Origin of the sequence: Cryobacterium sinapicolor, from assembly GCF_004403465.1 — a bacterium.
Taxonomy (GTDB): Bacteria; Actinomycetota; Actinomycetes; order Actinomycetales; family Microbacteriaceae; genus Cryobacterium; species Cryobacterium sinapicolor.
The window spans coordinates 1-56830 of the sequence record NZ_SOGQ01000050.1 but is presented as its reverse complement, the minus strand read 5'-3'; the positions used below and the strand labels follow the sequence as shown (position 1 = coordinate 56830).

The 56830-nt window shown below is 66.7% G+C and carries 51 protein-coding genes, 1 tRNA gene and 4 pseudogenes (1 of these 56 cut by a window edge); 32 read left to right on the top strand and 24 right to left on the bottom strand.

Annotated features, from left to right (window positions below):
* From proB to E3T28_RS10165, 7 genes are all read left to right on the top strand, one after another.
* Positions 1-512, top strand: the 3' portion of a protein-coding gene (gene proB / locus E3T28_RS10195) for a glutamate 5-kinase (RefSeq protein ID WP_134430545.1). The gene continues 271 nt to the left of window position 1, outside the view; 512 of the gene's 783 nt are visible here — the last part of the coding sequence; its start codon lies off the left edge, out of view; the stop codon is at positions 510-512.
* A 9-nt stretch (positions 513-521) separates the two neighbouring features.
* Positions 522-1784, top strand: a complete 1263-nt coding sequence (locus E3T28_RS10190) for a glutamate-5-semialdehyde dehydrogenase (protein WP_134430542.1) — start codon at positions 522-524, stop codon at positions 1782-1784.
* A gap of 65 nt (positions 1785-1849) precedes the next feature.
* Positions 1850-2050, top strand: a complete 201-nt coding sequence (locus tag E3T28_RS10185) for a hypothetical protein (protein ID WP_134430539.1) — start codon at positions 1850-1852, stop codon at positions 2048-2050.
* Between the two features lie 55 nt (positions 2051-2105).
* Positions 2106-2669: a nicotinate-nucleotide adenylyltransferase gene (gene nadD, locus E3T28_RS10180; protein ID WP_134430536.1), complete on the top strand. Its 564-nt coding sequence runs from the start codon at positions 2106-2108 to the stop codon at positions 2667-2669.
* On the top strand, positions 2666-3718 hold the full coding sequence (locus tag E3T28_RS10175) for a hypothetical protein (protein WP_166786988.1): 1053 nt from the start codon (positions 2666-2668) through the stop codon (positions 3716-3718). Before nadD ends, E3T28_RS10175 begins: the two co-directional genes overlap by 4 nt.
* Positions 3719-3758: 40 nt before the next feature.
* Positions 3759-4136, top strand: a complete 378-nt coding sequence (gene rsfS / locus E3T28_RS10170) for a ribosome silencing factor (RefSeq protein ID WP_134430530.1) — start codon at positions 3759-3761, stop codon at positions 4134-4136.
* 72 nt (positions 4137-4208) lie between these two features.
* Positions 4209-4284 (top strand) — tRNA-Ala (locus E3T28_RS10165).
* A gap of 93 nt (positions 4285-4377) precedes the next feature.
* Here E3T28_RS10165 and E3T28_RS10160 read toward each other — a convergent pair.
* The gene (locus tag E3T28_RS10160) at positions 4378-4608 is read right to left on the bottom strand and encodes a DUF1653 domain-containing protein (RefSeq protein WP_134430527.1); all 231 of its coding nucleotides are present in this window, start codon (positions 4606-4608) and stop codon (positions 4378-4380) included.
* A gap of 217 nt (positions 4609-4825) precedes the next feature.
* Between E3T28_RS10160 and E3T28_RS10155 the strand changes: the two genes are divergently transcribed.
* Positions 4826-5236 carry a YchJ family protein gene (locus E3T28_RS10155; protein WP_166786987.1) on the top strand — a complete coding sequence of 137 codons (411 nt, stop codon included), beginning with the start codon at positions 4826-4828 and terminating at the stop codon, positions 5234-5236.
* Positions 5237-5259: 23 nt separating this feature from the next.
* Here E3T28_RS10155 and E3T28_RS10150 read toward each other — a convergent pair whose 3' ends face one another.
* The 3 genes from E3T28_RS10150 to E3T28_RS10140 all read right to left on the bottom strand — a co-directional run bounded on the left by E3T28_RS10150 (position 5260) and on the right by E3T28_RS10140 (position 8529).
* On the bottom strand, positions 5260-5922 hold the full coding sequence (locus E3T28_RS10150; protein WP_134430524.1) for an anaerobic ribonucleoside-triphosphate reductase activating protein: 663 nt from the start codon (positions 5920-5922) through the stop codon (positions 5260-5262).
* Positions 5919-8015, bottom strand: a complete 2097-nt coding sequence (locus E3T28_RS10145; protein WP_134430521.1) for a ribonucleoside triphosphate reductase — start codon at positions 8013-8015, stop codon at positions 5919-5921. Before E3T28_RS10145 ends, E3T28_RS10150 begins: the two co-directional genes overlap by 4 nt.
* A 133-nt stretch (positions 8016-8148) precedes the next feature.
* Positions 8149-8529, bottom strand: coding sequence for a hypothetical protein (locus E3T28_RS10140; protein ID WP_134430518.1), 381 nt, complete (start codon positions 8527-8529; stop codon positions 8149-8151).
* 271 nt (positions 8530-8800) lie between these two features.
* Here E3T28_RS10140 and E3T28_RS10135 point away from each other — a divergent pair, with 271 nt between their 5' ends.
* The 4 genes from E3T28_RS10135 (at position 8801) to treZ (ending at position 16483) form a co-directional block, all read left to right on the top strand.
* Positions 8801-9862 (top strand): LLM class flavin-dependent oxidoreductase, encoded by a 1062-nt coding sequence (locus tag E3T28_RS10135; protein ID WP_134430515.1) that lies wholly within the window; start codon positions 8801-8803, stop codon positions 9860-9862.
* 243 nt (positions 9863-10105) lie between these two features.
* Entirely contained in the window at positions 10106-12310 is a 2205-nt protein-coding gene (gene glgX / locus E3T28_RS10130; RefSeq protein WP_134430512.1) for a glycogen debranching protein GlgX, read from the top strand.
* A complete protein-coding gene (gene treY / locus E3T28_RS10125) occupies positions 12307-14733 on the top strand; it encodes a malto-oligosyltrehalose synthase (RefSeq protein ID WP_134430509.1) in 2427 nt (808 codons plus the stop codon). The genes glgX and treY overlap by 4 nt, the downstream gene beginning before the upstream one ends.
* Entirely contained in the window at positions 14723-16483 is a 1761-nt protein-coding gene (gene treZ, locus E3T28_RS10120; protein WP_134430506.1) for a malto-oligosyltrehalose trehalohydrolase, read from the top strand. Before treY ends, treZ begins: the two co-directional genes overlap by 11 nt.
* A gap of 111 nt (positions 16484-16594) precedes the next feature.
* On the opposite strand, the gene E3T28_RS10115 is transcribed toward treZ, so the two are convergent.
* Together E3T28_RS10115 and E3T28_RS10110 are read right to left on the bottom strand one after the other, a co-directional pair.
* Positions 16595-19444, bottom strand: a complete 2850-nt coding sequence (locus E3T28_RS10115; protein ID WP_134430623.1) for an FAD-binding and (Fe-S)-binding domain-containing protein — start codon at positions 19442-19444, stop codon at positions 16595-16597.
* A 74-nt stretch (positions 19445-19518) separates the two neighbouring features.
* Positions 19519-21246: an L-lactate permease gene (locus tag E3T28_RS10110; RefSeq protein ID WP_134430503.1), complete on the bottom strand. Its 1728-nt coding sequence runs from the start codon at positions 21244-21246 to the stop codon at positions 19519-19521.
* Positions 21247-21382: 136 nt separating this feature from the next.
* On the opposite strand from E3T28_RS10110, the gene E3T28_RS10105 reads away from it, so the two are divergent.
* Genes E3T28_RS10105 through E3T28_RS10095 form a run of 3 tightly spaced genes read left to right on the top strand, consistent with a single transcriptional unit; the run spans position 21383 to position 23211 of the window.
* Positions 21383-22090: a GntR family transcriptional regulator gene (locus E3T28_RS10105; protein WP_134430500.1), complete on the top strand. Its 708-nt coding sequence runs from the start codon at positions 21383-21385 to the stop codon at positions 22088-22090.
* 16 nt (positions 22091-22106) lie between these two features.
* Entirely contained in the window at positions 22107-22676 is a 570-nt protein-coding gene (locus tag E3T28_RS10100; RefSeq protein WP_134430497.1) for a hypothetical protein, read from the top strand.
* 16 nt (positions 22677-22692) lie between these two features.
* On the top strand, positions 22693-23211 hold the full coding sequence (locus tag E3T28_RS10095) for a hypothetical protein (RefSeq protein ID WP_134430495.1): 519 nt from the start codon (positions 22693-22695) through the stop codon (positions 23209-23211).
* Positions 23212-23299: 88 nt separating this feature from the next.
* Here the strand turns inward: E3T28_RS10095 and E3T28_RS10090 are convergent, their stop codons facing one another.
* A complete protein-coding gene (locus tag E3T28_RS10090; protein WP_166786986.1) occupies positions 23300-24550 on the bottom strand; it encodes a low temperature requirement protein A in 1251 nt (416 codons plus the stop codon).
* 141 nt (positions 24551-24691) lie between these two features.
* Here E3T28_RS10090 and E3T28_RS10085 point away from each other — a divergent pair, with 141 nt between their 5' ends.
* The 7 genes from E3T28_RS10085 (at position 24692) to E3T28_RS10055 (ending at position 31552) form a co-directional block, all read left to right on the top strand.
* Positions 24692-25876 carry an acetyl-CoA C-acyltransferase gene (locus E3T28_RS10085; protein ID WP_134430489.1) on the top strand — a complete coding sequence of 395 codons (1185 nt, stop codon included), beginning with the start codon at positions 24692-24694 and terminating at the stop codon, positions 25874-25876.
* Positions 25877-26623, top strand: a complete 747-nt coding sequence (locus E3T28_RS10080; RefSeq protein ID WP_134430486.1) for an enoyl-CoA hydratase/isomerase family protein — start codon at positions 25877-25879, stop codon at positions 26621-26623.
* A 128-nt stretch (positions 26624-26751) separates the two neighbouring features.
* The gene (locus tag E3T28_RS10075) at positions 26752-27567 is read left to right on the top strand and encodes a 3-hydroxyacyl-CoA dehydrogenase family protein (RefSeq protein ID WP_241979284.1); all 816 of its coding nucleotides are present in this window, start codon (positions 26752-26754) and stop codon (positions 27565-27567) included.
* Positions 27564-29633 carry a phenylacetic acid degradation bifunctional protein PaaZ gene (paaZ, locus tag E3T28_RS10070; RefSeq protein ID WP_134430480.1) on the top strand — a complete coding sequence of 690 codons (2070 nt, stop codon included), beginning with the start codon at positions 27564-27566 and terminating at the stop codon, positions 29631-29633. The genes E3T28_RS10075 and paaZ overlap by 4 nt, the downstream gene beginning before the upstream one ends.
* A 404-nt stretch (positions 29634-30037) precedes the next feature.
* Positions 30038-30220 carry a hypothetical protein gene (locus E3T28_RS10065; protein WP_198417190.1) on the top strand — a complete coding sequence of 61 codons (183 nt, stop codon included), beginning with the start codon at positions 30038-30040 and terminating at the stop codon, positions 30218-30220.
* 133 nt (positions 30221-30353) lie between these two features.
* Positions 30354-30983: a hypothetical protein gene (locus E3T28_RS10060; protein ID WP_134430478.1), complete on the top strand. Its 630-nt coding sequence runs from the start codon at positions 30354-30356 to the stop codon at positions 30981-30983.
* Positions 30984-31132: 149 nt separating this feature from the next.
* Positions 31133-31552 carry a bleomycin resistance protein gene (locus E3T28_RS10055; protein ID WP_198417189.1) on the top strand — a complete coding sequence of 140 codons (420 nt, stop codon included), beginning with the start codon at positions 31133-31135 and terminating at the stop codon, positions 31550-31552.
* A gap of 342 nt (positions 31553-31894) precedes the next feature.
* Here the strand turns inward: E3T28_RS10055 and E3T28_RS10050 are convergent, their stop codons facing one another.
* Positions 31895-33967 (bottom strand): glucose PTS transporter subunit IIA, encoded by a 2073-nt coding sequence (locus E3T28_RS10050; RefSeq protein WP_134430473.1) that lies wholly within the window; start codon positions 33965-33967, stop codon positions 31895-31897.
* A gap of 221 nt (positions 33968-34188) precedes the next feature.
* Here E3T28_RS10050 and E3T28_RS10045 point away from each other — a divergent pair, with 221 nt between their 5' ends.
* A complete protein-coding gene (locus E3T28_RS10045) occupies positions 34189-34851 on the top strand; it encodes a GNAT family N-acetyltransferase (protein ID WP_134430470.1) in 663 nt (220 codons plus the stop codon).
* A gap of 121 nt (positions 34852-34972) precedes the next feature.
* Here E3T28_RS10045 and E3T28_RS10040 read toward each other — a convergent pair whose 3' ends face one another.
* Both E3T28_RS10040 and E3T28_RS17375 read right to left on the bottom strand, forming a co-directional pair.
* Complete coding sequence (locus E3T28_RS10040; RefSeq protein ID WP_241979283.1) at positions 34973-35791, bottom strand: zinc-binding dehydrogenase; 819 nt, start codon at positions 35789-35791, stop codon at positions 34973-34975.
* Positions 35792-35816: 25 nt separating this feature from the next.
* Positions 35817-36038 (bottom strand): hypothetical protein, encoded by a 222-nt coding sequence (locus tag E3T28_RS17375; RefSeq protein WP_241979285.1) that lies wholly within the window; start codon positions 36036-36038, stop codon positions 35817-35819.
* A gap of 305 nt (positions 36039-36343) precedes the next feature.
* On the opposite strand from E3T28_RS17375, the gene E3T28_RS10035 reads away from it, so the two are divergent.
* The gene (locus E3T28_RS10035; RefSeq protein WP_134430467.1) at positions 36344-36871 is read left to right on the top strand and encodes an SUMF1/EgtB/PvdO family nonheme iron enzyme; all 528 of its coding nucleotides are present in this window, start codon (positions 36344-36346) and stop codon (positions 36869-36871) included.
* On the opposite strand, the gene E3T28_RS10030 is transcribed toward E3T28_RS10035, so the two are convergent.
* Positions 36819-38171 carry an MFS transporter gene (locus E3T28_RS10030; RefSeq protein WP_134430464.1) on the bottom strand — a complete coding sequence of 451 codons (1353 nt, stop codon included), beginning with the start codon at positions 38169-38171 and terminating at the stop codon, positions 36819-36821. The genes E3T28_RS10035 and E3T28_RS10030 overlap by 53 nt on opposite strands.
* Before the next feature lie 187 nt (positions 38172-38358).
* Here E3T28_RS10030 and E3T28_RS10025 point away from each other — a divergent pair, with 187 nt between their 5' ends.
* The 3 genes from E3T28_RS10025 to E3T28_RS10010 all read left to right on the top strand — a co-directional run bounded on the left by E3T28_RS10025 (position 38359) and on the right by E3T28_RS10010 (position 42931).
* The gene (locus E3T28_RS10025; protein WP_134430461.1) at positions 38359-40581 is read left to right on the top strand and encodes a malate synthase G; all 2223 of its coding nucleotides are present in this window, start codon (positions 38359-38361) and stop codon (positions 40579-40581) included.
* A gap of 57 nt (positions 40582-40638) precedes the next feature.
* Complete coding sequence (locus E3T28_RS10020) at positions 40639-41043, top strand: VOC family protein (RefSeq protein ID WP_134430458.1); 405 nt, start codon at positions 40639-40641, stop codon at positions 41041-41043.
* A gap of 268 nt (positions 41044-41311) precedes the next feature.
* The gene (locus tag E3T28_RS10010) at positions 41312-42931 is read left to right on the top strand and encodes an MFS transporter (RefSeq protein ID WP_134430455.1); all 1620 of its coding nucleotides are present in this window, start codon (positions 41312-41314) and stop codon (positions 42929-42931) included.
* A 144-nt stretch (positions 42932-43075) separates the two neighbouring features.
* Here E3T28_RS10010 and E3T28_RS10005 read toward each other — a convergent pair whose 3' ends face one another.
* The 8 genes and pseudogenes from E3T28_RS10005 to E3T28_RS09980 all read right to left on the bottom strand — a co-directional run bounded on the left by E3T28_RS10005 (position 43076) and on the right by E3T28_RS09980 (position 48255).
* A complete protein-coding gene (locus E3T28_RS10005) occupies positions 43076-43744 on the bottom strand; it encodes a GAP family protein (RefSeq protein WP_134430452.1) in 669 nt (222 codons plus the stop codon).
* A complete protein-coding gene (locus E3T28_RS10000; protein ID WP_241979280.1) occupies positions 43741-44121 on the bottom strand; it encodes a hypothetical protein in 381 nt (126 codons plus the stop codon). Before E3T28_RS10000 ends, E3T28_RS10005 begins: the two co-directional genes overlap by 4 nt.
* 15 nt (positions 44122-44136) lie before the next feature.
* Positions 44137-44274 (bottom strand): annotated as a pseudogene (locus E3T28_RS17760) (TetR/AcrR family transcriptional regulator); the annotation flags it as partial.
* Between the two features lie 392 nt (positions 44275-44666).
* Positions 44667-45314 (bottom strand): M23 family metallopeptidase, encoded by a 648-nt coding sequence (locus E3T28_RS09995; protein ID WP_241979279.1) that lies wholly within the window; start codon positions 45312-45314, stop codon positions 44667-44669.
* A gap of 414 nt (positions 45315-45728) precedes the next feature.
* A complete protein-coding gene (locus E3T28_RS09990; protein WP_174776804.1) occupies positions 45729-46193 on the bottom strand; it encodes a cytidine deaminase family protein in 465 nt (154 codons plus the stop codon).
* 164 nt (positions 46194-46357) lie between these two features.
* The gene (locus E3T28_RS09985; protein ID WP_241979278.1) at positions 46358-47680 is read right to left on the bottom strand and encodes a wax ester/triacylglycerol synthase domain-containing protein; all 1323 of its coding nucleotides are present in this window, start codon (positions 47678-47680) and stop codon (positions 46358-46360) included.
* Between the two features lie 37 nt (positions 47681-47717).
* Positions 47718-47930, bottom strand: a pseudogene (locus tag E3T28_RS17755) (type II toxin-antitoxin system HipA family toxin); the annotation flags it as partial.
* Entirely contained in the window at positions 47923-48255 is a 333-nt protein-coding gene (locus E3T28_RS09980) for a helix-turn-helix transcriptional regulator (protein ID WP_241979277.1), read from the bottom strand. The pseudogene E3T28_RS17755 and the gene E3T28_RS09980, both read right to left, overlap by 8 nt.
* A 316-nt stretch (positions 48256-48571) precedes the next feature.
* Here E3T28_RS09980 and E3T28_RS09975 point away from each other — a divergent pair, with 316 nt between their 5' ends.
* Both E3T28_RS09975 and E3T28_RS17370 read left to right on the top strand, forming a co-directional pair.
* A complete protein-coding gene (locus E3T28_RS09975; protein ID WP_198417187.1) occupies positions 48572-49402 on the top strand; it encodes a FecCD family ABC transporter permease in 831 nt (276 codons plus the stop codon).
* Entirely contained in the window at positions 49305-49568 is a 264-nt protein-coding gene (locus E3T28_RS17370) for an ATP-binding protein (RefSeq protein WP_370260261.1), read from the top strand. Before E3T28_RS09975 ends, E3T28_RS17370 begins: the two co-directional genes overlap by 98 nt.
* A 143-nt stretch (positions 49569-49711) precedes the next feature.
* Here the strand turns inward: E3T28_RS17370 and E3T28_RS09965 are convergent, their stop codons facing one another.
* The 3 genes from E3T28_RS09965 to E3T28_RS09955 all read right to left on the bottom strand — a co-directional run bounded on the left by E3T28_RS09965 (position 49712) and on the right by E3T28_RS09955 (position 52745).
* Complete coding sequence (locus tag E3T28_RS09965) at positions 49712-50341, bottom strand: Pr6Pr family membrane protein (protein WP_241979276.1); 630 nt, start codon at positions 50339-50341, stop codon at positions 49712-49714.
* Between the two features lie 389 nt (positions 50342-50730).
* Entirely contained in the window at positions 50731-51702 is a 972-nt protein-coding gene (speB, locus tag E3T28_RS09960) for an agmatinase (RefSeq protein ID WP_134430438.1), read from the bottom strand.
* A gap of 59 nt (positions 51703-51761) precedes the next feature.
* A complete protein-coding gene (locus E3T28_RS09955; RefSeq protein ID WP_134430435.1) occupies positions 51762-52745 on the bottom strand; it encodes a DMT family transporter in 984 nt (327 codons plus the stop codon).
* Positions 52746-52826: 81 nt separating this feature from the next.
* Between E3T28_RS09955 and E3T28_RS09950 the strand changes: the two genes are divergently transcribed.
* Entirely contained in the window at positions 52827-53381 is a 555-nt protein-coding gene (locus E3T28_RS09950; RefSeq protein ID WP_134430432.1) for a CGNR zinc finger domain-containing protein, read from the top strand.
* A 290-nt stretch (positions 53382-53671) separates the two neighbouring features.
* On the opposite strand, the pseudogene E3T28_RS09945 reads toward E3T28_RS09950, so the two are convergent.
* Positions 53672-55070: pseudogene (locus E3T28_RS09945) on the bottom strand (IS3 family transposase).
* On the opposite strand from E3T28_RS09945, the pseudogene E3T28_RS09940 reads away from it, so the two are divergent.
* Both E3T28_RS09940 and E3T28_RS17365 read left to right on the top strand, forming a co-directional pair.
* Positions 55069-55833 (top strand): annotated as a pseudogene (locus E3T28_RS09940) (FGGY-family carbohydrate kinase); the annotation flags it as partial. The pseudogenes E3T28_RS09945 and E3T28_RS09940 overlap by 2 nt on opposite strands.
* Positions 55834-55843: 10 nt before the next feature.
* A complete protein-coding gene (locus E3T28_RS17365) occupies positions 55844-56059 on the top strand; it encodes an integrase core domain-containing protein (protein ID WP_134430429.1) in 216 nt (71 codons plus the stop codon).
* Positions 56060-56396: 337 nt separating this feature from the next.
* Here the strand turns inward: E3T28_RS17365 and E3T28_RS17360 are convergent, their stop codons facing one another.
* Entirely contained in the window at positions 56397-56615 is a 219-nt protein-coding gene (locus tag E3T28_RS17360; protein ID WP_241979275.1) for a hypothetical protein, read from the bottom strand.
* Positions 56616-56830: the final 215 nt, after the last annotated feature.

Below are 56830 nucleotides of genomic sequence, written 5' to 3'. Positions count from 1 at the left end.
ACCAGGACAGCCTCGACCGGTACGACATCGTCGCCGGCCAGGTGCTCCTCACTGCCGGCGATCTGGAGAACCCCTCGCACCGTGGCAATGCCCACCGGGCGATGGACCGCCTGCTCGGCCTGCGTATCCTGCCGATCGTCAACGAGAACGACACGGTGGCGACCCATGAGATCCGCTTCGGCGACAATGACCGGCTGGCCGCTCTGGTCGCCACGCTCATCGCTGCCGACCTGCTGGTGCTGCTCAGCGATGTCGACGCCCTCTACACCCGCGCGCCGCACCTGCCCGGTGCGGAGCGCATCGACACTGTTCCGTTCGGAGACCCGATGCTCGGTGTCGAACTCAGCGGCAGCCGCTCGGGCGTGGGCACCGGGGGCGCCGACACCAAGGTGTCGGCCGCACGAATCGCAGCCGAGGCCGGCACCGCAGTGCTGCTCACCTCCACCGGTCTGGTGGCCGAGGCGCTTCGCGGCGACCCGGTCGGAACCTGGTTCGCACCCGCGCTGCCGTAAACTACCGGCATGCCGCAGACCGAGTCACCCCAGATCACCCCGATCCTCGAAGCCGCCCGTGCCGCCGCCCGCACCCTGGCCACGACGCCGACCGGGCTGAAGAACAAGGCATTGCACGGAATCGCCGCCGCCCTGCGGGGGAGCGCGTCCGAGATTCTGGCCGCCAACGCCCAGGATCTCGCCGCCGGCACAGAGAACGGCCTCTCCGCGGGCCTGCTCGACCGGCTCACCCTCGACGCCGCGCGCATCGACGCCCTCGCCGACGCCGTGCTCGAGATCAGCCTGCTCACCGATCCCGCCGGTGAGGTGGTGCGTGGGTCCAGTCTGCCGAACGGCGTGCGGATCAGCCAGGTGCGCGTGCCTTTCGGCGTCGTCGGCGTCATTTACGAGGCGCGCCCGAACGTCACCGTCGACATCGCAGCCATCGCTCTGAAGAGCGGCAACGCCGTCGTCCTGCGGGGCGGATCCGCTGCCGAGAACACCAACCGGGTGCTGGTCGGACTGCTCCAGGCCGCACTCTCGCAGGTGGGCCTGCCGGCAGCGTGCGTGCAGACCATCGATCCGTTCGGCCGCGCCGGCGCCACCGAGCTGATGCAGGCCCGTGGCCACGTCGACGTGCTGATCCCGCGCGGGAGTGCCGGCCTGATTCAGGCCGTCGTCACCCAGTCGACCGTGCCCGTGATCGAGACCGGGGCCGGTGTCGTGCACATCTTCCTCGACGAGTCGGCGAACCTGGAATGGGCCGTCGACATCGTGCACAACTCAAAGGTGCAGCGTCCCAGTGTCTGCAACGCCCTCGAGACCCTGCTCGTGCATGAGGCCGCGGCCGCCCGGCTCCTGCCGGCCGTGCTGGCGAAGCTGACAGAGTCCGGGGTCACCCTGCACGGAGACGAGCGCGTGCGGAAGATCTACCCCGCGGCTGTGCCGGCCACGGAGGAGGACTGGTCCACCGAGTACATGGGCCTGGAATTGGCCGTCGCGGTCGTCGACTCCCTCGATGACGCCATCGCGCACATCCGCCGCTACTCGACCGGGCACACCGAGTCGATCATCACCAACGACATCGTCAATGCCGACCGGTTCCTCGGAGAAGTGGATTCCGCGGCGGTCATGGTCAACGCCTCGACTCGGTTCACCGACGGCGGAGAGTTCGGTTTCGGAGCCGAAGTGGGCATCTCCACCCAGAAATTGCACGCGCGCGGGCCGATGGGTCTGCCCGAACTCACCAGCACCAAGTGGATCGTGCGCGGCTCCGGCCAGGTGCGCGCATAGGCCCCCGCTAGACTGTTGGCCGCGGCGCATCCTCTTGCCTTGTGTGTCCCTGAATGGAGAACCCCATGTCGTTCCTGACCGTTGTGCTGGCTGAGACCGGGCACGTCGCTTTGCCGATGCCCATCTTCCTCTACGGTGTGATCGGGCTCGTGGTCTTCGCCGCGCTCGGCTTCGTCGTCTGGTCCTACCGGGATGTCGCCAACCGGCACCAGGCCAAGGCGAAGGCCTACGCCGACGCCCACGGCGGCGCGCGCAGCGACCACTAGACGTAAAGCTTCGAGCATCGATACCCCCGGGGCACGCCCACCGCGCATCGGCGTGATGGGCGGCACGTTCGACCCCATCCACCACGGGCACCTCGTGGCCGCCAGCGAGGTGGCGCAGAGCTTCGACCTCGACGAGGTCGTCTTCGTGCCCACCGGGCAGCCGTGGCAGAAGGCGGATGTGACCGAAAGCGAGCACCGGTACCTCATGACGGTCATCGCCACCGCATCCAATCCCCGGTTTACCGTGAGCCGGGTCGACATTGACCGCACCGGGCCCACGTACACGATCGACACCCTGCGTGACCTGCACGCCGAACGCCCCGAAGCGGAGCTTTTCTTCATTACGGGCGCCGATGCCATGGGACAGATCCTGGGCTGGAAAGACGTCCAGGAACTCTGGGACCTGGCCCATTTCGTGGCTGTGAGTCGTCCGGGACACGAGCTCACTATTTCGGGATTGCCCAACCAGGACGTAAGCTTACTGGAGGTTCCGGCTCTGGCCATCTCGTCCACGGACTGCCGGGAACGTGTGAATCGGGGATTCCCGGTCTGGTATCTGGTCCCCGATGGGGTTGTCCAGTACATCTCAAAGCACCATCTGTATCGGAGTGTGGCATGACGTTGGGTAATGACCCGCAGCCACTGACGCGTCGGCAAGCGCGCGAGTTGGCAAGTCGGAACGAGCAGTTCACCGTTGAATCGGCTCTTCCCTCGGCGCCGGCTCCCCTCGAACCCGCGCCCCTCGAACCCGCGCCTCTCGAACCCGCGCCTCTCGAACCAGCGCCCCTCGAATCCGCCCAGTCGACGGATGTCCCCTCGGCCCGGCCGTCCGCGTTCGCACCCCGCGTGGTTGACGTCCCGCCGCGCACTGTCCAGACGCAGGACCACAGCACCCTCACCCGACGTGAGTTGCGCGCACTCCAGGCCGCTCGGGTCGATGATTCCGGCGCACACCAGCTGAAACACGACGTCCATACCGAGAGCGTCGTCAGCCCGGCCCCGGCCACGATCTCCACCGTGTCCGCTCCCGAGGCGACGTCGTACCCGTTCGCCATTGATGCGTTGCACGTTCCGGTCGCCCCTGCCAAGGTGGCGCCGCCCGTCGAGTTCCTGGTTGAGGCTTCCCCACGCACCAAGGTCAAGTCCCGTCCCGGCGTGCTGCACCCGCCCGTCGGGCACTGGTCGCTGGCCCGCGACGAGGTCGACGACCACGTTCCCGGTGTGACGCAGCTTGAGCCGTTCGATCAGATCGTGGCGCGCGGCATCAGCGCCGGCGGCATCCCCACCACGACCAACGCCCTGATCTTGCCATCGATCCCGCACCAGGGATCCACGTCGGGTCCGCTCTCGAGTACCGGCGAGATCATGGTCACCGGGTCGATCGACCTGCCCCGCAGCCTCGGTTCCACCGGATCTCTCCCGAACGTCTTCGACTCGTCCGACATGGACCAGATGCTCGACCAGCTCGACGAGGGTGGACACCACAGCGACGTCGCCCCCGTCAGTGCGAGCCGAGCCGTCAGCACGCACGCGTCGACCCGCGGCGTCATGGCTCCGCCGAAAAAGCCGGGCCTGACCGTTCCGGCCGTCCTGACTGTCACTGCCGGCGTCCTTGCCTTCGGCGTGTTGGCCCTGATCGTGGCCGGCTACGTCCTCAATATTTTCTAATGCCATCCGTTTCGCTCTTACTAACTCAGGGATTCATTCGATGACCGCTTCTGCCCATGCTCTCGAGCTCCTCCAGGTGGCCGCCGCCGCCGCAGACTCGAAAGCGGGGGAGGACCTTGTCGCAATCGACGTGTCCAATCCCCTTCCTCTCACCGATATCTTCCTGATCGTCACAGGGCGTTCCGAGCGCAACGTGGTGGCCATCGCCGGTGAGATCGAAGACAAGATGACTGAGGCCGGGCATAAGCCGCTTCGTCGCGAAGGACGTGCCGAGGGTCGCTGGGTCCTCGTCGACTTCGGCGACCTCGTCGTGCACATCTTCCACGAGGAAGAGCGCGTGTACTACTCGCTCGAGCGGCTCTGGAAAGACTGCCCGATCATCCCCATCGAGCTGCCAGCTCACAACGCTGCCGAATAGCGGTGGTACGCAGCAGGCGAATCGTGTAGTAGCCTAGAGAAGTTGTTTCGGGGAAGTTCCGAAACACAATCTGGGTCCGTGGCGCAGCTGGTAGCGCACCTGCATGGCATGCAGGGGGTCAGGGGTTCGAATCCCCTCGGATCCACCAATCAGTGTGAAACAGTGTCACACAGAACAGGCCCCGACTTCGGTCGGGGCCTGTTCTGTGTGACGCAGGTCTGCTTTTTCCGGTCTCCGGTGATTACGAACGCTGCTCTTCGCTCTCGACCAGGGCGAAGCGGGGAACGTCCGCGCCGTCGATGGTGATGGACTCCAGAAACATGGCCAGTGGGCGCACCCACAGCCCTCGTTCCCCGTACAGGGCGGTGTAGACCACCAAGTCTTCATCGGTCTCGGAGTGCCGGGCCACTCCCAGAACCTCGTAGGGGTTGCCTTTGTAATGTCTGTATCTGCCGATCGCAATGTCATTCATGGTGCGCCGACTCTAGGCTCCTTCGACCGGCATTCCTAAACCGCCGTCTCCCCGGCGGGGCGGGTCTCTCGATCTGCCTCCACCGCTGGTGGGGCGAACTCAGCCGCCGGCTGAACCACGAGTCCCAGCCGACGGAACAGGAGTACGAGACCGAACTGACCGGGTCCTAGCGTCCGCTGGCGGCGCTGCGAGACCGGGACTGCCCGATACTGGAGGGGTGCCAGAGACTTCGACCCCCGTAGAGCGCCCGCCCCGACCCCGGCCGTGCCCCTGCCTGAGCGGCAACCCGTATTCCGAGTGCTGCGGCCGGTTCCACCGCGGGGAGGCGCTGGCGCCCACCGCTGAGGCTCTGATGCGCTCCCGGTACGCGGCCTTCGCGGTGGGGGAGCCGGACTACCTGCTCGCGACGTGGCATCCGCGCACCCGTCCGGAGGCGCTGGAACTCGACGCCGACGCGCGCTGGCTCCGCCTCGAGATCGTGCGCACCGCGCAGGGCGGTCCGTTCGACACCGAGGGGGTGGTGGAGTTCATCGCGTACAGCAGGTCCGGCGGCGCCACCTCGCAACAGCACGAGGTCAGCCGGTTCGTCCGCCTGGACCGGCGCTGGCTCTACCTCGACGCGGTATAGCCTCGTCGACGTGCCGACGCAGGCTAGCCGAGACGCTCCAGGTGGGCCTTCAGCCGGGCCGCAAACTCGGGGCGGGCACCCTCGGACCGCACGGTCTGCAGCACGTGCTCCCGCACGCCCAGGGCGGTCAGCGTGGCGCCGAGCCCCGCCACGTCGCCCGGGGACATGACCATCGGGTCGACGGTTGTGCGTACCTGCAGGTCCACCTGTGCGTCGAGCGCCACCCGCAGGCAGGCGAATGCCTTCTCGGCCGCCGATGGCACCCCGGTCACCGCCCCGTACAGCTCCTCCGGTGCCTTGATGTCCAAGCCCACCCAGTCGCAGAGCGGCAGCACCTCGCGGAACCGGGTCGGGTACGGTCCCGCGGTGTGCAGGCCCACACCGAAGCCGAGGGTTCTGACCTCCCGCATGGCGCTGGCCAGACCGGCCTGACGGGTGGGCTCCCCACCCGAGAAGACCACTCCGTCCAGTAGGCCGTGCCGCTTGGCCAGCAGCTCGCGCACCTCCTGCCAACGGATGCTTCCCGGCGCGCGCGGGTCCAGCAGGTCCGGGTTGTGGCAGTACGTGCACGCCAGGGGGCAGCCCTGGAGGAACACGGTCGCCACGAGCTTGCCGGGCCAGTCGCAGGTGGACAGGGCCACGAGTCCCGCGATCTGCAGGTCGTCCGCGCTCGCCGGGGTGCTCACCGGGACATCGCCGCTTCGACGAAGTGCGTGCGCTCGGCGTGCTCGCCCTTCTTGCCGATGTTGAACGAGCTGACCGGACGGAAGTAGCCCATCACCCGGGTCCAGACCTCGCAGACGCCGCCGCAGACCGTGCAACTCGGGTGCTCGCCGGCCAGGTAGCCGTGGTCGGGGCAGATCGAGAACGTCGGCGTGACCGTGATGTAGGGCAGCCGGTGCGTCGACAGGGAGCGCTTGACGAGCTCGCGGCAGGCCGCGGCCGTGGAGAGCTTCTCCGACATGTACAGGTGCAGCACGGTGCCGCCGGTGTACTTGATCTGCAACTCGTCCTGGCGGTCGAGGGCCTCGAACGGGTCGTCGGTGAAGCCCACCGGCAGCTGGGACGAGTTGGTGTAGTACGGGTTCGCGTCGGTGCCGGCCTGCAGGATGTCCGGGAATCGCTTCCGGTCTTCCTTCGCGAACCGGTAGGTGGTTCCCTCGGCCGGGGTGGCCTCCAGGTTGTACATGTTGCCGGTGGCCTCCTGGAACTCGACCATGCGCGTGCGCACGTGGTCGAGTAGCCGCACGGCGATGGCGTGGCCCTCGTCGGAGGTGATGTCGTGCAGGTCCTCGGTCAGGTTGCGCACCATTTCGTTGATGCCATTGACCCCGATGGTGGAGAAGTGGTTGCGGAGACCGGCGCCGAGGTAACGCTTCGTGTACGGGAACAGACCATCGACGATCAGCTGGTCGATCACGGTGCGCTTCTGCTCCAGGGAGTCCTTCGCCAGGTCGAGCAGGCGGTCGAGATCGGCGAGCAGCCCGGCCTCGTTGCCGCGGTGGGTGTAGCCGAGGCGGGCGCAGTTGACGGTCACGACGCCGAGCGAGCCGGTCTGCTCGGCGGACCCGAACAGGCCGTTGCCGCGCTTCTGCAGCTCGCGCAGGTCGAGCTGCAGGCGGCAGCACATCGAGCGGATCTGGTTGGGCTTGAGTTCCGAGTTGATGAAGTTCTGAAAGTAGGGTGTGCCGTACTTGGCGGTCATCTCGAAGAGACGGTCGGCGTTCTCCGACTCCCAGTCAAAGTCCTCGGTGATGTTGTAGGTCGGGATGGGGAAGGTGAACACCCGGCCGCTGGCGTCGCCCGCGGTCATCACGTCGATGTACGCCCGGTTGATCACGGCCATCTCCTCTGCCAGGTCGCCGTAGGCGAAGTCCTGCTCCACCCCACCGATCACGGGCACCTGCTCGCGCAGGTCCTCTGGGCAGACCCAGTCGAAGGTGAGGTTGGTGAACGGCGTCTGGGTGCCCCAGCGGGAGGGCACGTTGAGGTTGTAGATGAGTTCCTGGATGCCCTGGCGCACCTCGGCATAGCTCAGCTTGTCGAGGCGCACGAACGGCGCCATGTAGGTGTCGAAGGAGCTGAATGCCTGCGCGCCGGCCCACTCGTTCTGCATGGTGCCGAGGAAGTTGACGATCTGGCCGATCGCCGAGGAGAAGTGCTTCGGGGGAGTGGACTCGACCTTGTCCGGAACACCGTTCAGACCCTCTTCGAGGAGCACCCGCAGCGACCAGCCGGCGCAATAGCCGGCCAGCATGTCGAGGTCGTGGATGTGCAGTTCGCCCTCACGGTGCGCCTTGCCGATCTCGGCGCTGTAGACGTTCGCGAGCCAGTAATTCGCGACGACCTTCCCTGCCGTGTTCAGAATCAGCCCGCCGAGGGAGTAGCCCTGGTTCGCGTTCGCGTTGACGCGCCAGTCGGAGCGGTCGAGGTACTCATTAATGGACGTGCTCACATCCACGGTGGTGCGCGTGACGTCGCGGTCCCGGGCGTGCTGGTCGCGGTAGGCGATGTAGGCCCGGGCCGTCGCCGCATACTTCTTCGCGAGCAGGGTCTGCTCCACGAGATCCTGCACCTGTTCCACGGTCGGGTATTCCCGGCCGAGCTCGGCTAGCGCCGCGATCACCGTGTCGGTTACCAGGCCTGCGTCGTCGCCGGTCATCTCACCCGCGGCGGCGGCGGCGCCGGAGACGGCGGCCCGGATCCGCTCTGCGTCGAAGGGAGCAGTGGCGCCGGTGCGCTTGATGATGCCGAGCGGTGCGTGGTGTTGCGGTGTCATGCGTGTTCGTCCTTGGTGGCTTCCGCGGCAGACTCAAGGATTCGAGTCTGTCCGTTCGAGCCCACCCTACGCCTCGACTCCACCACATCTTGTGGTCGACATGCCGACCATGCCTAGATGTAGTGGTAATTAGCTAAGCGAACGGCAGGAACAGGGCGGCCAGGAGCGCGATGTAGACGACCACGAAGACCGCCGGGGTCACGAAGCGCACGACGTTGATCCAGGGCGCGGAGGCGACGACGCCGCGGCCGAGGGCGCTGCTGGCGGGCAGCGCGCGCAGATCCGCGACGATGAAGAGGCCCTCGTTCGCCGACGCGATCTGAGCGAGCGCACCGAGAATGCCCGAGGCCAGCAGGATGCCCGCGGCCGCGATGCGCACACTCAGCGCTGACTCCGCCAGACCGAGGGACAGGAAGGCCACGAGGGCCGTGAGCAGGAAAGTCGGTGCGAGCTGGGACACGATGATGTGCCAGCGGGCCTTGGTCCAGAGCGCAATCAATTCGTGTTCGGTCATGGGGGATCTCCTGTCGCCGGGGCGACCGGTGATGGCGCCTGACCCCATTCTGCCCCCCTCGCGACGGCGCGCCCGCGGCGCCCCCCACCTCCGTCGTCGCGCACCGTGTAACAGCCGGCGTACGTTCTACAGTGCGCCCGCGTCCACCACCTGCGCCGCGAACCTTCGCACGGGCCCGGAATATTCAGGGGCGGGCCGCGGTTTCGTCTTTGAATGCATTTGCATAGACTTTGTGGCGAATGTACGGACCTTCGCGAGGAGCACGCACCAGATGACAGAAAAGTTCGAACTCGGGCTGGACACCTTCGGCGACGTCACCTTCGACGCCTCTGGGGCCCGGTTGTCCCAGGCGGCGACGCTGCGCAACGTGGTGGCCGAGGGGGTGCTGGCCGATCAGGTGGGCCTCGACTTCTTCGGGATCGGTGAGCACCACCGGGAAGATTTCGCCGTCTCCGCCCCCGAGGTGGTGCTCGCCGCGATCGCCGGGCAGACCACCGGCATCCGTCTTGGGTCCGCCGTCACCGTCCTCAGCTCGGACGACCCGGTGCGCGTCTTCCAGCGCTTCTCCACCCTCGATGCGGTCTCGAACGGACGCGCAGAGGTTATCCTGGGCCGCGGCTCCTTCACTGAGTCGTTCCCGCTGTTCGGCCTGGAGTCGGACCAGTACGAGCTGCTGTTCGAGGAAAAGCTCAACCTATTCACCGAGCTGCTCACGGAGGAGCCCGTCACCTGGTCGGGCGAGACCCGGGGTGGTCTGCGAAACCAGAGGGTGTTCCCGCCGACGGACTCCGGAGCCCTCACCACCTGGATCGGCGTGGGCGGAAGCCCGCAGTCCGTCGTGCGTGCGGCGCACTACGGCCTGCCGCTGATGCTGGCCATCATCGGCGGCTCGCCCCTGGCCTTCGTGCCTCTGGTCGAGCTCTACCACCGTGCCCTGGCTCAGTTCGAGAAGCCGACCCGGCCGATCGGCGAACACTCGCCGGGCTATGTCGCCGCGACGGATGTCCAGGCGCGCGAGGAAATGTGGCCGCACTACGCCGCCATGCAGAACCGGATCGGCCGAGAGCGCGGTTGGGGTCCGGTCACCCGGGAACGCTTCGAACACGACGCCGGCCCGGACGGCGCCCTCTTCGTGGGCTCACCTCAGACCGTGGCCACCAAAATCGCCGCCACCGCGATCGGTCTGGGGCTCTCCCGCTTCGACCTCAAGTACAGCCTCGGCACGCTCTCCCACGAGAAGCTGATGACCAGCATCGAGCTCTACGGCACCGAGGTGGCGCCGCTCGTGCGCGAGCTGGTGGCCGCCGATCGCGCCGCCGACCTCGTGAAGTGACCCGACCTCCTGACATGACCCCGGCGCTCGCTGACGACTCTGACCCGGCCGCGGAGGGCCGCCGTGAGAACCGGGGACGGAGCGAAGATCACGACCGCATTCACCGCGGCACGATACCCCGATCGGGCGCCCGTGACACCCGATCGGGCGTCAGGGGGGCCCGGCAGACTGTAGCGTACTTGTGGGCATACCGGCGCGGTCGGTGTGCCGACAAGACCAGACCCACAGCACGAGGAGCACTCTTTGGAAACCTGGCCCGGTACTGCGTACCCGCTCGGCGCAACGTATGACGGCAGCGGCACGAACTTTGCCTTGTTCAGCGAAGCCGCCCACCGCGTTGAACTTTGCCTCTTCGACGAACAGGGCGTTGAGACCCGCATCGAAGTGGTCGAGTCCAGCGCGTTCATCTGGCACTGCTACCTGCCGCTGATCCAGCCGGGACAGCGCTACGGCTATCGCGTGCACGGCGACTACAACCCCGCCGCGGGCAGCAGGGCTAACCCCAACAAGCTCCTGCTCGACCCCTATGCCAAGGCCACCTGCGGCACCATCGACTGGGACCAGTCCCTGTTCTCCTACAACTTCGGCGACCCGGATTCGCGCAACGACGAGGACTCCGCCCCGCACATGATGCTCGGCGTCGTCGTCAACCCGTTCTTCGACTGGGTGGGCGACCGACCCCTGCGCACGCCCTACAGCGCCTCCCTGATCTACGAGGCCCACGTGAAGGGCCTCACCAAGCTGCAGGACGCGGTGCCGGAGGGCCAGCGCGGCACGTATGCCGGCGTGGCGCATCCGTCGGTCATCGACCACCTGCAGAAACTCGGCGTGACCGCGATCGAACTGATGCCGGTGCACCAGTTCGTCAACGACGGCACCCTCGAGGAAAAGGGCCTGAACAACTACTGGGGCTACAACACCATCGGGTTCTTCGCCCCGCACAACGCGTATTCCTCGACCGGCGACCTGGGCAACCAGGTGCAGGAATTCAAGGGGATGGTGCGTTCTCTGCACGACGCGGGCATCGAGGTCATCCTCGACGTGGTCTACAACCACACCGCGGAGGGTAACCACCTCGGTCCGACGATCTCGTTCAAGGGCATCGACAATGAGGCGTACTACCGCCTTATGGACGACGACAAGCGCTACTACATGGACTACACGGGCACCGGCAACACCCTGAACGTGCGCCACCCGCACTCGCTGCAGCTGATCATGGACTCGCTGCGCTACTGGGTTCTCGAAATGCACGTGGACGGTTTCCGATTCGACCTGGCCTCGGCCCTGGCCCGCGACCTCTACGACGTCGACAAGCTCTCCACCTTTTTCGAACTCGTGCAGCAGGACCCGGTGGTCTCCCAGGTGAAGCTCATCGCCGAGCCGTGGGACGTCGGCCCCGGCGGTTACCAGGTCGGCAACTTCCCGGCCCAGTGGACGGAATGGAACGGGAAGTACCGCGACACCGTGCGTGACTTCTGGCGCGGAGAACCGTCGACGCTGGGCGAGTTCGCCTCGCGCATCACCGGCTCCGCGGACCTCTACGAGCACTCCGGCCGCCGCCCGGTCGCGTCGATCAACTTCGTCACCGCGCACGACGGGTTCACCCTCTCCGACCTGGTCTCCTACAACGAGAAGCACAACGACGCCAACGGTGAGAACGGCCAGGACGGCGAATCGCACAACCGGTCCTGGAACTCCGGGGTCGAGGGGCCGACGGATGACCCGGAGGTCCTGGAACTGCGGGCCCGCCAGCAGCGCAACTACGTGGCCACCCTGCTCCTGTCGCAGGGCGTGCCGATGATCCTCCACGGTGACGAGCTCGGCCGCACGCAGAAGGGCAACAACAACACCTATGCCCAGGACAACGACCTGAGCTGGATCCACTGGTCGGACGCGGACAACCCGCTGATCGAGTTCACGGCCGCCGTATCCCGGTTGCGCCGTGAACACCCGACCTTCCGCCGCAGCAGCTTCTTCAACGGCCACCCCGGCCACCGCACCGTGGGCGACCCGATGAGCGATCTCGTCTGGCTGACCCCCGACGGGAAGGAGATGCAGTCCCAGGACTGGGACGAGCACCTCACCCGCACGGTCGCCATGTTCCTCAGCGGCGACGGCATCCGTGAGCGCGACGCGCGCGGGCAGCCGGTGACCGACGTCAACTTCCTGGTCTGCTTCAACGCGGACGCCGAGGATGTCGAGTTCACCCTGCCCTCGGCCGAATACGCCCCGGCGTGGGAGATCGTCGTCGACACGGCTGGGGAGGGCGCCGACGCGATTCCGCGGCCCGCCGGGTCGTTGCACACGGTCACGTCGCGGTCGCTCGTGGTGCTGCGGGCGTACCATTCCCCGGAAACCGCGCCGGACCACTCCGTCGCGGCTTCCCTATCCGGACTGATGACGGGGTCCATCTCCGTGGTCGACCCGGCGCACCTGGTCCAGCCGTGAGGATTCCGCTCAGCACCTATCGCCTTCAGATCACGGCCGCCTTCGACCTGGCCGCCGCCGAGGGAGTGCTCGACTATGTGAACGAGCTGGGCGCGGACTGGCTCTACCTGTCCCCGCTCCTCGCCGCGGAGGAGGGCTCCGACCACGGCTACGACGTGGTCGACCACTCCCGGATCGACCCGGTTCGTGGCGGTGCCGAGGCGCTCACCCGACTGGCGGCGGCCGCGACGGATGCCGGGCGCGGCATCCTGGTGGACATCGTGCCCAATCACATGGGCGTCGCGACCCCGCACCGGAACCACTGGTGGTGGAACCTGCTCCAAAACGGCCCCGCGTCGCGCTACGTGGAGGCCTTCGACGTGGACTGGGCCGCGAACGGCGACCGGATCCTGCTGCCCGTGCTCGGCGACGACGCGGACGGCCGGAGCGAGCTCGACCGCCTCGAGGTGGTCGGCGACGAGCTGCACTACTACGACAACCGGTTCCCGCTGGCTCCCGGCACCGCCGATGACGGCGCGGACGGCAGGGCTGTGCACTCCCGCCAGCACTACGAACTCGTCAACTGGCGCCGCGCGGACGCGCAGCTGAACTACCGGCGCTTCTTCTCCGTGAACACCCTGGCCGGGCTCCGGGTGGAGGTGCCGTGGGTCTTCGACGAATCCCATCGGGAGATCGTGCGCTGGGTGCAGGACGGCCTCGTTCAGGGGCTGCGGGTCGACCACCCCGACGGCCTCGCCGATCCGGGCGGCTACCTCGACCGGTTGCGGGATGCCACCGACGGGGCCTACGTGCTCGTCGAGAAGATCCTCGAGGGTGACGAGCAGCTGCCGACCGGTTGGGCCACCGCCGGCACGACCGGCTACGACGCCCTCGCCGACTTCGACCGGCTGCTCGTCGACCCGGCCGGACAGCGCGCGCTCGACGCGCTCGAGGCCCGGCTTCAGGCCGAGGCCGCCGCGCCGACCGGTGATGCGCCGCCGGCGAACTGGGCCGACCTGGTGCACGCACGGAAGCGCGTCATCGCCGACCACACCCTCCAGGCGGAGGTCGTACGGCTGGCCCGACTCGTGCCCGCCACCACCGCGGCCGTCGATCCTGCCACCGTCGACGCCTTGGCCGAGCTCCTGGCCTGCTTCCCGGTCTACCGCTCCTATCTCCCGGTGGGCATCGACGAGCTGAGCCACGCCGCCGCCGAAGCTGCCCGCCACCGGCCCGACCTCGTGAGCGCGATCTCGGGTCTCCTTCCGCTTCTTGGCGACCCCGGGCATCCGCTGGCCGTGCGCTTCCAGCAGACCTCGGGCATGGTGATGGCCAAGGGCGTCGAAGACACCGCCTACTACCGCTTCAGCCGGCTCACCTCGCTCAACGAGGTCGGCGCCGACCCGGGGGAGTTCGCGGTCGATGCGGACGAGTTCCACCGGCGCCAGCAGATCCGCCTGGCCACATTCCCGGCCTCGATGACGACCCTCTCCACCCACGACACCAAACGCAGCGAGGATGTCCGCGCCCGCATCTCGGTCCTGGCCGAGATTCCCGTGGAATGGGAGAACACCCTGCGCACCCTGCGCGCGGCCGCCCCCCTCGGTGACGCCCCCTTCGAGAACCTGCTCTGGCAGGCCATCGTCGGATCCTGGCCGGCCACACCGGAACGCCTCATCGCCTACGCGGAGAAGGCGGCACGGGAGGCCGGAACCTCGACCACCTGGACCAGCCGGAACGCGGAGTTCGAGGCGGCGATGCGGGGCCTCGTGACCGCCTCCTTCGACGACCCCGCGGTCACGCAGACGCTTTCCGCGTTCGTCGACCGGGTGCGCGCCGCCGGCTGGAGCAACGCTCTCTCCAACAAGCTCGTTCAGCTGACGGCCCCGGGCGTGCCCGACGTATATCAGGGCACCGAGCTGTGGGACACGTCCCTCGTCGACCCCGACAACCGCCGCCCGGTCGACTACGACCTGCGGCGCGGCTACCTGACCCGGGTGAACGACGGCTGGTTGCCGCCCGTCGACGAGACCGGCGCCGCGAAACTGCTGGTCACCACGCGTGCCCTCCGGCTGCGCCGCGACCATCCCGAACGTTTCTTCCGGCACAGCCCGGTCGCCGCGTTCGGCACCGCCGCCGCCCACGTGATCGCCTTCGACCGCGGCGGCGCGGTCACCGTCGCCACCCGGCTGCCGCTCGGGCTCGCGGCCGGGGGCGGCTGGGACGACACGACCGTGGTCCTGTCCGGCCGCCCGGTCGTCGACTTGCTGACCGGTGAACGCCACCCCGGCGGAACCGTCAGCGTGGCCGCCCTGCTGCGACGATACCCGGTGGCCCTGCTGGTGCCCGCCGACGGCCAGGACAGCGCCGACACCGCCGACGGCCAGGACAGCGCCGAGCCCGCCCGCACGAACGACCTGGAAAGCGCCGACCATGCCCACTGAATTCGAAGTTTGGGCTCCCCACGCCTCGGCCGTGGCGGTCGAACTCGCCGACCAGACGCTGGCGATGACCGCGCGGGGCGACGGATGGTGGCACGCACCCCGCCCGCCGGCCGAGCCGGCCGCGCGCGGCGTCGACTACGGGTTCCTGATCGACGGCCAGGGACCCTTCCCTGACCCCTGCTCCCGGCACCAGCCGAATGGCGTGCACGCGAAGAGCCGCACGTTCGATCCCGGCGCTCACGTCTGGCAGGACGGCGACTGGACCGGCCGCCAGCTGGCCGGCAGCACCATCTACGAGCTGCACCTGGGCACCTTCACCTCGGAGGGCACCCTCGACGCCGCGGCGGGCCGGCTGGCGCACCTGGCCTCGATCGGTGTCGACTTCGTGGAGCTGCTCCCGGTCAACGCCTTCAACGGCACCCACAACTGGGGCTACGACGGCGTGCTCTGGTACGCCGTGCACGAGGGCTACGGCGGACCGGCCGCCTACCAGCGGTTCGTGGACGCCTGCCACCAGGCCGGCATCGGCGTCATCCAGGACGTGGTCTACAACCACCTCGGCCCGAGCGGCAACTACCTGCCGCAGTTCGGCCCCTATCTGAACGAGGCAGGCGACACCGGCTGGGGTTCCTCGCTCAACCTCGACGGCCCCGACTCCGACCCGGTGCGCCGCTACATCATCGACAACGCCCTGATGTGGCTGGGCGACTACCACGTCGACGGGCTCCGCCTGGATGCGGTGCACGCCCTGCGGGACGATCACGCGCTGCACCTGCTCGAGGAGCTCGCCACCGAGGTCGATGTGCTGATCGCCACCACCGGGCGTCCGCTCAGCCTGATCGCCGAGTCCGACCTCAACGACCCCCGGCTGATCACGCCGCGGGACAGCGGCGGCTACGGGCTCACCGGCCAGTGGAGCGACGACTTCCACCACGCCGTGCACGTGGCGGTGACCGGCGAGACCACCGGCTACTACGCCGACTTCGAGCTGCTCGGCGCCCTCGCGAAGGTACTCACCCATGGGTTCTTCCACGACGGCACTTTCTCCAGCTTCCGCGGGCGCACCCACGGGCGCCCGATCGACACGGCGCGGATGCCGGCCTGGCGCCTCGTCGTCGCCAACCAGAACCACGACCAGATCGGCAACCGGGCCACGGGCGACCGCCTCAGCGCGACCCTCGACACCGGGCAGCTGGCGATCGCAGCCACGCTGACCCTGCTCGGACCGTTCACGCCCATGCTGTTCATGGGCGAGGAGTGGGGAGCGAGCACGCCCTGGCAGTTCTTCACGTCGCATCCGGAACCCGAACTCGGCGAGGCCGTGCGCACCGGCCGGATCGGCGAGTTCGCGCGCATGGGCTGGGACCCGGCCCTAGTGCCCGACCCGCAGGACCCGGCCACGTTCGAGCGGTCGGTGCTGGACTGGGACGAGCTGTCCGAACCGGCCCACGCGCGCCTGCTCGGTTTCTACCAGGCCCTGGGCCGGCTGCGCCGGTCCTGTCCGGACATCACCGACCCGCGCTTCGGCCGGGTCGCGGTCGACGTCGACGAGAACGAGCGGTGGTTGAGGCTTCGCCGCGGCGACACCGAGATCCTGGTCAACCTGGGCACGGAGCCCCGTGAGGTGCCGACGGATGCCCCGGCGCTGCTGGCATCCTTCGCCGCCACCGGTGACGCGGTCCAGGGCCGTACCCCGACCGCCGTGCTCCTCGCGCCGCACTCTGTGGCCGTCTTCGGCGCCCCCGAGTAGCCCGCCGCCCCGGCTCGCGCCTCTCGGCGCGGCCCGGCTCGCGGCGCACCCGACGCAAGCAGGCGCAGGTTCTACCTTCGCCTGCTTCCGGAGGGTGCGGCTCACCTGGGGCTAGACGGCGCCCGACTCTGCCAGACGGGGAGCGGCGGCATCCGGATCGTCGGTGTCGGGCCGGGTCACCTCTTCCAGCAGCTCGAGTACGTGGCGGTACTCCTTGCCCGTGGCCCGGGTCAGCCCGAGCTCGCAGGTGCGGTTGCACGACACGAACGCCGTGGCGTCCATCGTCGCGACGTCGGCTGCCTGCGCCCGGGTGGCCGATTCGGTCAGCTCGGGATGCAGCATGCCGCGGTCCCCGGCGAAGCCGCAGCAGCCCCAGTTGTCCGGCACCTGCACCGTCTCGGCGACGCCGCCCGCAAGGGTCTGCAGGGAGTCGTTGATGCCCATCCGGGTGGACGAGCACGTGGGGTGCAGCGCGAGCTTGTCGATCTTCTGGTACTCGGGCAGTGACGGCAGGATGCGTTCGGCGGCGAACTGCACGGCGTCCACCACCCGCAGGCGCGGCTCGTCGTGGTCACCCTCGATCGTCGTGCGCAGGCCCTCGGTGCAGGAGGAGGCGTCGCAGATGATCGCGAGCTCCCCATTCCGGGTCGCCGTGCGCAGCGCCGCGAGGGTCTTGGCCCGCATGGTCGCCTCGCCGGTCTTCAGACCCTTCGACGACCACGGCGTGCCGCAGCAGAGCCCGTCGATGCCCTCCGGCACCACCAGGGTGATGCCGGCCCGGTCGCAGAGCTGCTCGAAGCTGACCTGCACCCCCGGCGTGCCGGCGGTCGCCGGACCGAACATGGTCTGCACGCAGGCCGGGAAGTAGACGGCTTCCGGCGCCAGGGCCGGCGTCGGGCGGGAGCGTCCGCCGCCGCCGCCGGGCAGCTCACTCGAATAGAGCGGCAGGGTGTCGGTGCCGAGAACGGCCCGGCCGAGCTTGTTGGGCACCATCAGCACCGGGGTCGGGATCTTGCGCACCACGGTCAGAGCCAGTCCGGCGCCGCGGGTGACCGCACCCCAATTCTTGGCCGCGGTGTTCCAGACGCCGTTGATCAGCGGTCCGGCCTCACCGCGCCGGATCTGCTTCATCATGGTGCCGGTGTTGATGTTGACCGGGCACGCGGTCTGGCACATGCCGTCGACCGCGCAGGTCTCCACGCCGTCGTAGACGTAGTCCTTCTCCAATTCCGTTGCCAGGGCCAGGTTGCCGCCCCGGCGGGCCTGTTCGATTGCGCGCAGGGTGACGATCCGCTGGCGAGGTGTCAGGGTCAGGTCCCGGCTGGGGCAGACGGGCTCGCAGTAGCCGCACGAGACGCAGCTGTCGACGACCTCCGCCACCGGCGGCACCAGCTTGATGTCGCGCAGGTGCACCTCCGGGTCGTCGTTCATCAGCACGCCGGGGTTGAGCATCCCGGCGGGGTCGAAGAGCACCTTGAGCTGCCGCATGACGTCGTAGAGCTCGTCGCCGTACTGGCGCCGCACATACGGTGCCATCACCCGCCCGGTGCCGTGCTCGGCCTTCAGCGAGCCGCCCTCACCGAGCACCAGGTCCACCATGTCCTCGGTGAAGGCGCTGTAGCGCTCCAGCTCGGTCTTGCCGGTGAAACCGTCGGTGAGCATGAAGTGGATGTTGCCGTCCTTGGCGTGACCGAAGATCACGCTGTTGCGGTAGCTGTACTTGTCGAACAGGCGGATCAGCTCCACGCAGGTGCGACCCAGCGCGGCCACCGGCACGACGACATCCTCGAGCAGGGCCGTGGTGCCCTGCGGGCGGGCGCCGGCGACGGATGCGTAGAGCCCCTTCCGCAGGTGCCACAGCTGGGCCCGGGTCGCGGAGTCCGCGCTGAACTCGACCGGGGCGCTGAGCCCGAGCCCCGGCAGGATGCCCAGGCCCGCGTGTTGCAGCTCCTGTAGTCGCTCGGGGTTGTCGGTCTGGTACTCCATCAGGAGTGCCGCGTGGTCCCGCACCGCGAGGTCGCGCACGACCGGGGGAACGTTGTCCAGGCCCTGACCCACCTTGAGCGACAGGGCGTCCATCAGCTCGAGGGTGGCCGCCCCGGTTCCCACCAGGGCAGGCAGGGCCGCGTTGGCGGTCTCCAGGTCGGGGAAGACCAGCAGGCCGGTGACGGTGTGGGTCGGTCGGGGCACGGTGCGAAAGACCGCCTCCGCGACGAAGCCGAGGGTGCCCTCGCTGCCCACGATCAAGTGCGCCAGGATGTCCACGGGCCGGTCGAAGTCCAGTAGGGAGTTCAGGCCGTAACCCATGGTGTTCTTCATCGAGAACTGGTGCCGGATGGTGGCCACGGAGGAGGGGTTCCGCTGAACCCGCTTGGCGAGGCGTAGCAGACCCTCGTGCAGCTCGGGTTCGAGGGTGCGGAGGCGGGCGTCGGCATCCGTCGCGCCGGTGTCGACGACGGTGCCGCTGGGCAGCACCACAGTGACCGATTCCAGGGTCTGGTAGGCGTTGTCGACGGTGCCGCAGGCCATCCCGGAGGAGTTGTTGGCCACGACTCCGCCGATGGTGCAGGCGGATTCGCTCGCCGGGTCCGGACCGAACTTGCGGCCGTACTTCGCCAGGCGGGCATTCAGTGCGCGCACGGTGACGCCGGGCTGAACCCGCACCCGGGCGCCGCCCTCGAGCACCTCGATCTGCTTGAAGTTGCGCCGCACGTCGACCAGCACGCCGTCGGTGAGTGCCTGGCCGCTCAGGCTGGTGCCGCCGGAGCGGAACGTGAGCGGAACGCCCTGAGCCCGGCTGGCGCGCAGCAGCTTGCCGACCTCGTCGGCGTTTCCGGCCACGACCAGGGCCTGGGGGACGAGCAGGAAGTGCGAGGCGTCGTGGGCGTTGGCGTGCAGGTCGATGGCCCGGGTCTTGACCTGGGCCGGGTCGGACACCGCGGCGCGGAGGGCACCCAGCATCCCGGCGGATGCAGGTACCGATTCGGGACCCGAGAGGGTCGTCGAGGGGGTGTCCACCGTGCCGCGGCGGGCCATTACGGCACCATCCAGCCGAGGACCGGGGTGGACTGCAGCACGATCAGGATGGTGATCAGCACGAGGAGCCCGAGGCTCCAGCCGACCAGCTTGCGGAAGAGCAGGCTCTCCGCTCCCACCAATCCGACCGCGGCGGCGGCCACAGCCAGGTTCTGCAGCGAGAGCATCTTGCCGAGCACTCCGGCCGAGGAGTTGGCGGCGGCCATCAGCACCGGCGACAGGCCGGTCGCGTTGGCGGCGGTGACCTGCAACTGTCCGAAGAGTGCGTTGGACGAGGTGTCGGAACCCGTCAGGGCCACGCCGATCCAGCCGATTAGAGGGGAGATCACGGCAAAGAACACACCCGCGGTGGCGAGCCAGGCGCCGAGGGAGGCGGTCTGGCCAGACAGGTTCATGACGAACGAGAGGGCCAGCACGGCGGTGACGGTGACGATGGTCCAGCGCAGCTGCACGAGGGTGTCACCGTAGATCTTGAGGCCCTGGCGGAACGAGACCTTGTAGAGGGCCATGGTGATCAAGCCGGAGAAGAGCAGCAGGGTGCCGGTGGCCTTGATGTGGTCGAGCTTGAAGGTGGTCGCCGGGACTGGGTTGCCGGCCGCGTCGACCACGTCCAGTCCGGGCCAGGGGAAGGTGACGCTGCCCACGACGCCGAGCCAGGCCTTGACGGCCGGGATCTGCGCGATCGAGAAGATGCCCATGATGATCAGGTATGGGGCGACGGCCTTCCAGACCTGGCGGGGCTCCGGGCGGGTGTTGTCGGTCAGGTCGGGGCTGTCGGCGGAGCGTCGGGCCGACTTGAGCGCGGTGGTGGGGGTGCTGCGCATGGCGGATTCGGGAACCGCGGCACCCACGGTCGTGCTCACCAGGTTCTCGGCACCGGACAGTTCGACGTCGTCGTTCAGGCCCATGGATTCGGACGGCTGCCAGAAGCGCAGCATGATCAGGACGGCAGCAACGGTGGCGACGGCGGCCACGACATCCGTCAGTTCGACGGCGAAGTAGTTGGCCGTGACGAACTGGGCCAGCCCGAAGACGAGACCGGCGACCACGGCCACCGGCCAGGTCTGCTTGATGCCGCGCTTGCCGTCGACGATGAAGACGAGGATCAGCGGCACGATCACGGCGATGAACGGCGTCTGGCGACCGGCCATGGAGGCGAGGTCCTGGATCGGCAGGCCGGTCACGCCGTTGAGGGCGATGATCGGGGCGGCCATGGCGCCGAAGGCCACCGGAGCCGTGTTGGCCAGCAGCGAGACCATGGCGGACTTGAGCGGCTTCATTCCCGCGGCCATCAGCATGGCGGCGGAGATGGCGACCGGGGCGCCGAATCCGGCGAGCGACTCGAGCAGCGCGCCGAAGCAGAACGCGATCAGGATGGCGAGAATACGCAGGTCGTTGGAAATGGAACGGATGGTGCGGCCCAGCACCTCGAACCAGGGGGTGGCCACGGTGAGCTTGTAGATCCACAACGCGTTGACCAGGATCCAGAGGATCGGGAAGAGGCCGTAGAAAATGCCGGCCGCCGTTGCGCTCAGCGCCTGGCCGACGGGCATCTGCCAACCGACAACGGCGAGCACGACGGAGAGGAGCAGACTGGCGAGGGCCGCCTTGTGCGCCTTGACCCGGAACACGCCGAGTAGGACGAAGAGGAGAATGAGTGGCAAAGCGGCACAAATGGCCGACAGGACGAGGGATCCAAGAATCGGATCGAGTATCTGTTGAAAGATGGGGTCTCCACACTGAGGTCATGGTCACGCCGTCGTGACACCTCCACGATTGTCTAGCAAGTATGCAAGTAAGTCAACAATATTTGTGATTTTGTCTGTCAAGATGAGAACACTCGTTTAGGAAAGGCAGGCTCCCGTGGCAGCGCGCGTAACGGCAACGTCGATCGTGGATGCCATTTCAAACGATCTGAGAACCCGGATCCTCGAGGGTGAATTAACCTCCGATCTGGCCCTGACCGAGACCGAGATGGCCGCGAGCTACGACGTAGCCCGCCCCACGGCGAAGGCGGCGATCGAGAAGCTGGTGTCCGAGGGGCTGCTCGTGCGCGGGGCGCACAAGAGTGCCCGTGTCGCCGAGCTCGGCCCGGACTCTGTGCGCGACATCTACCGGGCCCGCGCCTACCTCGAGAGCGAGGTGCTGCGCCGCCTGGCCGTGACTCGCACCGTCCCGGAGGGGGCCGTGCAGGCGAACCGTGACATCGCGGCCGTGGCCGGCGGCTCCGCGCTCGACGTGGTGGAGCCCGATATGCGCTTCCACACCAGTCTGATCGACGCCGTCGGCAACGAGCGACTCAGCAAGATGTACCGTTCGCTGGTCAGTGAGGTACGTCTGTGCATGGTCCGGGTGCAGTCCCTCAATCTGCTCGACACGGCGCTGATCCAGGCCGAACACCAGCGCATCCTGGAGCTCATCGCCGAGGGTGACGGCCCCGGGGCCGCCCAGCTGCTCGATGAGCACCTCTCCCGTGCCCGCGAGCGCCTCGCGGCCGCCATCGGCGGTGAAGCCGGCCCGGAGGCCCACCACCCGTCGTCCCTGCACCCGTCCTCCCTGCACTCGTCCTGAGTGCCTGCGGCACACAATGGGATATTTTCTCGCACCATCGACCAGCGCGGCCCTGTCGCGCCTGGCCGCCCTGGACGCCGCCCCCGGTTCGGCGCCGCTCGAGCGGCTGCGGGCCATCCGCTCCCTGCTCCTCGAACTTGACGCCGACCCGGCCACCCTCGTGGGGGTGCGCGACGCTCTCCGCGGGGGCGCGGACTGGGACGAGATCGCCGATGCCGCGGGGCTGAAGCCGGCCGCCGCGAAGTGGCGTTGGAACGGCACCGACGCCGAGATCGCCGCCCGCCAGGAGGCCGGACGCAAGCGGGCCGCGCGCCCCAGCGCCGTGCCCACGGATCTGCCCGGGCTGTCCGTGTCCGAGGCCGCAGCGCAGTTGGGCGTCACTGCCCAGGCGATCTACCTGAAGCTGAGCCGCGGCAAGCTCGCCGGCCGGACCGTCGAACTCGCCGACGGCCGCAGCTACAAGCGGGTCTTCCTCAACGACGACCCGAATGCCCGCGGGGACGCCCGCCGTGACCCTGCCCGCCTTGACCCTGCCCAGTCGGTAGAAGACAATGACCCAACCGCCTCTTCCCCCGATGCACCCTGACGACGGAGCCCGAACAATGACTGATTTCTCCTCGACCGGCACGTCCACCCGGGCGCTGCCCCTGAACGATCAGACCGAGACGCTCGAGCCCGTCGAAGACCCGCAGCCGGCCGCGGCCCAGCCGGCTCCCGCTCCAGCGTCGACACCACGATTCACGACCACGCCCGGCCAGCGCACCGCACTCGTCGTCCTGGTCGGCATCGCCGCGCTCGCGGTGGCCTTCATCGTGATGCTGCTGGTCGGGGTGTCGAGCGAGAGCATCAACGCCCTGGCCGTCTTCGCCACGCCCATCGCCTCGATGGTGGCCGCCTACTACGGCATCACCCTGAGCATTCAGCAGGTGCGCAGCGAACGCGCCGAAAAGGAGAAGGCCATCGCCCGAGCGGATGCCGCAGACGCCGCCAGCCGCGAAACCGAGGTTTGGGCCGCCCAGATGGAGTCCGGCCTGCGCGTCGCGATGGCCCAGCTCACCGCCGCCCGCATCGGCACCGAGTCGGTGACGAAGGCCGCCGGAACCCCCGACGGATTCTTCTAACCGCGGTTCGATCATCTGACACGACAGGAATGAGGGGTATCGCATTGGGCGCACCCCGTGTTCCTGTCGTTTCGCTGCCCCGTCTCGGCTAGCCGGCCTTTTCCTCGGCGGTGCCGTTCCGCACGCGCACGATGGTGTCCCAGCAGGCGACGGTGGCCAGCACGAACGCTCCCGCCGCTCCCACGGCGAGCGGTGGCAGGGCGGAGGCGAGAGGCAGCGCCAGCAACAGCACCGCGATACCGCTCAGGTGGGAGACCAGAACTTCCCCGGCGACGAGGAACCGGAACAGCGCCAGCCCTAGCAGGTACAGCAGCGGCCCGCCGGTGATCGCGACGGCCGTCGAGAACGTGACCGGGCCATCCGGATGCGCCAGGATCTCTTTGTCGCCGACCGAGGTCAGCACCACGCCCGCGATGATCAGGGCGTGCACATAGGTATAGGCGAGGCGGGCGAGACGGCCGGGGTTGGCTGCCTCGGTGAGTGCCTTGCTGCCGGCGTGCTCCCCGTGGTCGAAATACAGCCACCACATGGCCGCTCCGCTCACGAAGGCCAACAGGAGGCCGAGCACGCCCGGCACCGAGACGTCCTGGTCGACGAAGGCGAAGCCGGTCACCAGGAAGGATTCTCCGAGCGCGATGATGACGAACAGGGCGCTGCGCTCCGCGATGTGCGGGCCGGACAGCTCGCCATTGCCGGGGGTGGCCCGGCCGAGGCCCGGAACCGGGAAACCGAGCGAGGCCGACACGAATTCGATCCCCAACGCTGACGCCCAGAGCAGCAGCCGGTAGTCGGCCGGGAGCAGACCGCCGAGAATCCAGAACAGCCCGGCCACGGCCAGCCAGACGAAGATTCGCACGAAGGCGCGGAAGAGGGCAGGGTCGTGGCGCGCGAGCGCGAGGGCCATGAAGGCCGTGCGGCCGAGCTGCAGGGTGACATAGGCCACGGCGAAGATGAGTCCCCGGTCGCCGAACGATTCGAAGATCGAGACGCTGACCACGAGCCCGATGAGGGAGAGGCCGATCACGACCCCGCGCACGGGCAGGCGCGCCGGGTCGAGCACGTTGGTCACCCAGGTGGTGTGCACCCAGATCCACCACAGGGCGAGCACCAGGACGACGGACTCCGCGGCGCCCTGCCAGGACTGGTTCTCATAGAGATGGTTCGACAGTTGGGTCAGCGCGAAAACGAAGATCAGGTCGAAGAACAACTCGATGAAGGTGACCCGGTCTGCCTGGTCCGACCGGTCCGGGCGTAACAGATTGCGGCGGAGACCGAGGCGGCCGGCGGGGCGGCGACCGGTGCCGGGGGCGGATGGGACGGTGCTGGGCGTTGCGTTCACCCATCCAGTGTGCCTCAGTCGAGCCGATGTGGGGGAGGGCGGCGTGGCGGCTTCCTTTTCTTGCCCTGCAAGGACTTTCTATGACATTCTTTACAAAACGAACGGTCAGTTAGTAACACGGCGATCAAAGGTGATGAAGCCATGCCCGAAGCATTCCTCGTTGATGGTGTTCGAACTCCCATCGGCCGATACGGCGGGGTGCTGGCCGGCATCCGTCCCGACGACCTGGCCGCCGTCGTGCTGGCCGCAGTCGTGTCCCGGTCCGGACTGGATCCCACCCTGGTCGACGAGGTCATCCTGGGAGCCGCGAACCAGGCCGGCGAGGACAACCGCAACGTCGCCCGCATGGCCGTGCTCCTGGCAGGTCTCCCCGACAGCGTGCCGGGGATCACGGTCAACCGGCTCTGCGCCTCCGGGTTGTCCGCCGTGCACCTGGCCGCCAACATGATCAAGGCCGGCGAAGCGGACATCGTGATCGCGGGCGGTGTCGAGTCGATGACCCGCGCACCCTGGGTTCTCGCCAAGCCGGAGAAGGCGTTCGCCAAGCCGGGTGAGATCGTCGACACGTCGATCGGCTGGCGCTTCACCAATCCGCGCCTGACAGCGCGCGACAAGGCCACTTTTTCCATGTCCGAGACGGCCGAGGAAGTCGCGGCCCTGGACGGCATCAGCCGCACGGATGCCGACACGTTCGCCTTGCGCTCGCACCGGTTGGCGCTCGAGGCGCAGCGTGACGGTATCTTCACGCCCGAGATCGTGGGTGTCCCAACCCGGGCCGGCCTGGCCGAGATCGACGAGGGGCCCCGGGCCGACACCACGCTCGAACGCCTCGCCGGGCTGCGCTCGGTCGTGCGGCCGGGCGGCATCGTCACGGCCGGCAACGCCAGCTCCCTCAACGACGGCGCGTCCGCCATCGTCGTGGCGAGCGAGGCTGCCATCGAACGTCTGGGGCTGTCGCCCCGCGCCCGGGTAGTGGGCGGAGCCAGCGCCGGCGTCGCCCCGGAGACCATGGGGCTCGGCCCCGTCCCGGCCACGCAAAAGCTATTGCACCGCCTGGGCCTGACCATCGGGGATGTCGACGCCGTCGAACTGAACGAGGCGTTCGCGACCCAGTCGTTGGCCTGCATCCGCCGCCTCGGCCTCGACCCGGAGATCGTCAACCGGCACGGCGGCGCCATCGCCCTCGGACATCCCCTCGGATCGTCCGGTTCCCGTATCCTGATCACCCTGCTGGGACGCATGGAGCGCGAAGGTGCCCGCCGCGGCGTGGCCACCATGTGCGTGGGCGTCGGGCAGGGCTCCTCCCTACTCGTGGAGCGAGTCTAGATGTCGCGTGAGTTCTCGACCCTGCTCGTCGAGTACCGGCCGGACCGCGTGCACGTGCAGCTCAACCGTCCGGATGTGCGCAACGCGATCGACCAGACCATGATCGACGAGCTGCACCTGGTCTGCGGCGAACTCGAACGCGGGCCGCGCATCCTGATCCTCTCCGGCACGAACGGCGTCTTCGCCTCCGGGGCCGACATCGCGCAGCTGCGGGACCGCCGGGCCGAGGACGCCCTGAAGGGCATCAACTCCGGCCTGTTCGGCCGGATCGCCAGGCTGCCGCTGCCGGTGATCGCCGCCATCGACGGTTGGGCGCTCGGCGGAGGTGCCGAACTGGCCTACGCCGCCGACTTCCGGCTCGCCTCGACGACGGCTCGGCTCGGCAACCCGGAGACCGCCCTCGGCATCATCCCGGCGGCCGGTGCGCTCTGGCGGCTGGCCGCACTGGTCGGCGAACCCGTGGCCAAGGAGATCATCCTGGCCGGTCGTATCCTGACCGCCGCCGAGGCGCTGGCCGTGCACCTGGTCACCGAGGTGCACGAACCGGGCGCCCTGCTGGCGGCCGCACACGCGCTGGCCGACCGGATCGCCAGACAGGACCCCCTGGCCACCCAGCTGGCCAAAGAGGTCTTCCATGTCCCGGCGGCCGCGCATCCGTTGGCCGACAACGAAGCCCAGGCCCGGCTCTTCGAGTCCGAGGAGAAATTCGCCCGCATGACCGCATTCCTGGAGAGGAAGAAGCGATGACGCTCAGCACCGAGGCCACCGAGGCCACCGAGGCCACCGAGGTCACCGAGGCTACTCAGGCCACCGAGGCGACCCAGCCCGTCTCCGAGCAGGTGCCCGCCCAGGTCGGCGTGCTCGGCGGCGGCCGCATGGGCGCCGGCATCGCCCACGCATTCCTGATGGCCGGCGCCCACGTCACCGTCGTCGAGCAGGGAGACGCCGCGGCAGCCGCCGCTCGCGACCGGGTTCTGGCGGCCGTCGACAGGTCCCTCGGTCGCGGCAGCGTGACCGCGAGCCGTGCCGAGCTCAGCGACCGCCTGACCGTGGCAACGGATGCCGCCGCGTTCGCCGGCTCCGGCCTCGTCGTCGAGGCCGTTCCCGAGAACGTGGCGCTGAAGACGCAGGCGCTCCGCTTGGTGGAGGCGCACCTCGCCCCTACAGCCTGGCTGGCGTCCAACACCTCTTCGCTGTCGATCACCGATCTGGCCGAGGCGCTGGACCGCCCGGGCCGGTTCATCGGACTGCACTTCTTCAACCCGGTGCCGGTCTCGACCCTGATCGAGGTCGTCACCGGGGAGCGCACCGACCCTGAACTCGCCCGGCTCGCCCGGTCGTGGGTGTCGGCGCTCGGGAAGACGCCCATCCTGGTGCGGGACTCGCCCGGGTTCGCCAGTTCCCGCCTCGGCGTCGCGATCGCGCTCGAGGCGATCCGCATGGTCGAGGAGGGCGTCGCCAGTCCCGAGGACATCGACACGGCCATGGTGCTCGGCTACAAGCATCCGGTCGGGCCTCTCCGCACCACCGACATCGTCGGTCTCGACGTTCGCCTCGGCATAGCCGAGCACCTGCACGACACCCTCGGCGACCGGTTCACCCCGCCGCAACTGCTGCGCGACCTCGTCGCGCGCGGTGACCTCGGACGCAAGAGCGGCCGCGGCTTCTTCGATTGGAAGGACGCATCATGACACTCCTCAGCAATGGCACCAGCACTGACACGAGCTCTGACACGGTCGTTCCCAGCTACGTCCTCGACTCCTGGTGGACCCCGGGTGCCGACGCGCGCACCCAGCGCGTCCTCGACGCGAGCACCGGCGTCGAGGTCGCCCGGGTCAGCAGCGACGGACTCGACCTGGCCGCCGTGGTCGAACACGCCCGCACGATCGGTCAGGCTTCGCTGGGCGAACTGACCTTCCATCAGCGCGCCATCCTGCTGAAGCAGCTGGGACAGTACTTGGGCGGGGTCAAAGAGGAGCTCTATGAGCTCTCCGCCCGCACCGGCGCCACCCGCTACGACTCGATGGTCGACATCGACGGCGGCATCGGCGTTCTGTTCACGCTGTCCTCCAAAGGCCGGCGCGAGATGCCCAACAGCCAGGTCTACATCGACGGCGACGTCGAGGCGCTGTCCCGGGACGGCTCCTTCAGCGGTCAGCACATCTACACCCGCATCCCCGGCGTCGCCTGCCAGATCAACGCCTTCAACTTCCCGGTCTGGGGCATGCTCGAGAAGCTGGCCCCGGCGTTCATCGCCGGCGTGCCGACGATCGTGAAGCCCGCGACCCCCACCGGCTACCTGACCGAGGCGGTCGTGCGCCACATTCTGGCGTCCGGCATCCTGCCCGCCGGGTCCCTGCAGCTGATCTCCGGCAGCGCCCGCGACCTGATCGACCACCTCGACTACCGGGACCTGGTGGCGTTCACCGGGTCGGCCGGCACCGCCCGCTCCCTCAAGGCCCACCCGAACGTGGTCGAGGGCGGCGTGCGCTTCACCAGCGAGACCGACTCGCTCAACGCCGCGATTCTGGGCCCAGACGCTGCGGCCGGTACGGCCGAGTTCGACGCCTACGTCGCCTCCGTGGTGGCCGAGATGACCAGCAAGGCCGGCCAGAAGTGCACGAGCATCCGCCGGCTGATCGTGCCGGCGGGTCGTCGCGACCAGGTGGTCGCGGCCGTGTCCGAACGGATGGTCCGCCGCGTCACCATCGGCGACCCACGCGCCGAGGGGGTCACCATGGGGCCCCTCGCCAGCACCGGGCAGCGCGACGAGGTGCTCGCCAGCGTCGCCCGGCTGGTCGACGGCGGCGGACGCATCGTGATGGGCTCGGTCGACGCCCCGGCCGGAACCGACCCGGAAGGCGCCTTCGTGGCCCCCATCCTGCTGGCCTTCCACGACCCGGAGAGCCCGGCCGTGCACGAGATCGAAGCCTTCGGCCCAGTGGCCTCCATCATCGAATACACCGATCTGGACCACGCCGTCGCGCTGGCCGCGCGCGGCGGCGGCTCACTGGTGACGACGGTGGCCACCCACCACCCGGATGTCGCGCGCACGCTTGTGCTTGGGATCGCCGCGCACCACGGCCGGGTGCTGATGCTCGACCGGGTCGACGCGCGCAGCAGCACGGGCCACGGCTCTCCCGTTCCGCACCTCGTGCACGGCGGACCCGGGCGGGCCGGCGGTAGCGAGGAACTCGGCGGCATCCGTTCGGTGCTGCACCACATGCAGCGCACGGCGATCCAGGGCTCGCCCGACATGCTGACCGCCATCACGGGGGAGTGGCACACCGGCGCCGCGGTGCGCACGGGCATCCACCCGTTCCGTAAGTCCCTGGCCGAGTTACGGGTGGGCGACCAGACGCAGGGCGGGCCGCGCGTGGTCACCCTGGCTGACATCACGGCGTTCGCCGAGGCCACCGGTGACAAGTTCTACGCGCACACCGACGCCGAGGCGGCCGCGGCGAACCCGTTCTTCCCCGGGATCGTCGCGCACGGCTACCTGCTGGTGTCCTGGGCGGCCGGGCTGTTCGTGGACGCGGCTCCCGGGCCGGTGCTCGCGAACTCCGGACTGGAAAAGCTGCGGTTCGTCACCCCGGTGTCGCCCGGTGACAGCATCCGGGTCACCCTGACGGCCAAGCGGATCACCCCGCGGGAGACCGACGAGTACGGCGAGGTCTGCTGGGACGCCGTGCTGCACAACCAGAACGATGAGATCGTCGCCACCTACGACGTTCTCACCCTGGTCGCCAAGGAGTAACCCCCGCGCGCCCGAGCCGAGTTCGCTCGTTCTGGGCGTCGTCGTCGCACCAACTCGACGGAAATTCTCGGGAAGAAGCCGGTTTTTGAGCCATTCTGGTCCATCTTCGGCAGAATCTCCGTCGAACTGGTTCGCCCTGCGGGGCGCGTAGCGGGTGCCGGACCACACAAGCGCGGCTGTGGTTCCGGCGCGTGTGGTGGCTAACTCAGGAGATCCGTCCGGCCGCACCGGGTATCGGCGCCGGTTCCGCACTGGTCCGTGACGGCCGGACAGCCCGGGCGACGGATGTCCTGAGTTGGCCACACGCACGGCCTCGGTCCACGCCGTATCCCTGTCCCACACCGAACTGGACAGTCGGTCGCTGATGCTCGTGCGCATCGCGGCACTCGCCGGTCGAGGCCCCGATGATGTCCTATCTGGTGCACATCGGGCCGGCCGAGGAAGCAGGTCTGACCGTCGACGACGTCGAGGACGTGCTCGTCGCCGTGGCCCCGATCATCGGCACTCCGCGCACCGCGGCCGCCGTGGGGAAGATCGCCGAGGCCCTCGGTCTGGCGATCCAGTTGACCTCGGAAGACACCGAATAGACCAGAGCGACTAGCCATAGCGGTGGTCACGCGGTAAGGGTAGCTACAGGAACACCGGTCCAGGGTGTCCGGCCCGTCTCACCCTCGGGGGAGCGGGCCGGATGCTGATAGCCACCGAAATGAGAGAGTCCCCATGACGAAATCGGCCAGCCAACAGCACCTTCGCGCCCTGATCGGCATCCTCGCCGCGGCCGCTCTTCTCACTGGGTGCGCCCAGTCGGAGCCGTCGGCGTCACCCATGCCATCCGCCACGTCGTCGGAGGCTGCCACCGGCTCGCCGGCCACCGGCACGCCGCCCACTGAGGAGCAGACCGCCTGGGCCGGTGACGTCTGCTCGTCGACGTCCACCCTGAAGACAGACGTGCAGGGCCTGGTGTCGACAGTCGCCGCGGGCGGCGATGATGTCTCGGCCCGGCTGAACACCCAGATGGAGACGATCAAGGATTCGGCGGCCGCCCTCGCGGCCACGATCAAGGCCGTGCCGAGGGGCAGTGAAGACGATCCCGAGGTGTCCGCCGTCAGGCAATCATCGGATAACCTCGGCTCGGCGATCTCCGACCTCGAGGCGAGCGTCGCCTCGGTGGAAGGCGCCACCGGCACGGGCCTGGTTGTGGCCCTCGGGTCGGTCGCCGGCGATGCCGGCGCGTCCCTGACGGCGCTCGCTTCCACGGTGACGGCGATCGGTGCGGCCGCCGCTGACGGCACGAGCACGGTCGGTCAGGCCTTCGACGCCGCACCGGAGTGCAGTTCCCTCACCCGGTAGGCCTCCGTTCCGCGACCTGTCAGTGCCCGTGCGGTGGTCGAGCGTGTCACGACCCGGCGCTGCGCCCGTCCGGTGGACGAGCCTGTCCAGACCCGGTGACCCCGGCATGACAGCATGAGTGCATGACAACGGGAACAGATCCAGCGCTGGTGCCCGAACTTCTGGTGCGGAATCTCGCCGACAGCATTGCGTTTTGGTGCGACCTGTGTGGATTCACGATTCGCTACGATCGTCCGGATGACGGCTTCGCGTACATCACACGGGGATCCGCGCACGTGATGCTGGAACAGGCGGGCACCGGTAGGAACTGGATCACGGCGCCACTCGATACCCCATACGGCCGCGGAGTGAACTTCCAGGTGGCCGTGTCCGACGTCGATTCGATCCTGTCGGCATTGCGAGCGGCCGGCGACTCTCTGTTCATGCAGCCCGAGTCGAAGTGGTACCGCGTCGACGACGAGGAAGTCGGTGTGCGTCAGTTCCTGGTCACCGATCCGGACGGCTACCTGATTCGGTTTCAAAGCCCGCTCGGGCGACGACCTCTCACCGGGGAACCGCCCGTTCGTTGACCACGGGAACGTCGATTCCGTCGAAGGGCTCACCGATCACCGGCTGTTCCAAGGCCTGTTGGGTTCTGGCGCTCAGAACGGATGTCCAGTGCAGGTCCGCGGGCTCGTCAGCCGCCGTTACGGCACGTGCAACGATCGGACTCCGCCACTCCGTAAAGCGCGTTCACGATGTGCTGGCCACAACCGTCCCAAGTTGCCATCGTGCAGTGTGAACACGTGATCAGCACAGGGTGATCCTCTTTGCTGATCTATCTAATCGATGAGAACATACCCCCTGGAGTATAAGTGCACGCAGAAAAAAGGTGGGCAGAGAATCTCTGCCCACCTTTTGACTTGGGTGTCCTACTTGGCGGAGACCGTGATCAGAGGGCTTCCGACCTCTACCTGGCCAGACGCCGCCTGGTCGACCGATCCGAACTTCTTGGGGTTCGTCACGAGCACCGGGGTGACCAGCGAGTAGCCGGCATCCTCGATCACCTTGCGGTCGAAGGTCACCAGGGGAGTGCCTGCCTCCACCCGGTCGCCCGCGGCCACCTTGACCTCGAAGCCCTTGCCCGCGAGGTTCACGGTGTCGATGCCCACGTGAATGAGCATTTCAACACCGTTGTCGAGGCGCAGACCGAAGGCGTGGCCGGTCGCCTGAGCGACTAGCACCTTGCCGGCTCCAGGTGCGTACACGGTGTCCTCGGTCGGATCGATTCCGACGCCGAGCCCGACAATTCCCTTGCTGAACACGGGGTCCGGCACGTCGGCGAGCGGAACGACGATGCCGGCGACGGGTGAGCCGATCGTGGCCAGAACCGTCGCGGTTGCGGTCGACGTTGCGGTCGCGACTGCGGTCGCTGTTCCCGTGCCCGTGCCCGTGCTTGACGCACCGGCAACGCCCGGCGCCGCGATGTCAGAGGCAGGTGCTGCCTCGTCGCTCACAGCGGTTTCGGCGGAGAGAGCCGCGGCGAATTCCGCCTTCTGCTCGGGCGTCTTGTAGCCGGAGAGGATCACGAGGATCATCGCGGTGAAGAACGACGCGGCGACAGCGCCCGCGTACAGCGGGATGTTGTCGAACGCGGGGATGGTCAACAGCGAGGTGAAGACGAAGGCGCTGGTCTTCACGCCGCCGCCGAGGCCGATGATGACGCCACCGACGAGGCAGCCCACGAGCATCCGTGGGTAGATGCGCTTGAACCGCAGGTGGATGCCGTACAGCGACGGTTCAGAGATACCACCCAGGAGGCCGGCCGCGAGTGCACCCGTCGCCGTCTGCTTCATCAGGCGGTCCTTTTCGCGGATCGACAGGAACAGCACGCCGGCGGTCGCGCCGAAGCACGCGAAGTTCCAGGCGCCCATGGGGCCCTGGATGAAGTCATAGCCGAGGGACTGGATGTTGAGCAGCATGATCGCGTTCAGCGGCCAGTGCAGGCCGAGAGGAACCATGAACGGGTAGGCGAGCGGGATGACGACCGCGAAGATGAACGGCGAGAAGTCGTTGATCGACTTCAGGAAGTTACCAAGACCGGCACCGCCGTACACGCCCATCGGACCGATCAGGAAGGCGGTCAGCGGGATCATGATGAGCATGCTGAGGAACGGCACGAAGATCAGCTGAACGCTGGACGGAATGATCTTCTTCAGGTACTTCGTCAGCAGGCCGAGGACGACCGCCATGAGCAGCGGCGGGAACACCTGGGAGCTGTAGTCGGTGACGGTCAGCGGCAGCCCGAAGATCTGCACGACTGCTGCCTTGCCGCCGAAGACGGTCTCTGCTCCGTCGGTGAGTCCCAGCGCGTTGAAGCCGGGGAGCATGACGACGGCCATGATGCCGAAGCCGACCCAGGGGTCAGCGCCGAGCCGCTTGGAGGCGTTGTAGGCGACCATCAAAGGCAGGAAGACGAAAACGCCCTGCCACATCAGGTTGATGAATGCCCAGGACGGGTCGAGGGTGACGCCCGGTGCGTTCCATGAGGGGATGACCCCAAGGGTCGCCATCAGGGCCATGAACGTGATGAACAAGGATGCTCCGAGGAGCGCCCCAAGGATCGGGCGGAAGGAGTCGGACAGCACCTCGAAGAACGTGTCCAGCCCGGAGAACTTCCCGCGCGGGCCCTTCGAACGTTCCGCGGCCTTGACCTCGTCGATGCTGTCACCGGTGTGGTGGTCGCCCGCGTGCTTCTTCATCGCGGGCAGCGCCATAATGTCGTTGTAGACGGTCTCTACCGCTCCGCCAATGACGATCTGGTACCGATCGCCGGACTGCGGAACGGCGCCGAGAACCAAAGGCAACGCCTCGACGGCTGCCTGGTCGATCCCCGATGCATCCTTTAACGTGAAGCGCAGCCGGGTGGCACAGTGGGTGAGGCCGACGACGTTTTCGGCCCCTCCGATACTTTCAATAATGTCTGCAGCGGGTTTCGATGCCACCTTGGACTCCTTCTGGTGTTGATGCGGAACGTGATATTTCCGCTTGTTACAGCGCAGCGCGAAGCGCGTTGGCCGGCCGATGAACGTACTTGTCTAAACGTATCGTTAGCAATGATAACGGTTTATCGGCCCACTCCCGAGCACCGGGTCCTCGCCGGTGTCAGTGGACCGGATTGTGTCGCAGCCGGATCAGCCGCCGATGGCGCACCTAGATTGGTCACATGTCCAAACCGATTGACGAGCTATGGCCACCCTTCGGGCTGAAAATCACCTGCGGGCCCCTGACGCTGTCTCCTGTCAGCGACGCCGACCTACCTGGGCTCGCCGCGCTCGCCCTGGCCGGTATCCATGCGCCGACGGAGATGCCGTTCTACTTCCCGTGGACCGTCGGTTCCCCTGACGAGGTGCGGTTGAGGCTCATGCAGTACCACTGGGCCAAGCGAGCCGAGATGTCGCCGACGGCTTGGACGCTCGAAACCACGGTTCGCGTCGACGGTGAAATCGTCGGTTGCCAGAGCATCTCAACCAGGGACTACCTCGTCACGAGGACCGGGGAGACGGGCTCGTGGCTCGGCATGACGCACCACGGCCGAGGGATCGGTACCGTCATGCGACAGGCTCTCTGCGCCTTCATGTTCGATCACCTGGACGCCGCCGAGGTCACCTCAGCGGCATTCGTTGACAATCCTGCCTCGCTCGCCGTGTCCAGAAAAGTCGGGTATCGGGAGAACGGGGTCGGTCGGCTGAAGAGGCGCGATGGCGAGATGGCCTTGAATCAGAGACTGGTTCTGACTGCCGGCACCCTGATCCGCGCTGAGCCCGTGGAAGTCGAAGGCGCACTCCGGCTCCGCACGTTCCTCGGCCTGACGGGGCGCGATCACTGATCAGCGCCTTTCCCTCCACAACGTGGGTCTGATCGTGTTATCCACAGGGTGTTCCGGGGTGAGCGGATGCCGCCTCGAATGTCGGTGGGTGTCCGTAGCGTGTGCGTCATGAAGCCCTCATTCATTGAAGAGCACGAGGCACTCGGGGAGTATTTCGAGGCGATCGCGGAGGCCGAACGGGCCGTCGCTGCGGCGTTCGCGAGGCGGGCGGAGTTGGTCGAGGCGTCGAGGCCCGCGTTCGAGGCGGAGGTGCTGCGGGCGGCGGGCACCCTGACGGCGTCGAAGTTGAAGTGGAGGATCCGATCAACTGCACGTTATGGAGGTAGAGGCGACGGAGGTCGAATTCGATCACCGGCCCGGCCACAGCACCCGCAATCACCCAGCGACCATCGTCCCGAAGCAGCGGCATCATGGCCGAGAGTCCCGGTCCGCCGGCGATGTCGGCAACCACATCCAGTCCTGAGGGAGCGGCGGCGGCAATCTCGGTCAACAGGTCGGGGGAGTCCCGGCTGAAGATCTGGGCTGCCCCGTTCACGAGCACAGCATCTCCTTTAGACCCGCTCGTGATCGCCAGCACCCGTGCGCCTCGAGCGGCCGCCAGCTGAACGAGGGCGAGACCGACACCCCCGGATGCCCCCGTCACGAGCACGGTCTCGCCGCCCTGCACGTGCGCACGTTCCAGCATTCCGATCGCGGTGCCGAACGCCACTGGCAGGCACGCCAGCTGCTCGTCTGACAGCGGGGAGTCCTGCACGTCATGGGCATGCGAGGCATCCACGGCGACGTACTCTGCGAACCCACCATCGGCCTCGCTGCCCAGGTACCCCACCGGCGAAGCGTTCTCGTCATCGCAGCCGTAGAGAGCCGGATCCACGAGCACCCGGCGACCCAACAGTTCTTCGGTCACGCCCGGACCTACTTCGACGACAACGCCGGTGATATCCCCACCCTGGATGCGAGGAAAATCAAAGGAGCCCAGCCAGCCAGCCGGCCTTCGCCGCGGGATCTTCAGGGAGCCCGTATGCTCCCTGGCGCGTCCGAATATCCGTGTTGTTGACCGCGGCCGCCGTGACTTTGACCAGTACCTGGTGGTCCCGAGGTTGAGGCCGCGGCCAATCGTGGTGCAGTTCCAGCACTTCGGGGCCACCGAATTTGGTCAGTACGGCTGCCGTCATCACGTTCTTCATCGTTCAAGAGTGCCAGTGTCTACAGGCTTTAGCGAAGCGCGCGCACGCGGAGACGACGGTTGAAACGAGGCACTTCGGATTGTCTCGATTTGCAGTGTTGGGCTCGGCGAGCGCGCTGGGTGTTGATCGGCGGTTGCGCTTGCTTGACGCACGGTGGCTGAGCAGATCCCGGCCTTCGCACAATTCCCGCCGCACCAGAAGCCGGCCGCTGTCAATTTGGATGCTGTCATGCGCCAGCTGGATGACGCTACCAATGGCGCGCTGCACTAGACGTGGGGCAGGAGACGTCGCCGCTGTCGGATGGCATGGTGTTCGTGCCCGGTGGGACTTTCCGCATGGGCTCGGACGATCATTACGCGGAGGAGGCGCCCGCGCACCTGGTGACGGCCAGCGCCGTGTTGATCGACCGTCGCCAGGTCACGAACGCCGATCGTGCTGCGTTCGTGACCGCGACCGGGTACACGACCGTGGCGGAACGAGAACTGGGCCCGGCGGACTTCCCGGGCGCACCGATCGAGAATCTCGCACGGGGCTCGTTGGTGTTCGCCGGCACGCGTGGTCCCGTCGACGTGCGCGACCTCATGCAGTGGTGGACCTGGACGTCGGGGCGAGCTGGCGCTCCTCGATCAGTGACGAGGAACACTCCAGTGCTCTTTGCGGGCGTCGTCGATCGCGAACCACGCGGCATCCTCTGTCTCGGTTCTGACCAGTCGGCACAGTCATCTGGACCGCCTCACGTCGACCTCGGAGTCAACGCGGCTGCCCGGTCTCGCTACTGCGTCAGTCCTCCAAAGCTTCGCCCCGCATCTCGGGGAGCCCGAGAGCGCCGATAGCCGCGACGACGAAGAACAGTGCAAAGACCGTGAACAGGAGTGCCGTCCCACCCATCTCGCGCAGAACCGGTACGGCCAGCGGAGCAACGATCGCGGCGATCCGCCCGATTCCGGCGGCCCAGCCGGCCCCGGTGGCACGGATGCGCGTGGGGTACAGCTCCGGGGTCACCGCGTAGAGCGCCCCCCAGGCGCCGAGGTTGAAGAAGGAGAGCAGCATGCCGGCAACGATCACCTGGGTGGTATTGCCGGCGAGCCCGAAAAAAGCCGCCGAGAGTGCCGAGCCGACAAGGAACACCGCGAGGGTCCTGCGCCGTCCCCAGCGCTCGATGAGGTACGCCGAAGCGGCATAGCCGGGTAGTTGCGCCACGGTGATGATCAGCGTGTAGGCAAAGGAGCGAACAAGCGAGTACCCCGACGCGACCAGGATGGTCGGAAGCCAGATGAAGGCGCCGTAGTAGGAGAAGTTCACGCAGAACCAGACCAGCCACAACGCACCCGTTCGGCGCCGCAGGCCCTGCGACCACAGCGCGGAGACGCGTGTCCGGGCACCGGAAAGCGCCGTCCTCTGAACGGTCGGTGCGGGCAGCGCAGGACCACTGGGTGCAGCGGTGACTCCGGCGGATTCTTCGAATCGTCTCACGGTCGACTCCGCCTCGGAGAGGCGGCCACGCGACTCGAGGAAGCGAACCGATTCCGGCAGCCGGAGTCGGACGACCACCGCGTAGACGGCCGGAGCCGCTCCGATGGCCAGTGCCCAGCGCCATCCGTCGTCCGACGCCGGGACGACCAGATATCCGATGACTGCGGAAACGGTCCAGCCGATGGCCCAGAACGACTCAAGGATGACGATGATGCGGCCACGAATTCGTGGCGGCGCGAACTCGCTCACGAGCGTCGAGGCGACCGGAAGTTCACCGCCGAGACCGAGCCCCACGAGGAATCGCCACGCGATGAGAACGGCGACGGTCTCGGACAACGCCGACGCTCCCGTCGCGAGTCCGTAGACGAGGAGGGTGAGTGCGAAAACCTGGCGCCGACCGATGCGATCGGCCAACAGGCCACCCAGAACTGCCCCGATGGCCATGCCGACGAACCCAGCGGAGGCAATCCAGGAGAGTTCGACGTCGGTGGCCTGCCATTGAACGGCCAATTGCGCGAGGACGAAGGAAATCAGTCCGACATCCATCGCATCCAGAGCCCAGCCCAGCCCGGAACCCACGAGCACCTTGCGGTGCTCCCGGGTGAACGGGAGCGCATCCAATCGTTCGGATCGACTGGAACGTGCGCGAACTTCAGCCATCAGGTTCCTAATTCAGCGATTGAGACAGTGCGGTGAACTGAGGGTGAAGCGTCCGCCGGATAGATGAACACTATTGCACGCGGCCATCCCGGCGTGTACTCGTCATGGAGCTGTGGTGCCGGGTGAGAGACTGGCCAGACACAGTCGGCCGAGCGGGCGTCCCCGCGCCTGCCCAAGGAGTTCAACGATGAACACGCTTATCACAGCATCCGTCTTTGCGCCTGGCCCCGGCCGGTCCGCCCGCGTCGAGCGAGCGGGTCTCGATCTCGCCGCCTCGTTCGCCGCCTTCGTTGAGAACGAAGCGTTGCAGGGCACCGGCATTGCCGCGGACGCCTTCTGGCTGGGGCTGAGCACGCTGGTCAGTGACCTCACCCCCAGGAACACTGAGCTGCTCGGCCTCCGGGATGACCTGCAGGCCCAGATCGATGCCTTTCACCTGGATCGTCCCGGCCAGCCGGACCCGGTTGAGTACCGCGCGTTCCTGACCGAGATCGGGTATCTCAGGCCCGAACCCGGAGACTTCACGATCACCACCTCGAACGTCGATTCGGAGATCGCGTCGCAGGCTGGACCGCAGCTCGTCGTTCCGCTGCTCAACGCGCGGTTCGCTGTCAATGCGGCGAACGCCCGCTGGGGCTCGCTCTACGATGCGCTCTACGGCACCGATGCGATAGCGGATGACGACGGCGCGGCCCGCTCGGGCTCCTTCAACCCGGTGCGGGGCGCACGGGTGATCGCGCGCGGACGAGCCCTGCTCGACCAGGCCATCCCGCTTGAGAGGGGTTCGCACGCCGATGCCGTCGCCTACCGCGTCGAAAACGGTGCGCTGGTCGTGGTTCTGGGGGACGGAACATCCGCTGCTCTCGCTGAGCCCTCGGCGCTGGCCGGCTATGTGGGAGAGCCCTCGGAGCCGTCGTCGGTGCTCTTCCTCCACCACGGACTGCACCTCGACGTGATCATTGACCGGGCCGCACCCATCGGGGCCACGGACAGTGCGGGCATCCAGGACATCGTGCTCGAGTCCGCGGTGACAACGATCATGGACCTCGAAGACTCGGTTGCCGCAGTCGACGCCGACGACAAGGTGCTCGGCTACCGCAACTGGCGCGAGCTCATGCGCAGCACGCTGAGTGAGACCGTCAGGAAGGGCGCCGGCGCCTTCACGCGCACCATGAACCGCGACCGCGGCTACACGGCACCGGGCGGCGGCGCTTTGACGCTGCACGGCCGGAGCCTGCTGCTGGTTCGCAACGTCGGGCACCTGATGCAGACCGACACAGTTCGGGACGCGTCCGGTGCCGAGGTGTTCGAAGGGATTCTCGACGCGGTGATGACCGTGCTCGGTTCCTTCCCCGACCTTGTCGGCGAGGCCCGCGGTGGCAACTCACGCACCGGCTCGGTGTACATCGTCAAGCCGAAGATGCATGGCCCCGACGAGGTGGCCTTCGCAGTCGACCTGTTCGCCCGGGTGGAGCAGTTCCTCGGCCTGCCCCCACTCACCGTGAAGATGGGGATCATGGACGAAGAACGGCGCACGACGCTGAATCTCCGGGCCTGCATCGCCGTTGCCGCGGAGCGCATCGCGTTCATCAATACGGGGTTCCTCGATCGCACGGGCGACGAGATCCACACCTCCATGCACGCCGGGCCGGTGGACACCAAGAGCGCGATCCGTTCCATGCCCTTCATGGCGGCCTACGAGAATGCGAACGTCGACGCCGGCCTCGCGACGGGTTTCCCAGGCCGTGCCCAGATCGGCAAGGGCATGTGGGCCATGCCCGATCTCATGCATGACATGCTCGAGCAGAAGATCGCGCATCCCCGTTCCGGGGCGACCACCGCCTGGGTCCCGTCGCCCACAGCGGCGACGCTGCACGCCATCCACTATCACGAGGTCGACGTGGCCGCCCGTCAGCGAGAACTGACCGGGCGCACTCGCCAGGTGCTGGACCCGATTCTCGTCCTTCCACTCGCCGAGCGAGACCTCAGCGACGAGGAGCGCCTGACCGAGCTGAACAACAACGTTCAGTCGATCCTCGGCTATGTCGTTCGATGGGTCGATCAGGGAGTTGGGTGTTCCAAGGTTCCGGACATCCATGGCGTTGCACTCATGGAGGACCGGGCGACGCTGCGAATCTCCAGTCAGCTTCTCGCGAACTGGCTTACCCACGGTGTGATCAGCAGGACGGATGTCGACGCGAGCCTCGGGCGTCTGGCTGCGGTCGTCGATGCGCAGAATGCCGATGACCCGACCTACGAGGCACTGATCGGGTCGACCGGTCCCGGTCTCGCGTTCATGGCTGCACGCCGACTCATCCTTGAGGGTGCATCCTCACCCAACGGATACACCGAACCGATCCTGCACCAGGTGCGGAGGGCGAAGAAGCTTCAGGTGTCGGTGGATCGTTGAGAGCCGACCAGTGCTGGGATCTCATATCATCGGGAGAGCGTTCTATATGATGTGCGCATGACGGCGCCACAGATATATGTCACGTTCCCCGGCACAGCGCGTGAAGCACTCGGCTTCTATGCGGATGTTTTCGGTGGAGAGCTCCTCCTGCACACCTACGAGGATTTCGGTCGCAGCGACGGACCGCCACATGCCATAGCTCACGGGCTGCTCGAGGGCGTCGTCGTCCTGATGGGATCTGATGCGGCAGTAGGCGAGGGCAGCGTCCAGCTCGAAGGCGTGAGGCTTGCGTTGCTGGGCATCGCGGAACCCGACGTTCTCCGTGAGTGGTTCGACAAACTCTCTGTCGGCGGAACGGTCATTGACGACCTTTCATTAAAGCCTTGGGGGGCTTCGGATGGCCAGGTCATCGATCGTCATGGACTCCAGTGGCTGATCGGTTACGAGAATGGGCCGGAGTGACACACGGCCCCAGCGACGCAGCGACCTCCTCACCCACTGACGCCGCGGCGAGCCGGGCGTTGGCAAAACGCTGTGGAGAGTACGGCTGAAGACGACCTTCGGGAGAGCGTTCCAGGCGTCCGCGAACGCGGCACCGAGCTCGTCGTCGCGCATCGCCACCGAGCGATGAATTGTCCTCTCGGGCGATTCGCCCGAGCTCGCCGACTCGTGGCGCGCGCAATCGGTGCGGCCTACACTGCCCAGTGGTGAACCGAAGGCGAGGCTGGGTATGAAGAAGTGGTCAGTCGTCACGATTCTCGGCTGCGCCCAGTTCGTGATGGTCCTCGATGGCACAGTTATGAACGTGTCGATTTCTACCGTCGTCTCTGACCTCGACACCACGGTCGCCGCCATGCAGGCAGCCATCACCTTCTACACGTTGACGATGGCCGCGCTGATGCTGCTTGGCGCCAAGCTCGGAGATGTGTGGGGCCGCCGACGCGCCTTCGTGATCGGTTCCTGCGTCTACGCGTTCGGGTCGCTGATCACCTCGCTGAGCCCGAACATCCAGATGCTGTTCCTCGGCTGGTCGATCATCGAGGGGCTCGGCGCGGTGCTCGTCATCCCGGCCATCGCGGCGCTTATCGCCGACAACTACGAAGGCAGCGACCGCATCACCGCATTCGCCGTGATCGGGGCGATCTCAGGGGCAGCGGTTGCCGCGGGCCCCCTCATCGGCGGCTTCGTCACAACATACTTCAGCTGGCGCTATGTCTTCGTTGCCGAGGTGCTGATCATGGTCGGTGTCGTGATGCTCTCCCGTTACGTGACCGACACGACAGCGCGGCAGCACCTGCGCATGGACGTGCTGAGTGTGTTGCTTTCTGCGTCCGGCCTGGTGTGCGTGGTGTTCGGGATGCTGCAGAGCAAGACGTGGGGATGGATATCTCCCCTGCAGGTGCCCGAAATCGGCGGCGTGCCCATCGCTCCACTTGGCATCTCCCTCACAGCCTGGTTGATCTTGGTCGGAGGCGTCCTTCTCTACGCCTTTGTGCGTCGCCAGCAGCATCTCGCGGCAATGGGAAGGCCGCCGCTTCTGAACGTGGCGTTGTTCCGGATCGCGCAGCTGCGCAGCGGGCTGAGCGTGCTCGGTGCACAGTATGCGTTCACGGCAGGCCTGTTTTTCATGGTGCCCGTGTACCTGCAGATGACACTCGGCCTCGACGCCCTGCAGACAGGGCTCAAGGTTTTCCCGCTCTCTATCTCCCTTATCCTGTTCTCCATCGTCGGCACCCGGCTGTCGCGATTGTGGTCACCGCGCCGTACTGTTCGGTTGGGCCAAGTCATCCTCGTGCTCAGTTCCCTCCTTCTGCTCGGGTCGGTGTCGCTGGACCTCAGGAGCGTTGCCTTCGCCCTCGGAATGTTCAGCGCAGGGGCGGCCCTGGGCCTGCTCGCGTCGCAACTGGGCAACGTCAACATGTCGAGCGTTACGGAGAAAGAGACGAGCGAGGTCGGCGGGCTGCAGGGTGTGTTCCAGAATCTGGGGTCCTCACTGGGGACGGCCCTGATCGGGTCAGTGCTCATCGCGGCACTGTCGACGTCATTTGCGTCGGGAGTGGCAAGCAGTGGCCTCTCACCCAAGGTTCAATCGGCGGTGAACGAGGCGACGCAGGGAGGAGTGGCCATCGTGCCAGCCGCGAGCGTCGAGGGCATCGCCACAGAGACGGGTCTGACGACCGCTGAAGCGCAAACGCTCAGCCGCATCTACACCGAATCGCAGGTCGCCTCACTCCGCAGGGCCTTCTTCGCTCTGACCGTGATCTCCCTGCTCTCCCTGGTGTTCTCGCGCGGGATTCCGACGGAGGTCTCTGGGCGTCGTCGAAGCACGAGTGCGGCGACGCTACCGTGAGCGGGGCAGGTTCCCCATTCGGAGGTTTGGGCGGCGACCACGAAAACGTCGATCCCCAACCGCTCTCGCCGTCCTTCTTGATGGAGGTCGTGCCCCGCTGTGCAGCTACCGAATTGCCGTGCGCCTGACGCCGGGTGGTCGATGTTAGCCGAGAGCCCAGAAGGGCACGGTCCCGACGAAGAGACCAAGCGTCATAAGCGCGATCGCCGCTGCCGGTGACGCAGGGACGGCACCGGTTCCGAAACGGTTCGTGACGCGGGCCAGAAGCGCACGGGTTCGTTGGCGAGAGAGCAGTCCGACGACCAGAAGCACCAGGCAGGGTAAGCAATAGATGACGGTATACCCGGCGAGCACCAGGAGCGCTACACCGGTGCTGGCTTGGGCGTCGATGAGCCTTTCGATAGCGATGAAGTAAGGGAATGCGTTGGGCAGATCGGCGGCGGTGAGGAGTGCACCGAAAGGGAATGCAGTCCACGGGGTGAACCAGGCGGGCAGTTCGATGGGTTTGCGGGGTCGGGTTCGGAAGCGTCGAACGCCCGCGATAACCAGCGCGGCTCCCGCTGCGCCGAAGGCGACATAGCGCAGCGCGAGCACGATGCCGCCGACCGCGCCTGCGGCTGCGCTAGCACCGAGAAACAGTGCTGCGCCTGCCAGGAACACGGTTGTGGCCGCGCCGAAGATAGTCACCAGTGCCGTCAGTCCGGGCCTGCTGGGTGCAGCGAGCAGGATCAGTGTGACGGCGACGATGGTTGCCGGGTTGAAAGCGTCGAGGGCCGCTAGGCCGGCAATGGCGCCCAGTAGTGCTCCACTCATTGTCGTGACGCGCCTCCGGGTCGAGGAATCAGGGCGTCGATGAGGGTGTCGAGTTGTGCGGGGGTGGGGGCAGGCTCTATGCCGGCGATCACGTTGGCGGCGAGCCCGTCCCCGACGAGGCGGATCACCCTCGCGCGCGTTGCGTCACCCGTTTCCCTCTGAATCATCGCCTCCCACTGAGAGACGGCTTCCTGCGCGGCGGCGGCGACGTCATCACCCGGAGACTCGACCGCCCGGTGCGCGACGGCCAAAGCGCGAAACAGAGCCACGTCCTCACCGGTCGGCACGGAAAGCCTGAGCCAGGCTTCCGCCGCCCGGCCGTCCATCGACGCCGTAATCATCGCCGCGTCGAGCTCCTCCAACGCCTCGATGGCCAAGCCCTGAACAAGAGCCGCGCGCGAAGGAAAATGGTGGATCAGTCCGCCCTTTGACACCCCCGCGGCACTCGCGGTGCTGTTCAGCGACGGTACGACACCACGCTCGAGAGTGAGGTTTCGGGCGGCTGTGAGAATGAGTGATCGACGATCCATGCAATCATCCTATCCGAGAACCGACCGGTCGGTCTGGCTGGCGAGCGGCCGCGGCCCTTCTCGGGGTTGCGCCGCGAGGTAGACCGTGGGTCCGAGGGCCACGAGGCGGCTGGCGGCCTCGAATCCGACACCTGCGCCCTCGCCGAGCGTAAGACGATCGCGTCGGCTCTCGTCGGCAAGATCACCCTTGATTGCGACGTGCCCACCGTGCCCGGGAGCGACCTGCGCCTCGTCATCACACCGCAGAGCCGGGCTCAGCGGATGCCGGTACGCTCGACGTGCTCCGCGTCGCCGGACTGCAGACGTTCGCAACGGCGGCGCAGGCTCGCTAGTCATCGACCACCACTATCGGCCGTGATGACGTGCTCACCGGGAACGGGTCCGTGCGCAATTCAGGAGGCGGTGAAGGTCTCCCCGTTCCTCGGAAGCCAGTTGCCACCATCGACCTGAGGGCGCTCAAAGACGATTGGCCTGCCGCGCGCCGTCGGCCAGATAGTTGAGTCAGTGACTTGCACGTGTACGTGAGGCTGCGTGCTATTGCCCGAATTGCCGCATGCTCCAATAGGCTCGCCGACCTTGACCACTGATCCAATCTCCACCCTCACCGATCCGCGCTGGAGATGGGCGATGAGCACGAAAGGCCCGGTCGGCTCCAGCGCGATGACCACGTGATTCCCCGCAATCGAGCGCACGCCCTCTCGAACCCGGCGAGCTTGGGACAGCGCGTACGGAATCAGCGCCACTTGCGAGCGGCGGGCTTCGTGATCACGCTCGCCGTCGATCGTGGCAACGACAATGCCCGATACCGGTGCCAGGATCGGTGCGCCGAATCCGACAAAGACCCCCGGGGATTCCGTTGCCAACACCGAGCGCCAACCGCGTTTCGCTGAATGACCGAGTTCGTCTACGGCGAGGAAGTCGATCGCGAATGTCGTGCCGTACAGATGAGTTCCATGGCTGGGAACACGGTTAGCCGGGCTGTTCTCTGCTGTCCACCGACCACGGAATGGCAAGCGAAGCACAAGTGAAGCGGTGTTCAACGGACAAGACCCTCCGACCACGTCAGCAGTCGGACGGACCGCCCGAGCGACACGCCCATTGTAACGATAGGCATGAGTCCACTGAGCCCGACCGGACCGGACCGGACCGGGCTGAGGCTGGGACCTGGCCGATAATGCGGGCTCCGTCCGTGAAGACAGCGAAGACGGGGCGGTCGTCTTTGACGCCCTCACGGTGAAGGCCGTCCAAGCCGGGGATTCGGCGCGCCTGATTATCAAGATCGGCGGGGAGACACAGGCTGCCATCGCGCTCTCGTGGAGATCTAAAAGGCAGGAGTAATCGGTGGAGGTGGCCTGCCGCATGGTGATCTGCATACGAAATGCTTGCACAGCGGCGCGATCCGCCGCGGTAGGCACACAAGGACGCACGAGGAGCTCATTCAATCCCGCTCGACGTCAGCGAAAGCGCTCCCCGTCGAACTGTTGAGTGCCGCCTTCCATGGTCCATGCTGCGGCAAACGGCAGCAGGGTCTCAATGGTGGCGACGCGAACGCCCTCGGCGGTTGGAAGAAGCACCCTGATGCCTGGGTAGTAATCGAAAAGGACCTGTCTGTCACGCCCGCATGGGCCGACAACACCGCGTCCGTGATTGCCAACAGCGACGATTGTCGTGATTTCTCGCCCGCCCTGTGCACGCGCCGCGCCAAGTGCAACCAGCTCGGCGCACGGACCGCCGGTGAAGTGGAACAGATTCACCCCAGCGAACATACGGCCGTCGGCGTCTCGAACTGCCGCGCCCATAGTCTGTGCACCATCTTCGTCGGCCCCGGCATCCGTGTTCGCGTCGATGACCTCCCTTGCGAGCTCAACGAGCTCAAGGTCTTGGGCCGTCGGCACTGTGAGTTCAGCGTTTGGGAGCATGAGGGTAATCCTACGGATCGAACCGGATCCAACTCTTGGCCTGCCTGCCCGCAAGCCGGAGGATCGGCGAAGCAAACGGATCGGGGCGGGCCGCAGGCCGCCGCGAAGAGTGCTTGCCAGCCGGATTCCCAGGGCGTGAGGGCTGACCGAACCAGCTCGCTGCGTCAGCCCGGGGCGAGGGCATCGAGCTCGGCTGTGAGGGCGCGGCGGAGGGTCGGGAGGTCGGGGCAGGCCTCCGGATCGGCGGTAATCGTGACGCGGAGGGTGCCCGCGTAGGAGAGCACGGCGAACGAGATCGTGACATTGCCGGTCGGGACGGTGAGGGGCACGAGGTCGGTGACGGGGCACCCGAAGAGCGTGATCGGAGTCTGCGGGCCGCGCAGGTTGGTCGCGAACGTGTGAATGAGACGCTGCCAGTCGATGAACCACTGGAACAGGCCGAGCTGGGCGAGCAACCGGAAGAACGGGCCGAGCAGCGCTGTCGAGGCACCGGGCGGGGACGTCTTGACGGTGCGGGTGACCCCCGCGACCACGGCGAGTCGGTCGAACGGGTCGCCTGAGCCGGGCAGGGCGAGTGGGACCGCGCCGCTCTGGTTTCCCAGGTCCCCCGCGTTTGTGCGGGTTCGAGCGGAGAACGGGACGGAAATGACGATGGTGCCGGGACCGCGGTCGGGGTCGCCGGTACCGCCGGTGCCAAATTCGCCGGGAGGTGCGGGCTGTCCGGGGACCTCACCGCGAGAGATAAGTAGGCGATTTAGAGCGCCGGCGATGGCCGTGAGCACTACATCGTTTACGGTGGCGTCGTGGGCGCGGGCCGCTGCGTGTACCCGGGCGAGGTCCAGGCGGATGCTCGCAAACCGACGCCGGGTGCCTGTGTGCCGGTTGAGCGAGCTCGGCTTCACGTGCACGCGCACTGCGGTGCGGAGCACGGCGGCTGCCCCGGCGAGGCGACGCAGGTCGGTGGGTAGTCGACGCAGCGAACGGATGCGTTCGGCACGGGCATCGGCTACGAGGGCGGCTGAAGAGGGCGCCGGCCGAGGGAAGATCGGGCGAGCGGACCCGCCGCCACTCCCTCCGCCGGGCCTCTCACGGGGTGCTGTTGAACCGGCTGGGTCCGGCCCGTCGACGAGGTTTGCGAGCACGGCGAGTCCACCGATCCCGTCGGCGAGCACATGGTGGAACACAATGATGAGAGCCGACACCGAGGCGGCATCCCCAGCACCAGAACTGGAAGTATCCCTGACCTCCTCCCCGGCATGGGCCTTCGCCTCGGTCACGAGCGTCGCTGACCAGAGCGGCCGGTCGAAGGGCAGTCGCGTGCCGATTATCCTCGCGGCGACCTCGAGGACCGCAGGCTCTCCTCCCGGGGAGGGGCATGGTTCCGCCTTGACGTAGGTCGTCGCGAACACCGAGCGTGTAGTCCAGTTCACCGAAACTGCGTTCAGCGACACCGCCTTGGGTAGCACGGTGACGTTCGGATCGTTCAATGAGTTTGCGTCCCCAGCGGTCGGGAGCGCAGTCCGTGAACACCCCGAATAGGCGACGCCCGTCCGCAGTGTTGAAGGACCCGGATGAGAGCGGCAGTCCCGGATCGAGGGAGTACGCGTCTGGTCTGGCCAGATAATCGATGTCGTAGGTGAACGTGGCGCTCTCTGAGTTGCGTCGACGATGCGCGTAGACCGTGCCTGCGCGGACGTCGACATCGCTTATTTGCACCCAGACTTCAGCGTCAGACATCGGCCTGTTTCTTCGGCAGGCTCTGACGCACACGCTGCGGGAGAACTTCCTCCGAGCGCCGCCGGCCGATGTCGCTGCGATAAGGGTCGGCGCTTTCAACGACGGTGTCCATGATTCCCAGTGCCCGGAAGACACGCAGCGCGGTCTCGAGGCTGACGCCTCCCTGCCCCGATTCAAGCTTGTGGAGGGTGGCCCGGCTCATACCGGCACGGTCCGCGACCTGCGCAGCAGTCAACCCGAGAAGTTTGCGCCATGTCTGAACGTCTGTACCAAGTTCACGCAGAGCACGCCGGACCGGGATGGGTGTTGTTCGTTTCTCGACCACTAGATCTCCTCCCTTAAGCTCATTATTATATACACTAAACCCAATAAAGCATTTGATACTACACATTATTTCGGTTTGCTGTTCTTCTGCGGGTCGCGATGCATTGGCCGATGTGTGCAGTGTGAACGGCTGTGGCGGGCAGACTCCAGCCCCCTCTCCGGGCGGCGAGGTTCACGCATGCCCGAAAGCCGCAGGAATGTCGAGTGCGACCCAAACTCACGAGGCTCGCCCGCTGACCCGTGGGTGGTGATGCGTTCGTACTTCTTATTGAGAATCATTATGATTAAGGAATGATGCCGCCGACCGCTACGACCCGATGACCCGCCCCCTACTCGCCCCGCAGGCGGTACCTGTCACGGTTCTGCGCCGAAAAGGCGGACTGTGGTCGCAGGGCCTCTGTGTGATGCTCGGCGGGTTGCTCATTTTGACCGTTCTTGTCTCGAGCAGCGCTGGACCGGTGCAGGTGTCGGCGGCAGACTCTCTGCGCATTATCGTCGGGCACCTGGTGCCCGGGATGCCGTGGATGGTCGACGGGTCCGTCACGGTGTTGCAGGACCAGGCGGTGTGGCAATTCCGGTTGCCTCGAGTTCTGATTCTCTCCGGAGTGGCTCTGGGCTCGCTGTTCAGCGCGGTCACGAGTTACCTCACCATCACGACCGATGCCCAAAACGTGTTCAGTGTGTTGTTCTTCTTACTTGGCAGCGTCTCGGCAGTGACCATGAATCAGCTCGCCGCCCCGGCGGTGGTGCTGGTCGCCGTACTCCTACTTGCCCTCCTGCAGGGCCGCGCGCTCAACGCTTTGCTGATGGGCGATGAAGCCGCGACCTCGCTCGGTGTCTCTGTGCAGCGTCTGCGCGGAGGGTTGCTGGTGGCCACGGCACTTCTGACCGGGACCATCCTGTCCGTTGCCGGCGGCATCGGTTTCGTCGGTCTCGTCATCCCTCACGTCTGCCGGATTCTCGTGGGCAGCGACCACCGTCGGATGCTGCCGGCCGCGGTACTCGCCGGCGGCTGCGATAGATCAGGCATGCCGCAGGCTCCGGTTCCTCATGATCCGGGCGGTGGTCGAGGAGTCGACCACCGCAGGGCAGAAGGAGCCACTCAACTCCCAACGGTATCTCGCCGAGCTCCTCGTAGCGGAATGTGACGCCCGAGACCGACGCTCTTCGGTGCGGCGGGTAAAGGCCGCTGGCTTCCCGCGGGATACGTTGTTGGGGGACTTCGACTTCAACTTTCACCGAAAGAGAAGAGAGCAACAGCATCGGGAACGCATCCAACGGATCCTTCCCCGGATGGACGAAGACCTTCTTTGACCGAGGCTCTGCGACGCGATCGTCGACCGACCCACCTTCAACGGCACGATTATCGAAACCGGAACCGACTCGCACCGCCTCGCCCACGCCCGCGCTCAACTATGGAGATGACAGTTGGGCCGATGGGGGACCGGCTTCGTTGTTTAGGCCATTGCCTTGGCGGGCGCAAGTTTCACACGCTGCATTCGACTGAGACCCCACACGACCGCGGCGGTGACGACGGTCAGCACTGCAATACCAATCACGTAGGCAAACACGGATCCGTATCCAGTGTCAGAATTTAAGAAGGGGTAGGGAACCCACCCATCGGTGGCTCCCCGAATGAGTACGACAACCACCCAAACCATCGGATAGATCAACGAAACCCAAAGGCGCTTCCATGCCAGCGGCGGGCGGTCAGCGAAAAGGATCCAGTCGAGCACGGCATAGATCGGGAGGATGATATGAACGACGTTGTTCGCCCACTCGAGGGCAACGCCGCCCTCTTGGCCAGCCAAGAGCACGTTGTAAATGGCGCCGACGAGGATCATGTATGCCGTCGCGCAGCCGCGGGTGAGGGGGAGCAGGTCTGATTGCTTCTTCCCGCGCAGCACGCCGACTCCCGTGATTGCCATCACTACGAGCCAGATGATGTTGCTCTGCATGGTGAAGAACCCGAAGAAGTTGAACGGGTTGATCGTCGCCCTAGTAGCGGTGTCAGCCAGAGTGGCGATGATGGCCACGACCCCAAGCGTGACGGCCGCGAGACGCACTATAGCGATGAGCTTGGTCAACGGTGCTCTCAGTTCTTCAGAGGACTCGCGGTGAGGGAATCCCCGCCACAACATGAGGCTAAAGCTAGCGCATGCGCGAGTGGCTGTTGCCCGCATGGCCAAGGCAGTCCCGCACGACCCACTACAGGGGTGTCACGACCGGGTCCTTTATAGACCGCCCGGGTCCGAATTTGACATATCCAAACCTCATTCAATTCCGCTCAACGTCCGCGAAAACACTCCTCATCGAACTGCTGAGTGCCGCCCTTCATGGTCCACGCTGCGGCAAACGGCATTAGGGTCTTAAGGGTCGCGACGCGAACTGCTTGCGGAGGGTGCTACCCGGACAGCCCAGAATCCGTCTTGTGGGATCTTTCTTCAAATTTCCTCACGCTCCCACGGCCCACTCGCTACAGGCCGTAGTGCTCCTTGTCATAGGCCATGAGTGAGAGGACTTCCCAGGCGGTGTGAGCCGCCACTAGTCCCGTCAAAGCCGCGTGGTCATAGGCTGGCGCCACCTCCACGATGTCGGCGCCCACGATCCCGATGCCGGTCAGCCCGCGAAGGGTGGTGAACAGCTCCCGGGTGGTGAGTCCGGCGACTTCCGGTGTGCCGGTGGCCGGCGCATGCGCTGGGTCGAGCACGTCGATGTCGATGGAGATGTAGACCGGCCCACCCTCGATTCGATTGCGGATGCGCTCGACGATTTTTGCCGCGCCGTGCGTCTCGTAGTCGTCAGCGCGGATGATCTGGAACCCCAGTACTCCGTCGGCTTCAAGTTCGGTCTTGTCGTAGACACCACCGCGGAGTCCGACGTGGACGCATCGTTGAGAATCCAGGAGGCCTTCCTCGGCGGCACGTCGGAACGGTGACCCGTGCCAAATCGGGGCGCCGAAATATGTGTCCCAGGTGTCCAGGTGGGCATCGAAGTGAATGACGCCGAGTGGTCCGTTCTTCTTGGCAACTGCTCGAAGTAGGGGGAGAGCGATAGTGTGGTCACCGCCGAGCGTGACCAGCCGGATCCCTTGCTCTGCGTATCCGCTGGCCGCTTTCTCAATCGAGGCGACCGCCGCCTCAATGCTGTATGGGGTGACTCCGAGGTCGCCGGCGTCAACGACCTGGTTCACCCTGAACGGATACACGTCGTGAGTCTGGTGATAGGGGTGAAGCTGCCGGGATGCTTCGCGAATGTGATTCGGACCGAAGCGCGCACCGGGCCGAAAACTGGTGCCGGCGTCGAACGGGATGCCCAGGACTGCCACGTCGGCTTGCGGAACGTCTTCGATCCGCGGAAGCAGGGCGAATGTCGCGAGGCCCGCGTAGCGCGGGTAATCAAGGATATCGCGCTGGCCGATAGGCGTGCTCTTCGTTGAGTCAGGCATGGGGACGACGTTATCAAAATAGGGCAGGGGCGTCGGCCGCATGACGAACGTCGAACGGATCAGCGGGTCTCGAGAACGTGTGCTCCGAACGCTGGTGACTCCAGCTTCTCGAGGGAGGTGGCGGGGAATTCGTCCGTAGAGCCCGCGGCGCGAACGGCCGCGATACCGCCCAGGATCAAGGCGCCGCCAAGGAGTTGCAGGGGCGTGAGCTGTTCGCCGAGCAGGAGCCAGGCGAACAGAGCCGCGAAGACGACCTCGAGCAGGGACACGAAGGAGGCCAGCCGCGACCCGAGGGCCTCGGCCGCGGTGATGCCGGCGACATAGGCGATCGCGGTGCTGACCACCGCTACGATTCCCAACGGCACCCACCACGGCAGTTCGACACCCGCGAGCGGCAGGTCGCCGAACGTTGCGGTGAGCGGCAGAAGGCCGGCGACACCGAGCAGACCCAGGACCAGGCCGCCCAGCACGAGACCCGAGGCCGCGAACGCGACCGGCGATAGCCCGTCGCTGGGACGGGCCGCCACGACGAAGTAGGTCGCGCAGCCGATCATGGCGCAGAACGCGAACATCAGGCCGACCGGGTCGACGGCGCGAACGGCCCCCGGGCCGATCACGAGCAGCAGGCCGCCGACGGCGAAAACCGAGCCGATCAGAACCAGGGCGCGCGGGACGCGCCGGGTCGTCGCCCACGCGACGCCGACCAAGAGCAGCGGCGCGAGAAGTTCAATCAGCAGTGCCGTGGCGACGGGAATGGTCTGGATCGCGGCGAAGTAAAAAACCTGGGTGATGACGACGCCGACGATGGCCATCACGATCACCCGCCAACGCGCCCGCCACAGGGCGGGCCAGCGTCCGCGCAGCGAGACGAGGGCGACCGGCAGCAGAACGAGCCCGCCGATAGCCACCCGGGCGGTCACGGCCGCGGTCGGGGACCAGCCCGACTCGAGGAGCGGCTTGATGAACGCGCCGGAGGTGCCGAACGAGACGGACCCGAGGACCGCTACTGCCAGGCCGGCTGACGTTGAGGAGATCTTCACCATGACTGCTCCTCCAGCGTTCAGTGTTGCGGTCTACAATTGTTAATGACCATAACGATACGCCAGGTCCTGTTAGGAGTCAACATGCAGTTTGCCCATGACACCGAGGAGGCGCTGGAGTTCGCCGCTGAGCTCGGAAATACCGACCCGGCGGCCTCCCGAAGCGGCACCGACGAGATCGCGACGCTCGAGCAACTGGCCGATTTCCTTGCGGGGTATCCCTTTTCCGGCCGCATCGACGGGGACGAGTACGAGCGGCGGGATGTGCTGAGCGCCCGCGATCAGGTGCGGCTCGTCTGGAGCCTCGAACGGGACGCTGCAGTGGTCCAGGTCAATAAGATGCTGGCCGACGCGCACGCCCTGCCGTATCTCGCCCGGCACGACGGGTCCGACTGGCACCTGCACGCGACGACGTCCGACGCTCCGCTCGGTGAACGGATGCGCGTGGAGGCCGCGCTTGCCCTGACGGACGTCATCCGAATGGATGAGATGCAGCGGCTGCGGATCTGTGGGGCGGATGACTGCGCCGGCCTCATCCTGGATCTCTCCCGCAACGGGTCCAAACGATTCTGCAGCGCCCGGTGCGGCAGCCGCATGAACATGATCGCCTTCCGCAAGCGGAAGGGCGGGCAGAGCTGAGCCAGGATTCCGTCGAGACGGAAAGGCAGCATCCGGGTCACGAGGTCGGGTCGTGGAGATGCCGTCGCTGGGTCCGGGAGGACCTCGCCCTGGTTCGGAAGTGGCGATCGTTGTTGGACGATCGGGAACGGCATTCAAACACCTTCGCTGACCTCGACACAGGCAACACTCGTCGTCACTCCGTGGCTGGAACCAGAGGTTTTTGCGCGGGCAAAACGGTTCTTCATGCCTGCCTCTTGGTTGGCATGGCAGCTGCGGAATTTGTCAAGGTGAATGAGGCCAGCGTGAGTTCAAGCGGCTAGTTTTGGCTCGTCTTCTTGAGCTTCGGCGGGCTTGTTGATCCAGGCCGCGTCGGGGGCGGCGAGGATCTTCGGGTCGCAGCTGGTGCTGAAGCGCTCGGGGTGCCGGGCGCGTGCTGCGGCGAGGGTCGCGGCCCGTTCGGCGGCCTTGCCGGCGGCGAGGCCGTAGTGGACGTCGGCAGGGGTGTTGAGCCCGATCCCGGTGTGCCGGTGGTTGTGGTTGTAACCCTCGACGAAGGTATTCATGAAGCGTCGGGTATCGCCGAGGCTGCCGAAGCGTTCAGGGAACACCGGGGCGAACTTGAGCGTCTTGAACCACGACTCCGAGTAGGGGTTGTCGTTGCTGACCCGGGGTCGGGAGTGCGACTTCGTGACCTCGAGATCCGAGAGCAGTGCGGCGACGGTCTTGCTCGTCATCGACGTGCCCCGGTCGGCGTGGACGACCTGCGGGGTGCCATGGATGGAGAAGGTCTCTCTCATCATCTCCGCGGCGAGGACGGCGGACTCGGCCGGATGGACCTTCACGCCGACGATATAGCGGGAGTAGATATCGATCATCACGAAGCAGTCGAAGTACTTGCCCTTGATCGGGCGGGCAGTTTGGTGATGTCCCACGTATAGACCTGGCCGGGGCCGGTGGCGACCAGTTCCTAGATCGCCCTGGCCGGGTGGCGGGCCAATCGGCGGCGTTCCCTGACCTGCTTGTTCTCGCCCAACACCCGGTAGATCGTTGAGATCGACGCCAAATACACACCCTCGTCGGGCAGCTGCGCGTAGATCTGGATCGGCGGCAAGTCCACGAACCGGGCCGAGTTCACCACCGCCAGGATCCGGGCCCGTTCGAGGACGTCGAGGCGGTGCGCCGGCACCGATACCGGCCGGGTGACCCTGGTGCGAGCCGTCCGGGTCGCGGTCGCCCGCGGTAACCCGACCAGGGCGGCGGCCGTCCGAGTCGGTACACCGCGGGTGGTGAGGTCGCGGTAGGTGGTCATCACGGTTTCGTGTGCGGTGTTTCGTCCCGCGAGCTCTTCGAAAGATTTTCGAGTAGCTCGTGCATTTTTGACATGATCTCCAACGCCACCCCCGTCGTTTCCAACCGCCGTTCCGTCACCTCCAGTTGGCGGCGGAGGCGGGCGATCTCGGCCTGTTCGGGCGTGAGCCGGCCGATCTTCTCCCCGGGTTTCTTGCCCTGCAGTACCCCGGCGTCGCGCAGTTTTCGCCACTCCGTGATCTGCGAGGAATAGATACCCTGCTCCCGCAAATACGCGCCGCCCCCGTTGCGGGAGATGGCGTCCTCGTAGGCGGCGAGGTGGTCAAGTTTCTGCTTCGGGGTGAACGAACGCCAGGGCGTGGGGCCGCCCGCGCGGGGGCCGGGACTGCTGTTGTTCATGGAACTATCGTCGCGCACGGCGATCAACGAGGGGCTGGACATAGTGGGACTTCCTGATTCTCGCCCTACGTCAAACGGCGGACTTGCTCTGAGCTACTGGCCTCAACTCACCCTGACACGTAGGGCACTGACCGGAAGCTACGTGCTCGACCATGAGTCAGCCAGTCAGTGCACGCCGTTGTACGACACTGTGGAAAACAAATGGTACAAACCGTGGGCGGATCTCATCGCTCCAGAACTCGAACTGCCGGACCTTGTTTGGGCGGACGACGTGGTTGGGCCAGTGACGGCAGAGGCGGCGGCGGTGACAGGTCTGCCACGAGGCATCCCCGTCATCGCCGGCTCGATTGATGCTTGGACTGAAGCGGTGAGCGTCGGCGCCCAGAAGCCTGGTGATCTCATGCTCATGTACGGCACCACAATGTTCCTGATCAGCACTCTCAGCGAACGGATCAGTGTTCCGGGACTCTGGGGAACAGTCGGCGTCTTCAAGGGAACGCGGAACCTTGCAGGAGGGATGGCAACGTCGGGCGCAATAACGGGGTTGCTGCGAGACTTGTTTGGAGCGCCGGACTACCCCGTGCTTGTTAGGGAAGCAGCGGTTTCCGGACCAGGCGCCCACGGTCTGCTCATGCTGCCGTACTTCGCCGGTGAACGAACCCCCATCATGGACCCAGACGCCCGAGGGGTCTTCGCTGGCCTCACGCTGTCACACACGCGTGGCGATATATATAGATCCGCACTCGAGGCCACAGCCTTTGAAGTGCGTCACAATGTTGAGGCAATTCAGAGCGCGGGCGCAGTCGTCGAAAGAGTTCTACTACCGCCGGGTTTGGCCCACCCGAGCCCGCGCGATCCAAGGCGTCGCGGACTGGATCGAGGACCGCTACAACCGCCGCCGCCGGCACTCCTCGATCGGGCACGTCACCCCAGTGGACTTCGAGATGCAATACTCGTCACAGGCCGCAGAGATCCAACTCGCCGCTTAACCCGTGTCCACTCTCCGGGGTCAAGGCCACGCCGGCGTCGACGGTTCGGGTCCTCTGCGGCGGGTCGCACAGATGGCCGGATTGCGAGTAGCGCTTGATGGTAGCGCCAGTCCATGCAGGTGGTCCATGCAGGTGATAGCACGGTTCTGACGAGGTGGTAGCGGCCCGCGCTTCGTGCCTGGGCCGCTGAGCATCACTCCCAGTAGCCGTCCTGGGCGCGGGCTTGGTCGTTGCGGTGCCGGCGCATATCGATCTGGCCAAGGTTGATGATCCGGGCGTTGTTGGCGAAGCGGTTCACGATCGAGTCCGCCGCGACCCGGTCGGGCAGCTCGGCAACTCAGCGCGCCGGACCGGTCTGCGAGGCGATCATCGTCGGCAGCCGGTGTTCGCAGATCGCGAGGATTGCGAACAGGTCGCTGGCGGCGTCGCTGTCGACGCCGACGGTGAGGAAGTCATCGATGATGAGCAAATCGATGTTGGAGAGCTCGTTCAACAGCTTCTGGTGGGCAATGCTGTCGCCGCGGGCGATGACGAGGCGGCGGGCGAGGTCGTCCATCCGGAAGTAAGAACCGAATGTTCGCTCTGGCAAGCGCCGATGGCCAGCGCGCAGGCAAGGTAGGTTTTCCCGCCGTCGGTGCGCGAGATTATGAGCTGGCGAATTCTGGCGGATGCCGCATTGGACTGGGTCGTGTCGTCGACGCGCTTAGATGAGTACGATCTCGAGCGGCGTGCGCGAACAGGGCATCCGCTCGGCGTTTCGATACCCGTCAC

What these genes read in the sequence shown, in the direction of transcription:
- E3T28_RS10080 (WP_134430486.1), top strand. Translation starts at nt 25,877, where the DNA reads ATGTCGCGTGAGTTCTCGACCCTGCTCGTCGAGTACCGGCCGGACCGC.
- treZ (WP_134430506.1), top strand. Translation starts at nt 14,723, where the DNA reads ATGCCCACTGAATTCGAAGTTTGGGCTCCCCACGCCTCGGCCGTGGCG.
- E3T28_RS10190 (WP_134430542.1), top strand. Translation starts at nt 522, where the DNA reads ATGCCGCAGACCGAGTCACCCCAGATCACCCCGATCCTCGAAGCCGCC.
- E3T28_RS10175 (WP_166786988.1), top strand. Translation starts at nt 2,666, where the DNA reads ATGACGTTGGGTAATGACCCGCAGCCACTGACGCGTCGGCAAGCGCGC.
- E3T28_RS10100 (WP_134430497.1), top strand. Translation starts at nt 22,107, where the DNA reads ATGGGATATTTTCTCGCACCATCGACCAGCGCGGCCCTGTCGCGCCTG.
- E3T28_RS09990 (WP_174776804.1), bottom strand. Translation starts at nt 46,193, where the DNA reads ATGCTCCCAAACGCTGAACTCACAGTGCCGACGGCCCAAGACCTTGAG.
- E3T28_RS10025 (WP_134430461.1), top strand. Translation starts at nt 38,359, where the DNA reads ATGAACACGCTTATCACAGCATCCGTCTTTGCGCCTGGCCCCGGCCGG.
- E3T28_RS10115 (WP_134430623.1), bottom strand. Translation starts at nt 19,444, where the DNA reads ATGCTGGGTGCCCTCCGCGCCGCGGTGTCCGACCCGGCCCAGGTCAAG.
- E3T28_RS10085 (WP_134430489.1), top strand. Translation starts at nt 24,692, where the DNA reads ATGCCCGAAGCATTCCTCGTTGATGGTGTTCGAACTCCCATCGGCCGA.
- E3T28_RS10185 (WP_134430539.1), top strand. Translation starts at nt 1,850, where the DNA reads ATGTCGTTCCTGACCGTTGTGCTGGCTGAGACCGGGCACGTCGCTTTG.
- E3T28_RS10020 (WP_134430458.1), top strand. Translation starts at nt 40,639, where the DNA reads ATGACGGCGCCACAGATATATGTCACGTTCCCCGGCACAGCGCGTGAA.
- nadD (WP_134430536.1), top strand. Translation starts at nt 2,106, where the DNA reads ATGGGCGGCACGTTCGACCCCATCCACCACGGGCACCTCGTGGCCGCC.
- E3T28_RS10065 (WP_198417190.1), top strand. Translation starts at nt 30,038, where the DNA reads ATGATGTCCTATCTGGTGCACATCGGGCCGGCCGAGGAAGCAGGTCTG.
- E3T28_RS10035 (WP_134430467.1), top strand. Translation starts at nt 36,344, where the DNA reads ATGGTGTTCGTGCCCGGTGGGACTTTCCGCATGGGCTCGGACGATCAT.
- E3T28_RS17375 (WP_241979285.1), bottom strand. Translation starts at nt 36,038, where the DNA reads ATGAAGAACGTGATGACGGCAGCCGTACTGACCAAATTCGGTGGCCCC.
- E3T28_RS09975 (WP_198417187.1), top strand. Translation starts at nt 48,572, where the DNA reads ATGACCCGCCCCCTACTCGCCCCGCAGGCGGTACCTGTCACGGTTCTG.
- E3T28_RS10075 (WP_241979284.1), top strand. Translation starts at nt 26,752, where the DNA reads ATGGGCGCCGGCATCGCCCACGCATTCCTGATGGCCGGCGCCCACGTC.
- E3T28_RS10145 (WP_134430521.1), bottom strand. Translation starts at nt 8,015, where the DNA reads ATGACACCGCAACACCACGCACCGCTCGGCATCATCAAGCGCACCGGC.
- E3T28_RS09955 (WP_134430435.1), bottom strand. Translation starts at nt 52,745, where the DNA reads ATGGTGAAGATCTCCTCAACGTCAGCCGGCCTGGCAGTAGCGGTCCTC.
- E3T28_RS10030 (WP_134430464.1), bottom strand. Translation starts at nt 38,171, where the DNA reads ATGGCTGAAGTTCGCGCACGTTCCAGTCGATCCGAACGATTGGATGCG.
- paaZ (WP_134430480.1), top strand. Translation starts at nt 27,564, where the DNA reads ATGACACTCCTCAGCAATGGCACCAGCACTGACACGAGCTCTGACACG.
- rsfS (WP_134430530.1), top strand. Translation starts at nt 3,759, where the DNA reads ATGACCGCTTCTGCCCATGCTCTCGAGCTCCTCCAGGTGGCCGCCGCC.
- E3T28_RS10135 (WP_134430515.1), top strand. Translation starts at nt 8,801, where the DNA reads ATGACAGAAAAGTTCGAACTCGGGCTGGACACCTTCGGCGACGTCACC.
- speB (WP_134430438.1), bottom strand. Translation starts at nt 51,702, where the DNA reads ATGCCTGACTCAACGAAGAGCACGCCTATCGGCCAGCGCGATATCCTT.
- E3T28_RS10060 (WP_134430478.1), top strand. Translation starts at nt 30,354, where the DNA reads ATGACGAAATCGGCCAGCCAACAGCACCTTCGCGCCCTGATCGGCATC.
- E3T28_RS09950 (WP_134430432.1), top strand. Translation starts at nt 52,827, where the DNA reads ATGCAGTTTGCCCATGACACCGAGGAGGCGCTGGAGTTCGCCGCTGAG.
- E3T28_RS17360 (WP_241979275.1), bottom strand. Translation starts at nt 56,615, where the DNA reads ATGGACGACCTCGCCCGCCGCCTCGTCATCGCCCGCGGCGACAGCATT.
- E3T28_RS17370 (WP_370260261.1), top strand. Translation starts at nt 49,305, where the DNA reads ATGATCCGGGCGGTGGTCGAGGAGTCGACCACCGCAGGGCAGAAGGAG.
- E3T28_RS10010 (WP_134430455.1), top strand. Translation starts at nt 41,312, where the DNA reads ATGAAGAAGTGGTCAGTCGTCACGATTCTCGGCTGCGCCCAGTTCGTG.
- E3T28_RS10160 (WP_134430527.1), bottom strand. Translation starts at nt 4,608, where the DNA reads ATGAATGACATTGCGATCGGCAGATACAGACATTACAAAGGCAACCCC.
- E3T28_RS10045 (WP_134430470.1), top strand. Translation starts at nt 34,189, where the DNA reads ATGTCCAAACCGATTGACGAGCTATGGCCACCCTTCGGGCTGAAAATC.
- E3T28_RS17365 (WP_134430429.1), top strand. Translation starts at nt 55,844, where the DNA reads ATGTTGAGGCAATTCAGAGCGCGGGCGCAGTCGTCGAAAGAGTTCTAC.
- E3T28_RS10005 (WP_134430452.1), bottom strand. Translation starts at nt 43,744, where the DNA reads ATGAGTGGAGCACTACTGGGCGCCATTGCCGGCCTAGCGGCCCTCGAC.
- E3T28_RS10095 (WP_134430495.1), top strand. Translation starts at nt 22,693, where the DNA reads ATGACTGATTTCTCCTCGACCGGCACGTCCACCCGGGCGCTGCCCCTG.
- E3T28_RS10140 (WP_134430518.1), bottom strand. Translation starts at nt 8,529, where the DNA reads ATGACCGAACACGAATTGATTGCGCTCTGGACCAAGGCCCGCTGGCAC.